43 protein-coding genes are annotated in these 57,671 nt (G+C 50.1%); 17 read left to right on the forward strand and 26 right to left on the reverse strand.

What is annotated here, in order from left to right; all coding sequences use genetic code 11:
- The 4 genes from F1593_RS28195 to F1593_RS29235 all read right to left on the reverse strand — a co-directional run.
- Positions 1-275: hypothetical protein (locus tag F1593_RS28195; protein ID WP_172631896.1), on the reverse strand; the 275-nt coding region annotated here is incomplete at its 3' end.
- A gap of 164 nt (positions 276-439) precedes the next feature.
- Positions 440-1,075 carry a hypothetical protein gene (locus F1593_RS05875; protein WP_149400622.1) on the reverse strand — a complete coding sequence of 212 codons (636 nt, stop codon included), beginning with the start codon at positions 1,073-1,075 and terminating at the stop codon, positions 440-442.
- Between the two features lie 344 nt (positions 1,076-1,419).
- Entirely contained in the window at positions 1,420-4,875 is a 3,456-nt protein-coding gene (locus tag F1593_RS05880) for an RHS repeat-associated core domain-containing protein (protein WP_308482687.1), read from the reverse strand.
- Positions 4,851-7,169, reverse strand: a complete 2,319-nt coding sequence (locus F1593_RS29235) for a hypothetical protein (RefSeq protein WP_235932499.1) — start codon at positions 7,167-7,169, stop codon at positions 4,851-4,853. Before F1593_RS29235 ends, F1593_RS05880 begins: the two co-directional genes overlap by 25 nt.
- A 370-nt stretch (positions 7,170-7,539) precedes the next feature.
- Between F1593_RS29235 and F1593_RS05885 the strand changes: the two genes are divergently transcribed.
- The 4 genes from F1593_RS05885 (at position 7,540) to F1593_RS05900 (ending at position 14,637) form a co-directional block, all read left to right on the forward strand.
- On the forward strand, positions 7,540-10,044 hold the full coding sequence (locus F1593_RS05885; protein WP_172631897.1) for a sensor histidine kinase: 2,505 nt from the start codon (positions 7,540-7,542) through the stop codon (positions 10,042-10,044).
- A gap of 64 nt (positions 10,045-10,108) precedes the next feature.
- Positions 10,109-10,507, forward strand: a complete 399-nt coding sequence (locus F1593_RS05890) for a response regulator (RefSeq protein WP_172631898.1) — start codon at positions 10,109-10,111, stop codon at positions 10,505-10,507.
- 202 nt (positions 10,508-10,709) lie between these two features.
- Positions 10,710-12,209, forward strand: coding sequence for a leucyl aminopeptidase (locus tag F1593_RS05895; protein WP_149400626.1), 1,500 nt, complete (start codon positions 10,710-10,712; stop codon positions 12,207-12,209).
- Positions 12,210-12,549: 340 nt separating this feature from the next.
- Positions 12,550-14,637: an ATP-binding protein gene (locus F1593_RS05900; RefSeq protein WP_149400627.1), complete on the forward strand. Its 2,088-nt coding sequence runs from the start codon at positions 12,550-12,552 to the stop codon at positions 14,635-14,637.
- A 69-nt stretch (positions 14,638-14,706) separates the two neighbouring features.
- Here F1593_RS05900 and F1593_RS05905 read toward each other — a convergent pair whose 3' ends face one another.
- The 3 genes from F1593_RS05905 to F1593_RS05915 all read right to left on the reverse strand — a co-directional run bounded on the left by F1593_RS05905 (position 14,707) and on the right by F1593_RS05915 (position 17,996).
- The gene (locus tag F1593_RS05905; protein ID WP_149400628.1) at positions 14,707-15,435 is read right to left on the reverse strand and encodes an IMP cyclohydrolase; all 729 of its coding nucleotides are present in this window, start codon (positions 15,433-15,435) and stop codon (positions 14,707-14,709) included.
- A 135-nt stretch (positions 15,436-15,570) separates the two neighbouring features.
- Positions 15,571-17,016 carry a phytoene desaturase family protein gene (locus F1593_RS05910; protein WP_149400629.1) on the reverse strand — a complete coding sequence of 482 codons (1,446 nt, stop codon included), beginning with the start codon at positions 17,014-17,016 and terminating at the stop codon, positions 15,571-15,573.
- A 149-nt stretch (positions 17,017-17,165) separates the two neighbouring features.
- Entirely contained in the window at positions 17,166-17,996 is an 831-nt protein-coding gene (locus F1593_RS05915; protein WP_149400630.1) for a hypothetical protein, read from the reverse strand.
- A 296-nt stretch (positions 17,997-18,292) separates the two neighbouring features.
- Between F1593_RS05915 and F1593_RS05920 the strand changes: the two genes are divergently transcribed.
- The 4 genes from F1593_RS05920 to mntA all read left to right on the forward strand — a co-directional run bounded on the left by F1593_RS05920 (position 18,293) and on the right by mntA (position 20,887).
- Positions 18,293-19,108, forward strand: a complete 816-nt coding sequence (locus F1593_RS05920; protein WP_216368794.1) for a polysaccharide deacetylase family protein — start codon at positions 18,293-18,295, stop codon at positions 19,106-19,108.
- 174 nt (positions 19,109-19,282) lie between these two features.
- Positions 19,283-19,531: a MoaD/ThiS family protein gene (locus F1593_RS05925; RefSeq protein ID WP_172631899.1), complete on the forward strand. Its 249-nt coding sequence runs from the start codon at positions 19,283-19,285 to the stop codon at positions 19,529-19,531.
- On the forward strand, positions 19,531-19,944 hold the full coding sequence (locus tag F1593_RS05930; RefSeq protein WP_149400633.1) for a molybdenum cofactor biosynthesis protein MoaE: 414 nt from the start codon (positions 19,531-19,533) through the stop codon (positions 19,942-19,944). Before F1593_RS05925 ends, F1593_RS05930 begins: the two co-directional genes overlap by 1 nt.
- A gap of 112 nt (positions 19,945-20,056) precedes the next feature.
- A complete protein-coding gene (gene mntA / locus F1593_RS05935; RefSeq protein WP_149400634.1) occupies positions 20,057-20,887 on the forward strand; it encodes a type VII toxin-antitoxin system MntA family adenylyltransferase antitoxin in 831 nt (276 codons plus the stop codon).
- Between the two features lie 89 nt (positions 20,888-20,976).
- On the opposite strand, the gene F1593_RS05940 is transcribed toward mntA, so the two are convergent.
- The 7 genes from F1593_RS05940 to F1593_RS05970 all read right to left on the reverse strand — a co-directional run bounded on the left by F1593_RS05940 (position 20,977) and on the right by F1593_RS05970 (position 29,542).
- Positions 20,977-22,416 (reverse strand): tetratricopeptide repeat protein, encoded by a 1,440-nt coding sequence (locus F1593_RS05940; RefSeq protein WP_149400635.1) that lies wholly within the window; start codon positions 22,414-22,416, stop codon positions 20,977-20,979.
- Between the two features lie 335 nt (positions 22,417-22,751).
- Positions 22,752-23,495 (reverse strand): GntR family transcriptional regulator, encoded by a 744-nt coding sequence (locus F1593_RS05945; RefSeq protein ID WP_149400636.1) that lies wholly within the window; start codon positions 23,493-23,495, stop codon positions 22,752-22,754.
- A 166-nt stretch (positions 23,496-23,661) separates the two neighbouring features.
- Positions 23,662-24,015, reverse strand: a complete 354-nt coding sequence (trxA, locus tag F1593_RS05950) for a thioredoxin (protein ID WP_149400637.1) — start codon at positions 24,013-24,015, stop codon at positions 23,662-23,664.
- Positions 24,016-24,430: 415 nt separating this feature from the next.
- Positions 24,431-25,189 carry a Bax inhibitor-1/YccA family protein gene (locus F1593_RS05955; protein ID WP_149400638.1) on the reverse strand — a complete coding sequence of 253 codons (759 nt, stop codon included), beginning with the start codon at positions 25,187-25,189 and terminating at the stop codon, positions 24,431-24,433.
- A gap of 125 nt (positions 25,190-25,314) precedes the next feature.
- Positions 25,315-26,019, reverse strand: a complete 705-nt coding sequence (locus F1593_RS05960) for a hypothetical protein (protein ID WP_149400639.1) — start codon at positions 26,017-26,019, stop codon at positions 25,315-25,317.
- Positions 26,020-26,414: 395 nt separating this feature from the next.
- Positions 26,415-28,079: a protein kinase domain-containing protein gene (locus F1593_RS05965; protein WP_172631900.1), complete on the reverse strand. Its 1,665-nt coding sequence runs from the start codon at positions 28,077-28,079 to the stop codon at positions 26,415-26,417.
- 410 nt (positions 28,080-28,489) lie between these two features.
- Complete coding sequence (locus F1593_RS05970) at positions 28,490-29,542, reverse strand: aminopeptidase (protein ID WP_172631901.1); 1,053 nt, start codon at positions 29,540-29,542, stop codon at positions 28,490-28,492.
- Between the two features lie 406 nt (positions 29,543-29,948).
- On the opposite strand from F1593_RS05970, the gene F1593_RS05975 reads away from it, so the two are divergent.
- Positions 29,949-30,575 carry a YbjN domain-containing protein gene (locus F1593_RS05975; protein WP_149400642.1) on the forward strand — a complete coding sequence of 209 codons (627 nt, stop codon included), beginning with the start codon at positions 29,949-29,951 and terminating at the stop codon, positions 30,573-30,575.
- Between the two features lie 294 nt (positions 30,576-30,869).
- Here F1593_RS05975 and F1593_RS05980 read toward each other — a convergent pair whose 3' ends face one another.
- Positions 30,870-33,059 (reverse strand): protein kinase domain-containing protein, encoded by a 2,190-nt coding sequence (locus F1593_RS05980; RefSeq protein ID WP_172631902.1) that lies wholly within the window; start codon positions 33,057-33,059, stop codon positions 30,870-30,872.
- Positions 33,060-33,814: 755 nt separating this feature from the next.
- On the opposite strand from F1593_RS05980, the gene F1593_RS05985 reads away from it, so the two are divergent.
- Positions 33,815-35,119, forward strand: a complete 1,305-nt coding sequence (locus F1593_RS05985) for a DUF1015 domain-containing protein (RefSeq protein WP_149400644.1) — start codon at positions 33,815-33,817, stop codon at positions 35,117-35,119.
- Positions 35,120-35,132: 13 nt separating this feature from the next.
- Positions 35,133-36,425: an NAD(P)/FAD-dependent oxidoreductase gene (locus F1593_RS05990; RefSeq protein WP_172631903.1), complete on the forward strand. Its 1,293-nt coding sequence runs from the start codon at positions 35,133-35,135 to the stop codon at positions 36,423-36,425.
- Positions 36,426-36,504: 79 nt separating this feature from the next.
- Here F1593_RS05990 and F1593_RS05995 read toward each other — a convergent pair whose 3' ends face one another.
- A complete protein-coding gene (locus F1593_RS05995) occupies positions 36,505-38,166 on the reverse strand; it encodes a HEAT repeat domain-containing protein (protein ID WP_172631904.1) in 1,662 nt (553 codons plus the stop codon).
- A gap of 215 nt (positions 38,167-38,381) precedes the next feature.
- Positions 38,382-39,050: a hypothetical protein gene (locus F1593_RS06000; RefSeq protein WP_149400647.1), complete on the reverse strand. Its 669-nt coding sequence runs from the start codon at positions 39,048-39,050 to the stop codon at positions 38,382-38,384.
- Between the two features lie 651 nt (positions 39,051-39,701).
- Here F1593_RS06000 and F1593_RS06005 point away from each other — a divergent pair.
- A complete protein-coding gene (locus F1593_RS06005; protein ID WP_235932500.1) occupies positions 39,702-40,898 on the forward strand; it encodes a sigma-70 family RNA polymerase sigma factor in 1,197 nt (398 codons plus the stop codon).
- Here F1593_RS06005 and F1593_RS06010 read toward each other — a convergent pair.
- On the reverse strand, positions 40,801-41,622 hold the full coding sequence (locus F1593_RS06010; RefSeq protein WP_149400648.1) for an HD-GYP domain-containing protein: 822 nt from the start codon (positions 41,620-41,622) through the stop codon (positions 40,801-40,803). The genes F1593_RS06005 and F1593_RS06010 overlap by 98 nt on opposite strands.
- A gap of 421 nt (positions 41,623-42,043) precedes the next feature.
- On the opposite strand from F1593_RS06010, the gene F1593_RS29580 reads away from it, so the two are divergent.
- The 5 genes from F1593_RS29580 to F1593_RS06035 all read left to right on the forward strand — a co-directional run bounded on the left by F1593_RS29580 (position 42,044) and on the right by F1593_RS06035 (position 47,601).
- Positions 42,044-43,450, forward strand: a complete 1,407-nt coding sequence (locus tag F1593_RS29580; protein WP_149400649.1) for a hypothetical protein — start codon at positions 42,044-42,046, stop codon at positions 43,448-43,450.
- A 188-nt stretch (positions 43,451-43,638) separates the two neighbouring features.
- Positions 43,639-44,646 carry a hypothetical protein gene (locus F1593_RS06020; protein ID WP_149400650.1) on the forward strand — a complete coding sequence of 336 codons (1,008 nt, stop codon included), beginning with the start codon at positions 43,639-43,641 and terminating at the stop codon, positions 44,644-44,646.
- 225 nt (positions 44,647-44,871) lie between these two features.
- Entirely contained in the window at positions 44,872-45,078 is a 207-nt protein-coding gene (locus tag F1593_RS06025) for a DUF3311 domain-containing protein (protein ID WP_149400651.1), read from the forward strand.
- Between the two features lie 81 nt (positions 45,079-45,159).
- Positions 45,160-46,737 carry a monocarboxylate uptake permease MctP gene (gene mctP / locus F1593_RS06030; protein WP_149400652.1) on the forward strand — a complete coding sequence of 526 codons (1,578 nt, stop codon included), beginning with the start codon at positions 45,160-45,162 and terminating at the stop codon, positions 46,735-46,737.
- Between the two features lie 336 nt (positions 46,738-47,073).
- Positions 47,074-47,601 (forward strand): hypothetical protein, encoded by a 528-nt coding sequence (locus F1593_RS06035; RefSeq protein ID WP_149400653.1) that lies wholly within the window; start codon positions 47,074-47,076, stop codon positions 47,599-47,601.
- 133 nt (positions 47,602-47,734) lie between these two features.
- Here F1593_RS06035 and F1593_RS06040 read toward each other — a convergent pair whose 3' ends face one another.
- The 8 genes from F1593_RS06040 to F1593_RS06075 all read right to left on the reverse strand — a co-directional run bounded on the left by F1593_RS06040 (position 47,735) and on the right by F1593_RS06075 (position 57,549).
- Positions 47,735-48,997: a DUF1501 domain-containing protein gene (locus F1593_RS06040; protein WP_149400654.1), complete on the reverse strand. Its 1,263-nt coding sequence runs from the start codon at positions 48,995-48,997 to the stop codon at positions 47,735-47,737.
- 19 nt (positions 48,998-49,016) lie between these two features.
- Positions 49,017-50,657, reverse strand: coding sequence for a DUF1800 domain-containing protein (locus F1593_RS06045; protein WP_149400655.1), 1,641 nt, complete (start codon positions 50,655-50,657; stop codon positions 49,017-49,019).
- 703 nt (positions 50,658-51,360) lie between these two features.
- Positions 51,361-51,777, reverse strand: coding sequence for a response regulator (locus F1593_RS06050; protein WP_172631905.1), 417 nt, complete (start codon positions 51,775-51,777; stop codon positions 51,361-51,363).
- Between the two features lie 122 nt (positions 51,778-51,899).
- Positions 51,900-52,703 (reverse strand): alpha/beta fold hydrolase, encoded by an 804-nt coding sequence (locus F1593_RS06055; RefSeq protein WP_149400657.1) that lies wholly within the window; start codon positions 52,701-52,703, stop codon positions 51,900-51,902.
- Positions 52,704-52,712: 9 nt separating this feature from the next.
- Entirely contained in the window at positions 52,713-53,594 is an 882-nt protein-coding gene (gene lipA, locus F1593_RS06060) for a lipoyl synthase (protein WP_149400658.1), read from the reverse strand.
- Positions 53,595-53,973: 379 nt separating this feature from the next.
- Positions 53,974-55,380 (reverse strand): dihydrolipoamide acetyltransferase family protein, encoded by a 1,407-nt coding sequence (locus F1593_RS06065; RefSeq protein ID WP_149400659.1) that lies wholly within the window; start codon positions 55,378-55,380, stop codon positions 53,974-53,976.
- Positions 55,381-55,474: 94 nt separating this feature from the next.
- Complete coding sequence (locus F1593_RS06070; RefSeq protein ID WP_149400660.1) at positions 55,475-56,464, reverse strand: alpha-ketoacid dehydrogenase subunit beta; 990 nt, start codon at positions 56,462-56,464, stop codon at positions 55,475-55,477.
- Positions 56,461-57,549, reverse strand: coding sequence for a thiamine pyrophosphate-dependent dehydrogenase E1 component subunit alpha (locus F1593_RS06075; protein ID WP_149400661.1), 1,089 nt, complete (start codon positions 57,547-57,549; stop codon positions 56,461-56,463). The genes F1593_RS06070 and F1593_RS06075 overlap by 4 nt, the downstream gene beginning before the upstream one ends.
- Between the last annotated feature and the right edge of the window lie 122 nt (positions 57,550-57,671).

The following is a 57,671-nucleotide window of genomic DNA, read 5'->3' on the forward strand; positions in this document are numbered from 1 at the left end:
CACATGAATACTTCGCCTAATTCAATCTTTTCTGGATGCTGTTGCATATAGGTGTCTAATCTTGGAAGGACACTACTAAGCATATACGCAACACGCTTTGGTATCTCACTCTGCTGCTTCCAAGCGTTTTGTATTTTTTTAAAAGCTTGCTCAAGCTGAACAAGAATGCTTTTATCAAAAGGCAAACCCTGTTCGATCCGATACATGAGACCATCTTGCTCAACCAAATAATGGTGTAAAATCTCATATGCCTGTTGTAACGAAACGTCTTCCATGTCCTATCCTTCAGTTACTTATCAATTTGATAAAGCAAAGATGCGCGATTCCATCCGTCAAATGCACATTGAATACAAATTTAGCTCAAAAAGAGACGGCAAATGGATAAACAATAACTACCAGTGTACCTATTACCTATACTCGACATCCATTGGTTTGGTGTTTACCCGTGCAAACATTTTCCTATTTTCTGAACAAGTTTTTCCTGGGCTTGCAAGATTTTTTGTTTTTGTACACCAGTATATCTATCACCTTCTGAAATAAATGTATCTCGAGCAAAGATCATTGAACCTGCAGCCAATTTAGATACCTCTTCCTTCAATTGCCATTTTTCTGCTAAAGTATCTAATGCCTCAAAAAACTCACTCAAGGCAAGTCGACCAGCAGGTTGATCGAGATCGTGGCACTGACGCAGTTCTAGAGGTATAGATGGAAGGCTCCATGCTTGCATCGATACAACAGCAATTGCAGATACTTCATCAAGAGGTTCCGTAGCAAAAATCTTATCAATCCATTCGGACACCCGCATGAATACTTCGCCTAATTCAATCTTTTCTGGATGCTGTTGCATATAGGTGTCTAATCTTGGAAGGACACTACTAAGCATATACGCAACACGCTTTGGTATCTCACTCTGCTGCTTCCAAGCGTTTTGTATTTTTTTAAAAGCTTGCTCAAGCTGAACAAGAATGCTTTTATCAAAAGGCAAACCCTGTTCGATCCGATACATGAGACCATCTTGCTCAACCAAATAATGGTGTAAAATCTCATATGCCTGTTGTAACGAAACGTCTTCCATGTCCTATCCTTCAGTTACTTATCAATTTGATAAAGCAAAGATGCGCGATTCCATCCGTCAAATGCACGTCGAATACAATTTTAGCTCAAAAAGAGATGGCAAATGGATAAACAATAACTATTAGTGTACCTGTGCTCGACATCCATAAATCAAATGTATGCTGAACATAAGTACACTACAATCTATTACGATAAACTCTTTTACAAAATTGCCTATCTATACTATATGCTTAGTAGTATAGATACTACCACAAAATTGAACCTTGACACATTATAGACAAGGAAATTTTGTCAAAACATAATTCTGAAAGAGCTTCTATTATAGAGCTTACAGAACTGAAATGTTTATGGTAATATCTCCGGATCATCCATCACACCGCCATCTGGAATAGTCATGAGCTCTACAATTGCACTTGACGGAATGTCACCTCTAACTAATACTTCTTGAGCAGTTACTGCATTGTTATACGGAACGCTACCCGGTGGTAGATATTTGCCTGCTGTAGCTTCAGTAGAAACGTCGTACAGGTCATCTGGATTTAATAGTCTTTTATCTATTTTGATAATTCTATCTCCAGGTTTACCACCAAATCTCGTTAATGCTACTTGTTCGGAATCTGTAGTTGAGATAAGCGGCCCTTTAAACCAAGATTTCGAACCATACTTAACTGTCTCATAGATAGTTTTCGCAGTCACATTTTTATAATTGTCTGGGGAAAGCCCTTTGCTAGGGTCTTCATCTGGCCTTAATGCTCTATATAGATAGTTGCCGTCATCATCACCAGCAGATGCTGATCCACCACAACCAGATAAAATAGAAGCAACAAGACATCCAGGCGATATGGAAGGAGAGGCAGAATCAGATTGCGGCTTCGTAAAAATCTTAATGATTTGACATACAGCATTGCAATCAGTTGCGGGTGGTTTCGGTTTGGGTTTGGGACGTGCCGGAGCTTTGCGAGCGGGAGGAGTAGCATGGCGCACACTCCAATGCGTATTCACATAGCTGCTGATATAGGCCGAACTGGGACTATCATACCAGGGTCGACTTCCACCACAGCCTAAGACACACGTCGTCGTCACCTGTCCCCCACCCCAGGAGTCGATGACTTCTCCCCACGTGCTTGTCTCCGATTCGGTGGTGATGGAGGTGTGCGTTTTCCAATTGACGATTGATCGTTCACCATCTCCCCAGTCAATCCGTTGTCCGCTGGGATCGGTATTGGTGGTAGGATTCCCCGCGACATAGGTATAGGGATCCATCCCTTGCAGGTTCCCTTCCACGGTGTCTGCGGCGGTAAATTGACCGACCACGGGATCATAGTAGCGCGCATTATAGTAGTCCAGCCCCGTGGTATCAGCGTGTTGCCCGGTAAAGCCTTTGTCCGTTCCCATCGATCCCTGGGAGTAGCGCTGACTACCATAGGGACTGTAGGTCTGATTGCCGAGGACTGTCGCCGCATTGGCGGTGTTCGTCATGGTTTCCACCACACTGCCAAGCCCATCGGTGAGATAGAATTGGGTCGTGGTGCCATCGCTTTTGCCGAGCAGATGACCGCCCAGGGAATAATAGTAGGTATTGCCAGTGGCATTACCACTGCTATCGTAGGTATGCTCTTCCAGGCCAAAGGCATAGACGGTCAGGGTTGTGCCACTGGCAGTGGTACTGCGGCGCAGGGTGCGCTCACCACTGTTGTCATAAGCATACCACTCACGGCTGGTGCTGCCGGCATCCCATTGCACCAACTCATTTTGCACATCATAGGAGAGGGCTGCCGTCGTGCCATTGTAGGTACGACTGGTCTGGTTTCCCCAGGCATCATAGCCAGCCAGATAGGAGGCGCTGCCATCATTTTTGGTGGCACACGTCGTCCCCGCAGCATAGATCCCTGTCAATTGATGGGGATGCGTGGCGTCACAATAGAGATACTGGAGCGAGGCTCCTGCACCATTGAGGGGACCCTGCCACAGTTGTCCCAGATGGGTGTCGGCAAAATTGGTACTGTAGCTTGCCCCTGGTAACCCACTCTGAGTGGCCGCACTTCCACAACTTCCCCCGGTAATCGCAGCCGGCTGCGTTCCGGTGTTGCCCGCCCACACCAGATGATTGAGTTCATCGTAGCAGTAATTTTGCGTTTCACTGCCACCCGAACTGCTTTGTCCTGGCACCGCAGCATACGTCGTACTGGTGCTACTCACATTCCCAACGGGATCATAGCTCCGATTTTCACTATAAATGGTGCCAGACGTCCCACTGCCAGCTTGCCAGGTGGCGGTCGCGCCTACAGCACGCAGGTTTCCGTCATAGGCAAATTGTTCCGTCGCCAATGCAGTTCCCGTCGACGTTTGATAATTGATCGCCGAGGTCAACCCATTGCCATTCAGACTCAATGATGCCAGATTGGCAGCGCCAACGGCGTTGTTGCTTAATCCGGTCAGCAAGCCGGTCGTAGCATCGTATGCCTGCGAGAAGATCGTCCCCGGTTGCCCATTGATCGTCGTTTGCGTGGTCATGGGTTGACCCGCATCATTGTATGACTGCGTTTCTTGATACGTCGGCAACGCCGTGGAGACATTCCAACTACTGGGAACGCTCAACTGCATCGTCTCGGCAATGGCTCTCCCACGGTTATCATGTTGATATTGAGAGGTCGTCTGTGAGGAGGTGCCATCGGGATAATAGGTCGTCGAGATATCCTGGGTCAACAGACCATTGGGAAAGTCCGTCGAGCCGGCCACCCCAAGTTTACTGACCCCATAGGTATACTGTTCCAGGGGATGACTGCCACTCCTACAGGTGCCAGAACCATCCGTGGTGGGAGCGGCATCCTGCACACAACCGACCCGGCCCAGGAGATCATAGCTGGTGCCGACCGTATGGGAACCCGAGGTGACGATGATGGCGCGCCCATCCGCGTCATAGGTATATTGGGTCGTTCCCCGGTCGGGATCATTGAGCTGGGTCAGACGTCCCATATCATCATAGGATGCCGTGGTCGTGACGGAGGTCGTATCCTCTCCGGTTTGGGGGGTGAGATCGGTCACGATGACCCTGGTCGGTAACCCGATGGCATTGAACTGGGTTTCCGTTTTCGCGCTGATATTACTGGTCAGGTCAGCGCTAGCCACACGATAGCTTTGCACAGAGCGGGTATGTCCAAAGACATCCTGGTACGCCACGCTCATTTGATTGTTGGCATCCAGCGTTTCAATATACCCATACGTCGATGTATCGCCATTGGGAGACCCAATATCATAGGTCGAACACGCCGTCCAGGTGCCTCCAAAGTAGGGGCAGGGAACGCCTGGCTCCTGGCTCGTGCCTGCAATGGGATCGAGGATCGCCTGTGTGCGACCCAGGGGATCATAAAGCCGGGTCGTGCCGGTCGTTTGCACGCCACCGGAGACATTATCAATGGTGGCCGTGTTTGGATCGACCCAGGTGGTGCCTCGTGGATAGCGGAACGACTGACCGGCGAAGTCCGTTCGATTGATCTCATTATAGATGGTAAACGAGATAAGATCGTTACTGGCATCCAGGGGACTACGCGTTTCGACCGCCCGACCAGCACTATCATAGTACACCCGTGTCACCGCATTGGGATAGAGCGAAGATGCGGTATCCACTTCATAACAGGGGGTGGTACTGCTATCGGTACAGGTGGAGTTGGTCGTCGTTTGCGCGGTATAGGCACCCGTTTCACCGGGAGACGAGGTCTGCTCCACTTCATTGCCATTGCTATCATAAGACAGCGATGTTGTCGTGGTTTGCCCATTCAAATTCGTCGTGCCGGTTGCCATGCCTCCCGTCGTGTAATCATAGGCGACCGTCGTATGTTGATTGAGCACGTTCCACAGATCAGTGGATTGGGCTTCATAGCTATCATACCCCGAACAGGTAGTATAATGTCCTGCCGTCCAGGAGGCTGATGCATACGCGGGAGCCGTGGAAAGTGTGCACCCCTGACTACTATACAGTCCGCTGTTGGCCGCCCCAAAGGCATCCACGGACGCAATCGCATTGCCAAACTTGTCATACATCGCATACGTTGTATACGTCGTCCCACTGCTGGGAGCGCCACAGTTGCTGTAGGATTTGACCGTCGTCGGCAGGCCGACCGAAGGAGAGGCCCCTGCTGAAGAGTATGATCCAGGTCAGAGTAGTGATTGGTTTCTTGCGTGTAGCGAAACACATAGGGTTTGAGTGCATGAGCCGTGCCCCCAGTATAGGCGGTTGGCGTAATACTGGTCAGGAGATGCTCTCCGGTCATATACTCCAGGGCCCAGGTCAGGGGATCATTGATCTGACTTAACGGGGTATTGGTATAGCTCATGCTATAGCTATAGGCGGGCTTCTGATCGGTGTCGGCTCCCACATAACTGGTGAGAGTGGAGAGGGAGAACAGGCTCATGACGGCTGGCGCTTTTACGGCTCCGTCATCTAAGGGGTCATCGCAGCGCAGTTTAAACGTACTGGTTGCAGGTGGGGTCCCTGTACAATCTGCCGAGGTATACGGTTGCACCCAGGAAGAACTGGCACCAGAAGGAACTGTCAACGAATAAGATGGGGCCTTATAGCTGAAATCGATGGTGCCGATGATTTTCGTGGTGGACCCATCCACCGTTTTGTACACAATCTGCGCCACCGCCGAGTCACTGACGGTTGTGTGCCCTCCCGGCGTGATGAGATCCTGAAAATAGGAATAGGTGACCTGCTTCTGAGGGAGATTAGGCCCATTGGTAGGAGCAGTAATGCGGTCCACGCCCCACTTATAATTGGTGCGCGTCCCTGTGGAGTCGGTCATGTATTCCAGCGAGTCACTCGTACAGCCAAACTTATAATACATGCCCGAAGGGTCCCAGGCCTGGAAACAACTGGGAACGGCATTGGTACTGGTCACGCCCACACCGACAATCCGCCAATGAGAGAGATGCAGGGTGTAATACAGACCCACATTTTTAGGATCGGGAATGAGACGATCACTGGTATGCCCTGGAATGCTCAACGTATACCAGGTACCAGGGCCTCCGCTTCCGGTTGGTTCCGTCTCTGAAGAAACCGAGGGAAGTCCCAAGGACCAGCCATCGCCCAGTTGATCGGCGGGAGACAGCTGCGAATGACGTCCATTGGGATCTGCCGATGAATACTCGAATCCCAATTCTGGTTTAAAGCCAGCGGGGCCTGGAGCCACCTGGACGGGATAGCTGACGGAAAAGTCGCCGGAGTTACCACTGACCGATCCCATCGACGGACTTGTTGGTGCCTGCAGGTCAGGACTACTTGCAACAACCAGGGTTCCCAGGGGAGCCACCGTGGTCTGTGCCGTGAGGGTATGGGCCACGGGATCGTTAATCACGGGGGTGACAAACGCACGGGTGGACTGCACCGACTGCTTGTGTTGGAGCGCCGTAGCGATTTGATCGGGCCAACTCAGATACAGGCGGTCAGGGTCCAGCCCTAACGCGGATAATTCACCTGGCTGATAGTGAAAAGTATACTGAATGGGTTGACGGACAGCAATCCCATGGACCACCCGCCCGTTGTGATCAAGCACGTTGATGTCATACGTTCCCAGCACCGTGGCTGATGCCTTGTAGTGCCCCGAACGCTGGGAGACCTGCAAGCGGACATCCCCACTGACGGCCCCACTTTGTGAGCCATTCTGTATCTGGGCCTGAGAAAGGTCCAGCGAATTCGGGGCAATCTGAACACGCAGTTGTTGATTGCTGGCTTGCAGCACTTGTGGTGTGAGCAAGGGAGCCTCTGCACGATTGAGAGGCTTCGGGGTTCCTGTCGTGATGAGATCAGGAGAAAGCGTTTGTTGGAAGGCCGGCATCGTTGCTTTCCCGGCACTTGGCAACGCCTTCGTAGGTTGTGGCTGGGTGGCACGGTCCGTGGCGGGAGGCTGCAATCCTGCAAAGTTGCCACTGCGCTGAAGGGCGCCATAGTAGTGTTTGGTATCGACCTTCCCGACCTTTTGAAAAACCTTCACCGTGTTGCGTCCTGGTGCAGCCGCAGGAAAGGATGGATGAACGAGCACAGCGGCGAAGACCACCGAGCCGTTCGACAGAAATGTATTGCCAAGCACACACATGAGGATGGTCTTTGTTTGCTAGCAGAGAGTGTTGTAGAAAAGGTGTAGAGAAGCAGAAATTATTAAAATGTTGTGAATTTCTTCAAGTTCCTAAATTTGCTCCCAAAAACGCTAACAAATCCCACTCTCATGCGTTATAATACATAGGCCTGGGATGGATAGCGGGGTGTGCGTAAGCAAGTAGATCCACCTCGACGAGCAGCTTGTAGCGTACATCTAAGATTTTACGTGCAACCTTTTCCCCATGGGGTTCGCACGCGCGCCTCCTGGAGTTTCGCGTCGCGCAAGATGCAGGCGTGCGGTAAGGGAAGGACGAGCTGGCACCCCGTCCTTCCTTTACTTTTAACCATGCATGGGTAGGAAGGGGCGTATGCGAGTTCCAATACGATCACTCGGTGGCAAACTGATCGTTGTGGCGACGGCCACTCTTTTACTGTGCCTACTCCTCTTTGCACTGACTTCCTGGAGCGCCGTCAATCTCTATGTAGAATATCAGGCCAGCCGTGATGCAAGTGCGCAGCTTACAAAAGTAGCAACGGCCTATCAATCACATACACAGGTTCTGCTTCGTTCTGTTGAGACGCTGTCCAGGGATACACGGCTACAAGAAGTCGTGAGCCTGCCGGACACAACCGCTAAGACATCCTTAATTCACAGGTTGCTGGATCAACAGGCCGCCAAGCAACATCCACTGACGTTGACGCTCTTTGATGCCACAGGCCGCAGCATAACGCATACCAGTACTGTCACCACGCTATCAGAGGTACAGCCACTTCTGGCACATACGCTACAAGGCCAGGCCAGCTCAGATCTGCAAACATTCTCAGGTCCGACAAGTGCTCAGATCCAGGGACAGTCCTGGGCCATCACCATCGCGGTACCAGTGCGGGATCAAACACAGCATGTGCATGGCACCCTTCTAGCAACCCAATCCATTGATAGCCTGTTTGTACAACAGCTCGCGCTGGACAGTGGCACGCCAATCCTGCTCTGCATCCATAATCAAATCATTCACAGCTCACTAGCGCTCCTGGCAGCCACAGGAACACGTGCGAACGATTCAGTGTGTCAGATTGGCGCATCAAACTATACTGCTGGCACACAACGCTATCAAACGCAAGCGCAGAGCGTATCATTACCACAACAGATTGGCAAGACGCCCACGCTAACCCTGGTTGCGCTTCAACCATTGGATGGCCTGACATCTCATCCCAGACGCATCCTCCTGCTGATCGCAGGGATTGGCCTGAGCATCTTCTCACTGGGGATCATCCTGCTTGTCTACTTCATTCGTACATTCTTGATACGTCCGCTGCAGCGTGTGCAGACACAGGTTCAGGTGCTCCTGTCCCAGAATAGTGCTATTGATGTCGGGATACCCCAGAGCAATGAACTCCCTGAACTGGCACAATCCTATCAGATCCTGACGAATTCCTTGAATCACGAGAGTCAGGCGCTACTGGATCAAATGAGCAAGATCCTGGTTATGAGCGATGCCTTGATGTCAACCTTAAATCTGGAACAACTCCTGGGTGAGTTTGTCACGCGCATGGGGCATATTATTCAGGTCAAACATGTCTCGTTACTGCTCTATGGACGAGAGAGTATCGCACCCTGGGCCGTCGCGCAATGGTCTGATGCCAGTGAGGAAGTGGTGCTACGGCCATTTTCAGCGCCTCAAAAGGGCGTGACGGTTTATATCGATCCAGATAATGATATCAGTATGGCTGTGACCACGAAAATGTCGGTGATCTCCAATGCTCAGTCGGCCAGGACGACGGCACACCAGGCAAGCTTTCAAGCCTATCACCCGGATGGACGAGGATCACGCATCCCAAATCATGCCTTGCGAGATGTGGATCTGGCGCTGGCCCGCCTGACCCTGCAACGCCAAAAGATTGTCTATGGTGAGGATATTGGCGCGATCTATCAGCAGCAGCCGGAATCCTGGGCGCGTCTGGCATTGGAAAAAGGATATTGCTCAGCGATTGCTGTTCCGCTACTGCTGCAAGATCAGGCTATTGGCGCATTTATACTTTATACGGAAGAGCTACATCCTATCAGCAATAAGGATACGTTTTTACTCAGTACGGCGGCCCTACAAACCTCGATGGCCATTGAAAATGCCTTGCTGTTTGCTGAGGTAAAGGACAAGAATGACGCCCTGGAACGCGCCAACCAATTAAAATCACAGTTTCTAGCTAATGTCACCCACGAACTGCGCACACCATTGCATAGTATTATCAGTTATGGCACATTGATTGTAGAGGGTTTTGTGGATGGTACCCTGACAGATGAGCAGGAGCAGCATATCCAGTTCATGGTGCGGCGAGCTGAGGATCTGTCACATCTGGTTAATGATATGCTGGATCTCTCAAAAATTGAGGCTGATCGCATTGAGGTTAAGCCAGAGCCGCTCATCTTACGCCAGAGTTTGTCGGAGGTCATCGAGCAATTAACACCGCTGGCAAACACAAAAGAGCTCTATCTCAATCTAGAGATTGATGAGAGCTTTCCGCGTGTTGCAGCGGATGGTCACCGTCTCCGTCAGGTGGTCCTGAATCTGGTTTCCAATGCCCTCAAGTTCACAGAACAAGGCGGTGTAACCATTCATTGTACCCAATTGGAGCAGCAAGGGATGGCGCGTATTTCGGTAGCTGATACTGGCATCGGTATTTCCCCCGCTGCCATGGAGTATATCTTTGAAGCTTTCCGGCAGGCAGATGGAAGTACCACGCGGCGTTTTGGAGGCACAGGATTGGGTTTGACAATCGCGAAAAAGCTGATCGAGTTACAGGGTGGAGAGATTGCGGTGGAAAGTGTGCCCAGGAAAGGCTCTACCTTCTCTTTTACCCTCCCAATTATCCTGGCATAACACTCAACAACACGACGTCCTACTTGAAAGATCTTCGTCTTCAAACATGAGAGAAAGAGAAAAAATGAATATACCAAGTCAAGACACTCAACAGCCAACTGTTCTAATCATTGAGAATGAAGTTTCAAACCGCATTCTGATTGAACGTGTCTTATCGACCCGGGGCTATCGTTGTCTCTCTGCCAGTAATGGTCGCGAAGCCTTAGAACTATTAGATCACGAGCGCCCGGATCTTATTCTAACTGATCTCTCGATGCCGGTGCTGGACGGCTATCGCACAACCCAGTTGATTCGGGAACGTCCAGGATTGGAGAATGTGCCCATCGTGGCAGTAACAGCATTTGCTCTGAGTGATGAAGGAGAAGCGGCCCGACGTATTGGTTGTACAGAATATCTCACCAAACCCTTTAAACCACGACAATTACTTGAGGTTGTCGCTCGCTTACTCCAGGCACCAGCATAAAAGAACATAGACAAGCCCTGAGTTCCTTAAAAGACGCTTGTCCTCACTTAGCAGCATGTGCAATACTGAAGAGAGATTACCATAAAAAGATGACCTGCCGATCAGCCCATGCTCGGTGAGCACTCTTTTTTTATGCCTCACAGGGAGTAATTCGCTCGTACTGTTCCCCAATCAAAATAAAACATATCAAGGAGCTAGAAGCATGAATATCAATCTGACAACGCAGGCGCTGAAAGATGTCGCCTGTGATGCCTTGATAGTCAACGTTGCCCGCCAGCAAACGGGATTACAGCTATCTGACGCAGCCGCAACTATCGATATGGCACTGTCTGGACTGCTCAAGGAGCGCAATGCCGATGGCGAGTTCAAAGGCAACGTCGGAGAATTGCTGACAGTCCATCCCGCTGGCAAGTTAGCTGCCAAACGCGTTGTTGTAGTCGGCCTGGGGGCACAGGAGAAAGTGGATACACAGGCGATTCGCCGTGCCACAGCCATTGCCGCCCGCCATCTGCAAAAAACGGGTGCGCATACGATTGCCATCGCGGGTGGCTTTACCTCTACAAATTTCACCGCCGAACAGGAGGCTCAGGCCGCGGCTGAAGGTGCGCTACTGGGACTCTATACATTCCGTATGTATCAGAGTACCGAGGCAAACGGCGCAGTCAACACGATTAGCTTTGTCACAGGTGCTGAACAAAAGACAAAGATTGAACAGGCATTGCTGCGAGGGCAGGCACTGGCCGAGTCTACAAACTTTGCCCGCAGCCTGATCAACGAGCCTCCCAGGGTTCTCACGCCAACTGAACTGGCTCATCGTGCCAGCAGTATGGCGAAAGAAGTCGGGCTCGAATGCGAAATCTTTGATAAAGAGAAGATTCAAGAACTGGAGATGGGCGGTCTGCTGGCTGTCTCACAGGGCAGCGTTAATCCACCACACTTTATTGTATTGCGCTATCGTGGGAATCCTGCCAGCAAGGAAGGCATTGCTTTTGTAGGTAAAGGCATTACATTCGATACTGGCGGTATCTCGATCAAACCGGCCGCCGGTATGGATGAGATGAAAGGCGATATGGGCGGTGCTGCAGCCGTGATTGGTGCCTTACAGGCCATCGCACGTCTAAAGCCTGCTATCAATGTTACTGGCATCGTGCCTACCTGCGATAATATGCCCAGTGGTAGCGCCTATGTCCCTGGCGATATTGTACGTATCTCCAACGGAAAAACCATCGAGATCGTCAATACCGACGCCGAGGGACGACTTATCCTGGCTGATGGTATCTCTTATGCCGTTAAACAGGGTCTGTCGCCAATTGTGGATCTGGCGACGCTGACAGGAGCGATGGTGGTTGCCCTCGGTCATACCATGACAGGGGTCTTTAGCAACAACGAAGATCTGACCCAAAAGATTATCACAGCTGGCCGCACCGCCGGTGAAAAATATTGGCCGATGCCGCTGGATGATGAATACGCCGATTACATCCATAGTGATATCGCCGATATCAAACAGACTGGTGGACGCGAGGCAGGTTCAGTCACCGCAGCGAAGATCCTCGAGAACTTTGTGGGCGATGCACAGTGGGCCCATCTAGATATTGCAGGTACCAGCTACGAAGAGAGCGTTAAATCCTATCAGGAAAAAGGCGGCACAGGCGTCGGTGTGCGTACCCTTACAGAATTGGCTTTCCAACTCGCCAACAAATAAGACACGGTAGGCACAGTTTGCAATACAGGGGAATAATACGTATATTATTCCCTTGCTGCATTTTTCTCTACGCAACATAGTGGAATTCTGTTCTATCCTCCACTGCTATTTCACCAAAAAAATTGATTGTCCTCCAGGACATCTCTATTACTTATCAAAGCCAGAAGCTTTGCCTCATGCCAATATTCAAGCTATAGCTTTTCGCTTATAAACAATATGAAATGTGCTAGATGCATTTTATAGAAACAATGATCCTACGTCAAGTAAAAATAGACACCTGCAGTACCCATTAGTACCAATCCAATAATTTATATTTGACATTTAGTGGAGGCGTGGTCGTATGCCCAGATTGGCTTTATTTTTATTTGGATCTCCATCTATCGAATATGCGGGCAAGCGTCTGATTGTGGATACACGCAAAGCAATCGCTCTGCTGGTCTACCTGGCAATGACACGGCAACGCTATCAACGCGATATGCTGGCGAACTTGCTCTGGCCGGAATATGATCAGGCACATGCGCGCGCAACCCTACGCCGCACCTTATCAACCCTCAATAAAGCACTGAATGGGGAATTTTTACAGGTGGATCGCGATACTATCGCCCTGGACCCATTGGCCCAGATATGGATCGATGTCGAGGCTTTTCGCGCTCATCTGGCAACCTGTCGCACCCATGCCCATTCTACCTCTGAAACCTGTGCGGCCTGTCTGGAACCATTAACCCGTGCGGCCGCACTCTATCAGGATGATTTTCTCGCTGGCTTTCATTTACAGGATAGTACCAACTTTGATAGCTGGCAATTCGTTCAAACAGATAGTTTGCGCCGCGAATATGCCTATGTCCTGGAACATCTTGTCTATTATTATAGTAATCAAGGTGACTTTAAACAGGCTATTACTCTTGCGCAACGCTGGCTGGCACTTGATCATTTGCATGAACCTGCCCATAGCATCTTAATGCAGCTCTATGCCGGGATTGGACAGCGTGCCTCATCCCTGCAACAGTACGAGGAATGTGTTCGCATCTTAAAACAGGAATTAGGAATTGCCCCTTTAAAGACAACCACACAGATCTATCAGGCCATCAAAGCCAATACACTGCCCCAGCATCTCGCATTCAAGCCATCAGCACTGCCATTACCGCTTACGCGAGAGACACGAGCAGCACAAGAACAATCCCGACAAGCCAGCAGTGTTTCTTCTGACAAAGACGCTGGTGCAATCCCACCCATAGTTCACACAGGTACCTATCCACTAATAGGGAGAGATACTGAATGGCAACGGATGCTCCAGGTGTATCATCGATCTGAGATTCAGGGACAGGTCATCTGCCTGGAAGGCGAAATGGGGATTGGAAAAACACGTTTATTGGAAGAAATGCTTAGCTATGCCCGGCAGCGTGGAGCATTTATCGTGCGAACGAATTGCTTCGCAGAGGAACAGAGTATCGCTTACAGTCCAATTGCAAGCAGTGTACAAACGGCGCTGACACAGGCACAACACAATGATACCTTAAAACATCTAGCTCTCCCCTGGCTACGGGAAGCGGCCCGTCTGCTCCCAGCTCTCACCAACGCTGCCGTGGTTACGCTCCCATTGGAGACCATTGATCATCCCGAGGCCCAACAGCGTTTCTTCGCGGGCATCCGGCAGGTGCTACTGGCAATCAATGCACAATCAGAGGTAACTGCACCAGGCATTATCTGTTTTGATGATCTTCATTGGAGTGATGCTTACTCTTTAGCCTTCCTGAGCTATTTTATACGCAGGCATATCGAGAAATCTGTCTGCTTGCTGATCACCTGGCGTACTCCATACCCACACCAACTGGAGCCCATCCGTCATATACTCACCGAGCTACAGCATGCCGGTCAGGCTACTTTGCTCACGCTGTCACGCTTACAGGAAAAAACGGTCAGTCAATTGCTCCATCAGACGATCAGGCAGGTTTCAACCCGAGATCAGACACAGTTGGCGCAACGTCTCTATGCGGAAAGTGAAGGTTTACCGCTTTTCGTCACAGCGTATCTGGAAGCATTGGGCGCGCAACACCTGAAGCGAGAGGATAGTTCCTGGCCGCTCCCCGCCAAGCTCCATGATCGACTGCTTTCACAGCTCAGCAGTCTGGGGGATTATACTCGCCTGGTGCTTAGTGGGGCCGCCAGTATCGGACGGAGCTTTGATCTGGCACAACTACGCGCTGCTGGCGGCTGGAGTGACGAAATTATTGTCCATACATTAGAGGAGTTGATCGGGCAGGGGTTCCTTGAGGAATTAGTTCCGGATGACCAGGATAATGACCAGCGCGTACGCTATCAATTTGTACATAAACAGGTACGCCGACTTGCATATGCAACGACCAGTCAGGCACGCCGCCAGCTTTTTCAACAGCGCAACGCCGACTTTCAAAAAAGCCAGCGCTCATAACCTATGCCGTGACTGGTCAAATCAGGCTATCGTCAGGGAAAATGTGTAGAGATACATCCCCGACTATGCCTATTGGGCAAAGCGATTGCGTACCAGGATACGACTACTGCCATCCTGGGCGGAAATCTGTTTGACTGCTAAGGAGACACGATTATCAGCATTTAACGCATTCCAGTAGCTATCCAATACAGCCTCAGCTTTTCCAGCGCAGGGGAGTAACAGCGGATCACCATTAAAGCTAGGCAAGGGATTCCCATCCCCACGATAGGTTGTCAGGCCAACCCCAAAACCACGCGGAGATTTCGCCGTATGATAGGTGTAGCGATCCGTATTGGCAGGATTGGCCTGATTAGCTTTAAGAATACTCAACGTGACAGTACCGGGATAGGCTTGCAGATCGAGCATTCCACTGATACGCGGTGTATAGTGAGGAGCATCTGGCTCGCGCTCACGTTTCTCCAGTGCCGAAGCGAACGATCCTCCAGCCAGTAAGCCATCATAAATCGTACGGGTTTGATCGCCATTGCTGACTAGATAGATATTAGGTAGTTCAAGCATGGCATCATAAATCAGGAGTTCGGGATTATCCATCTGACGCGTATCAACAGGTTCAGTTCGCAAGGTATTACCTGCTACCACAAATTTACGATTGCGGCTTGAAGCACTACGACCCATAATCCAATAGATCATCAACCATGCATCATCGACTGAAGAGCGACCAATCACAAGTCCTCTACCAGGATAAGGGTTCTTCTTTAAAAGCTCAAAATTTGCCGTTGCCAGAGCAGTAGCATCCATTGTTTTCCACACTTTCCCTTGAATGTTTTAGAGCCCGAATCTATACTTATCTTTCATTATAGCAGAGCGGCCCTTACATGGAGTATACCTTAAAACCGAACCACTGGCAAAATGTCAGGGAAACGGTTCGTGAAATTAATGCCAGGAGGAGAGACGGCTTTTCAAAACATGTTGAGCGGCGAAATAGCCGCACATGCCGTGTACTCCACCGCCCGGCGGGGTTGAAGATGAACAAATAAAGATATCAGAGGCTGAGGTCGCATAAGGAACGGCTCGCAACGTGGGACGCGTAAAGAGCTGCCAGATATCCTGCACGCCACCATTGATATCTCCACCAATATAATTGGCGTTATAGCGCTCAAGCCCGGGTGCATCGGTCACATGGCGCGCCAGGATCAGATCGCGGAAGCCAGGCGCAAAGCGCTCTATCTGTGCCTCGATGCGTGCCGTCATATCGAACGTCGAGCCATTGGGGACATGACAATAAGCCCACAGAGTATGCTTGCCCGCCGGAGCACGTGTGGCATCAACAAGACTCTGCTGAGCCACCAGAACATAGGGATGATCTGGCGGCTCACCACGCCAGACCTGTCGCTCTCCCCACGCAATCTCATCAAAGGTGCCGCCCAGATGTACCGTGCCAGCACGGGCGCAAGCCCGAGCAGTCCAGGGAACAGGGCCAGCCAGGGCATAATCAATTTTAAACGAACCAGGACCATAGCGATAGCGTTGCAAACTACGTAGATAACCAGATGATAAACGATGTCCAGCTATACGCACCAGTTGACGTGGCGTCACATCAAACAAATAGGCACGTGCGGTGGGCAATTCATCAATTGTCTTCACCTCATGCCCGGTCATAATCTCGCCGCCCAGAAAACAGAGATAATCAGCCAGTGCCTGCACAATACGCTGCGAGCCGCCACGTGGAAGCGGCCAGCCTGCCACATGGCCTACAGTCGCCAGTACCAGACCAGCCGCAGCACTGGTCAATTGCTCCAGGGGAAGCATAGAATGGGCACAGACGCCAGCCAGAAGCGCCCGGGCGCGCTCATCCACGAAACGTTGCCTCGCCAGCAGACGCGCCGACTGGAGCGCCGCCAGACCAAAGGGAGCCAGCGCCACTGGATGAAGCAGTGGACGCAGGCGCAAGGGCCCCAGAAAAGCCTGAGCAATGCGCTCCCAATCCCTCACAAAAGGGCTGATCAAATCCTCATAAGCCTTCGCATCAACCCCAAGCGTCTCTGCCGTCGCCGCGATTGAGCGCTGCAACAGCATCGCCTCTCCAGTATCCAGAGGATGGGCCAGAGGAACATCAGGATGCAGCCATTCCAGGCCAAAGCGTTCCAACGGCAATGTGCGCAAAAATGGCGAAGCCACGCCCAGTGGATGGACCGCCGAACAAATATCATGCACAAAGCCCGGCAAGGTCAGCGCCCCCGAACGTGCTCCTCCTCCAATGGTCTCCCGTGCCTCAACGACCAGAACCGCCTGACCAGCCTGCGCCAGCCTGACTGCTGCCGCCAGACCATTGGGGCCCCCGCCCACCACCACAGCATCATAGGCATATCGTCTCGCCATAGAAAATGCCTCCCCATTTTATCAACTACATCTTTTTTCATTGATGGTAACACATGCCCATATGTTCCCAACGTCATGATAACCCAGAAGCTCCTGTACCACATGATAGGTTGAGGTTACATTTCTTGAAGTGAATAGCAAGCTCAGTCTTAGGCGGGTGGCGAGGGGAGTTCGCGTGTGTCTTGCTGATCTGGGTGAGTATTAGCCGCTAACCTGAGTGTGTCCTGTTGATCTACGTGAGATTGAGTGGATAACTTGAGTGTGTCTTGCTGGTCCTGGTCCGGGTAATAAGTGGAGACGATGTCGAGCATGGAGGGTGTGAGACGGGCTATCTGTGCGTTGGTAGATGATATGCGCTGGCGGCGTTTCTGCTTTTGTTCGCTGCTAAAGGACCAGACAGAAACAATTATCACGATCAGGAAGCCTGCGCCTGCTAGCAGGGAACCCTGGAGCCAGTTGTTGATAATTATGCCCTGTGGATTTTGTATATATTCGGTAGCAGAGTAGACTTGCTGTCGCCAGATTTTCTTGTCTGCGAGGGCAAATTGTACCACAGCATAAGTAGTGGCGGATGTTTGGATATTATCAACCTTAAGTGAAAGTGTTTGGGGATCATCTTTATAGATTAATGTAGTAATAGGCTCATTCCTCTGTAGACGAGCATCGTTGAGGTGTGGAGAGAATTTGCGGGGATCGATAATGTAGTAGATGCTGGTTCCCGCTTTTTGAAATGCATAGGTTCCATTATTGATGGTGAGAATATGAAATAAGCCAGCTTTTACGTGCTGGTAATAGACGTTATGGGATGTACTCCCATAGAAAAATCCTCCTCCAATGAGGAACAAACCTGTAAGCATACTGATAATGCTAAAGATCAACCTTTGAGACCTGGCCACTGGTTGTGTGGGCGTGGGATAAGCGCTGGCGTGAAAATGTGTCCCTTCCCTGAGCTGATACAACATATTGGCGCTGCCATTCATGCTTGCTATTCTCCGCTTCCTGCTATAACACAATGTGCAACTTTTTGCCTGAAGCCTCGCGCCAGCGGCGCTTGCTTAGGCGTAGTGTAGAAGTACTAGAATGTTTATTCATAGACGAATTTTGATATACTGCCGCATTTATTCATTAGGAGATATTTATTCAGGATGAATAGCTATCCAAGAATTTTGGGATTCCTTTTTTTCTCCCATTAGTTTGCAACATTGATATTTTAGCTTACGAGGAATGTTTGATGCAACATTGTTTTATACGAATATTTATATTTATAAGTATATCGATGCTACTCCTCTCTATGATGAGTTGTGCTGATCAACCTTCTGGGCATTTACTCACTACCAACGCGATTCCCTATGCTCCCGATGCACTCAAAGCCACACCGACACCACGGCCCACACCCACGCCGGCACCAGTGCCTACCATGGTGCCTGCAATTCCCTCCGCCCTGACCTATTCACTTTTTTATCATGGAAATGAGCAACGAAAAGAGATTGCCTTATCTTTTGATGATGGTCCTAGCATTACATATACGCCACAGATTTTGAGAATTCTGCGCCAATTTCATCTACATGCCACCTTTTTCAATATAGGACAAAATGTCCTGCAATATCCACAAATCACAAAAGAGGTGTACGCGGAAGGAAATGTTATCGGCAACCACAGTTGGAACCATCCCGATCTGACAACCCTGTCGCCAGTGCAGGTGCTCTGGCAGATGACGTATACCAATCAGATTATTCAGCAAACGATCGGTACCAAACCTCTCCTGATGAGACCGCCATACGGCGCAATAAATAGACCTGCACATATACAGATAGAGAATGCCGGGCTACTGCCAATCCTATGGAATGTGGATACCGAGGATTGGAAGCGGGCGGGTGTTGCTTCTATCGTTGCCAATGTTATGAACGAAACGAAAAACGGCTCTATTATTTTGATGCACGACGGCGGCGGGGACCGTACACAGACCATTGCAGCCTTACCAATTATCATCACAAATCTCGAACAGCAAGGCTACCAAATCGTCCCCATGCAAGAACTACTCAATCACGCCGAAGACGTATCAACGCCAACCATCCAGTCTGTCAAAGAATAAGCGTATCATTCCCACTTCATAAATAAATAACCATGCTCATGAACCCGTTCCAGTAGGTGGCTCCTTTGCTCGGGACCACAACCGATTGTGTTGCAAGAAAGAAACCTTCACATGTTCGGTTACCTCAGGAGTAAAGGGAGCCGAGGCCGCAAAAAAGTATGCTATACTAATGATATGAAAATCAAGATTCGTTATTTTGCATCATTGCGCGATATTGTCGAGCAGAGCGAGGAATGGCTCACGGTGCCAGACAATGCATATATAGCGGATGTGCGTACATTATTGCTGGAACGCTATCCGCGCCTGCAACCTATTATGGACCGTTCGGTAAATGCGGTCAATCATAGCTATGTGCCCGCTGAAACGGAACTGCACGATGGCGATGAGGTGGTATTTATTCCCCCAACTGGAGGTGGTTGCTAGTGGAACCGATTATTCAATTGACACATCAGCCATTGGATCGTGCGGCACTGGTCGAGGCGGTCAGTCATCCCAGCGATGGTGGTATCGTGGTGTTTGAAGGTATCGTGCGAGATAATGCCCGCGGCAAGCAGGTGCACTATCTTGAGTATGAGGTCTATGAAGAGATGGCGCGCCAACAGATTGCCCAGATTATCGCTGAAGCTCAGCAGCGCTGGCAGATTGAGCATGTCGCCGTAGCACATCGCTTTGGACGCCTGGAAATCGGCGAGGCCAGTGTGATTATTGTCGTCGCCACTCCACACCGCAGTGAGGCTTTTGACGCCTGCCGCTATATCATCGATACTCTCAAAAACACGGTGCCGATCTGGAAAAAAGAAGTTGCCACCAATGGCGAAGCGTGGGTTGAAGGATAAGGTACTTTTTATGGTATACTCTGAATAAGAAGCGAGTAGAGTTCCACGAAGTGCGTGCCCTTACGTAAAGCAACGATCTGGGATAGATCCAGGTTTCACTTGGAGGTCGTTGATGGACTTATTCGAAAAACAGTCCCGTCTGAATCAACTTTTCGCGCAGAGCCCCGTTAATGCTGCCTATCTAGCCGGTTCCCTCTCTAATCGCACCACGTTTGGTCAATTGAAAGACGTCGACATTGCAGTCTTGTTGATGGATCAGATTAAGGCTGATCAGTTTCTAGATTATCAGTTGTACTTTCTCAGCGAATTAGCGAAGCGCTTAGAATCAGATATGATTGATGTCGTGATCTTAAATCAAGCCTCTCTGCTCCTGAAATTACAAGTCATCAAATACGGGCAGATCCTCTTCAGCCGAAGCGAGAAACAACGGGTAACCTTTGAAACGCATGCAGTAATGGCATATCTAGATTTTAAGAAATTTGATGACATACAGAATCAGGCTCTGGGGCGGCGGCTTTATCGGCAAATGTTGCCGCTCGATCAGGATCTGGTAAAAAGCTCACTGGCCCAAATACGCTCGGCCGTAGAGATACTCAAGGAGGTAGCTCGGGAACCCTATGAAACGTTCCTCCAGGACTTTCATGTCTACGGACTGGCAGAGCACTACTTGCATCTGGCGATTGGAGCCTGTCTGACAACCTGTAGCATCTTAATTGCGACGTTTGGACTGCGTCGGGCGGAAGACTATCATGAACTGTTGAGTATCGTTGCGACCCAACAGATTATTCCCCAACCGTTGTCATATCGGCTAGAGGTACTGAGCAATATGCGCGATCAGCTTCTCAATGATCCCACAACGCTCAAACGAGAACAGCTCTATGACACGTTACAGCACTATCTAAGCGATCTGACAGAATTTGCAGACACCATCGAAAAGAAATAGAAGCAACCACACTTCGCCTGTATAGAGCACCATAAAACTGGCATCCCATCAAAGATACCAGTTTTATTGCGTAGTTCACGAGTGTATGATTATTCATTGACCGAGCGTAAAGCATTGGCCTGACTCATTGCGTGAGCCGCCTCTTCAGCATGGCCGGTCGCTTCATAAATCTGAGCCATCGTTTCGTAAGCCAGAATCATTGACGGGTCCATTGAAATAGCCTGCTGCACGGTATCTAACGCCTCATCATACCGCTTGACTTCGCGCAGTGTATCGGCCAGATCGTTGTAGTAATCAGCATTCAGCGGATCACTCTCGATAGCGTTCTGATAGCTATCTATAGCCTCATCATAGCGCCCCAGAGCATCATAGGCGGTTGCCAGCTGATAGTAGCCCTCAGGATCGTCCTCAGAGCGTTCCAGGAGCTTCTCAGCGGTCTGGATAGCATCTTCATAGCGTCCCAATGAGTTATAGGTCTCAGCCAGACCGGCATAAGCGGCAGCCAGGTCATCCAATTGCAATTCACCGCGATCAGCGGTCTCAACCAATCCCTGATAGACCGTCAGAGCATCATCGAAACGCTCATTCTCCAGGTAGGCCTCTGCCAGACTAAAGCGGGTCGTGACACGTTGCGGATCAAGAGACGCAGCCCGTGTATAGGCCTCAATTGCCGCATCGTTATCGCCCTGTAAAGACTTCCAGGTACCCAGATGTTCCCAGGCCTCAGCATCTTCTGGATCAAGCGCCACGATCTGCCGATAGATCTCAGCTGCCTGATCACGTTCCCCCATCTGCTCATAGATGGCTGCTAGCGCATCATAGCCAATACGACCCTCGGGATCAAGCGTCAGGATCTGATTGGCAGTTGAAAGCGCATCATCATAGCGGCGCATATCCAGGTAGAGGCTTGCCAGTTCGGCATAGCGTGCGGGATCAGTTGGAGCCTCATCAATCTTGTGCTCCTGTTCCATCACACGACGCCATTGCTGATTCACGCGTTCGCGCACATCCAGCAAACTATTGCTTGCAAGCTCTTGATCAGGATTCAGCATCAACGTCTGACGATAGGCCTGAATAGAATCCTGATAAAGATTCTGGGTGCGATACGCATCGCCCACACTCAAATACAGCTCTTCATTTTGTGGATCAAGCTCAATTGCCTGCTGAAATGTTTCCAGGGATTCCTCATACATACCCAACTCACCATAGAGATTTCCCAGGTTCACATAGGCATCAATCAACTGAGGATCCAGATCAATCGCGCGGCGATAGCCAGCAATAGCTGTCTCGACATCGCCCAGATACTGCTGCGCCAGAGCCAGATTGTAACGGGCCCGCGCATTCTGAGGACTCACCTCAACCGCCTGAGCAAACACCTCCGCGGCAGTCTCAAAATCGCCCGCCTGGGCCGCAGTATTTCCACGATCCGTCAACGACTGCTCATCGCGAGCCAATTCTTTGCGGCTCACAAAATGAATAGGTTGAGTGGATCTATTTTCCGTCTTGGGTTCATCTTGCATGTCACTCATACGTGGTCTATTCTCCTCTATACTTCATGGTATACCTTACGCAAGAATACACATTAAATCTTTGCGTAGTATAGCACGCCTCGCCCTTTCTTTGCTTTATCACACTGGGAACACATGCCAATACAGTCCCTTTTATGCCGCCTTCGGTAGAGGAGAGAAAAGGGAAAATGGGAAACACCCCACACTCCGGCAGTGGGACTGCCTTCTCCTTGCGCCCCTGCATAAGATGCAGGACGAAATATATGAATAGAAGGCGCAGATACAATAAACGCGCCTTCAAGGCAGTGTCAACAAGAAACTCACCTCAAAGACGCGGAACCAGTCGTGTCGTGTTGCTACTTTGTCACACGCAAGGTCAGACGAAATTCGTATAAGCTCGCCGGGAAAAAGGCTTCGGTATATTCGATTGGCGCTCCGGTCTCATCAAAGGCAGTACTAAAGAGGCGTAAGCCCGAGGCATCTTGATCGACACGTAACAATTCGGATTCGCGTGCAGAGGCAACGGATGCTTTTAAAGCTTGCTCGGCAATATATGGCTGCAAGCCTTCAGATGCCATCAAGCCATACAAAGATCCATCGGCTGTCTCCTTCGCTCGCTGGTACACACCAGTAGCACGAGGATATGGGAGGTAGTTCACTTCATAGGAAACTGGGATGTCATCGGCGGTGCGTAAACGCTCCAGACGAATGACCTGTTCATCGTCGGTCAGGCGCAATTGCTCGCGTACCGTCTGCGATCCACGCACAAGCTCACTGACAAAAAGCATGCCACCCGGGCGTTGACCACGACGACGTAATTCTTCGGAGAAACTTGTCAGCTCACTGATAGTCTGTTGTTGCACACGTGGCTCACAGACAAATGTCCCGCGACCATGTTGACGATATAACAGTCCTTCGTGTACTAATTCCGTCAGTGCCTGACGTACCGTAGCACGACTGACATGATATTGCGTGACCAATTCTGGTTCGGAAGGAATAGCAGTATGAGGAGCAAGATGGCCCGCACGAATCTGCTGTTTAAGCACTTCCTTTAATTGATAGTAAAGCGGTAGAGGATTTGAGCGCTCCAATATTGGCATATACGGTTCCCCTTATGTCCATACAACAAATTTTTGGATATGTAACATTATGGGAAGAATATATCACAAAAAGAGAAGGGAGTCGAGGGGGTAATAGAATAAATTTGAATGGGTACGAAATATGACCTGATAAATTTGAGAACATATCAGGTCATATAGTTATTTTTTAGGCAACTTGAATGCCGTTTTCGGCTAAAACGCGATCAATCTCAGTTTTCAGGCGGCTTGGTTGTGGGCCTACCAGAGTCCCAATTACTTTCCCACCATTAAAGACCATGAGCGTAGGAATAGCCTGGATTCCTAATCCTGTTGGTGTGTTGCCATTCGCGTCGATATCCATTTTCGCAAATTGCAGTTTGCCGTTATACTCACCACTCAGGCGCTCAAACACAGGAGCAATATTGCGACAGGGACCACACCAGGCAGCCCAGAAATCAACAATTACAGGAGTATTGGACTTTAGTACTTTTGCGTCAAAATCCTGATCTCCAACATGGAACAAATTTTCGCTGGTACTCATTCTATTTCTCACTCGCTTTCCAAGTGAACCATGGCCCGCTGGTCATACAAGACAACCATCAGGTACGAGTTCCACTCATAAATGCATTCATAACTTACTACTGTTGAAAACACCAGAGGGGGAAGCATTATTCCATTCCCATCAGGCATTTCCCAATCTCAACTGCAGAGCAAAGCTCACACGAGCTACAGACTACACGCTATGCGCCCCTTAGAGAGTGTCAGCCCCCAATACCAGCGGGATCTTGCTGCTCCCTGGCGGGCAGGCGCGTGCGCGCCCGCGCCCTTTTTAGTGTGTGGCGTCGGAAAAGTTCGAAGAACTTTTCCGACGCCACACACTAAAAAGGTGTTTGAGCACCGCAGGTGCGAAAACGCATGCACAGAGACCGTGGAGACCACGGTAGGCTGACACACTCTTAGCGGCGGTCATCGCGCATAATCGAGAGAATCTGCAGGATGTAGATGAACAGATTCAGCACCGTAATGAAAATGGAAACCGTCAGCCCAATGGCATTCGGCAAGGTGTCCGCCATATACTTGGCCCGCTGCACATAGAACAGGACATAGCCTGAGAAAATGGCGACCCCGACAAAAGAGATCAGCAAGGTGAAAACGGTACTGTGGAAGAGAATGCCAATGATCCCGGTCACCAGCAATAAGATCACGCCAAAGAAGAGATAATCCCCTAAACGCGAGAAATCCCGTTTGGTTGTCCAGGAATACAATCCCAGGCCCAGCGACGTCAAAGCAGTGATAATAAATGCTTGCCCCAACAGATTACTCAAGCCTGCATTGACATAGGCGCTTACCAGTGGACCCAGTGCCATCCCTTGCAGAAAGGTGAAGAGATAGAGCAGAATCAGATTGATGCCCTGCTTCTGGATCAGCACGTTTAGCGCAAACAATACCACAAAACCTGCAATGGCAACGGCCCAATAACCACCGAAAGTCAATGGAAGAGTGAAACCTACAAAGGTTCCCAGTGTGGCAAAGATAAATGAAAAAGCCAGCAGACTCATTACTTTGCTAATCAAGCTACTGGAAGATTGCGTCATTCCAGAATTGCCATAGACGGTTTGATACTGATATCGCGAACCAAACGAATTATTCCTCCGATTGTTGCCAAAAGGAGAGTTTCCGTAAGGATTATTATTCCTTGAATTGGGATTATACATAGTGAACCTCAGCTTAAGTTTTCTTCACAGTTCAGGAGTCTTCTCCTGAACTGTATCTTTCACCACGTATATACGCATTACACGATAGCTAGTTGCACGCATTCATCAGACAACAAAGGATACGTTTAGAGGACGCTCCAGACGCCACAAATCTCACAGACCGCTACACCGACATCCCCAAAGCTCTTGCTGAGGGTTGACCAGCGATCATAGGTAATGGCAAGCGAGCCACAGCTCCAGCAGCGAGCACGTCCACCCTCTTTACTTTCGCTAGCCAACTTTTGCAATAAGGTACTGCGCGCTTCGCTAGAACCAGTATAGCTGGGATTATAGGCCAGATGCAACAAATTGCCCAATGGCAAGGTAATCTCATGCGATGGAGGCTGCAATGGCGCAGGGCTTGCGGCTGGTGCGACCGGCTGCTGTACAGGTGCCTGCGGCGGTCGACGGAAGAGTTCACCACGTGCGGTACGGCGTCCGCTTTCAATAGTCGGCGTAAATTCATGGCGCTCATGACGGACCGAACGCGGTGTCGGCGCAGGCGCGGTTGGCGCAGGTGCAACTGGCTCGGCAGTATCTGTACGCTCATGATTTAACACCGGCGTTACTGGTGGTTGAGCAGCAGGAAAGGCTGGTGCATGAGGTGTGCTTGCAGGGGCCGGGGCTGCCGTAGCAGGAGCCGTCTGACCCTGTCCCTCAACAGCCTGGGATGTTTCCGTAGCATTCTCAGAAGCAGCGGAACCCGCAGCTTGTTCTGTACGCTCAGCAACAGGGTTATTCTGTTCAGGTTGTTCTGGTGGATTAACACGTCTTCGTCGGGTAATTGGCATAGAGGTTCACTCCATAAGAAAAGAAGTAGTGTGTGCGTGCAAAGCAAAGTGCAGCACATGTATTATATCATAACGTGAAGAACAGAGAAAAATATCCGGTGACGCCAGTCAGGCGATGCGAAAACTGAAAGACACGAGTAGCGCATCTGGCTCAATAGCCAGCTTTACAAGCTCCGCAATCAATGTGTTTCGTTAATTGAGAGAGAGCTATTAGACCTCTTCAAAGACATATGCACGAAGATTTCTCTGTCTGAGCGCCGCTCTTACTCAGCTATTACGCTCATCGATTGTATAGGTAATGGCATACCATGTTCCACAATGGAACACGGTCGTAACATTTTGTTTTAGGCCTACCTCAGTATAGAGGGTTACACAGGTGATGTCAATTGCCAGCGCTACGGCGTGACAATTGAAAGATTGGAATAAACAACCTCTTCCTGATATCCTTCAACATAAAAGCCAACCAGCCCTGAGGCAAACCCTTTCGGATTTGGATCAACGACATTGCTCACTACCAGGGTATTGTTCATATAAAAGCTAAACGAATTTCCCCGTGCTTCCACCATAATCGTATTGCTCTTTCCTGGCGGTGCCACAATTGTGGAGATATCATGGTTTGCATCTTCATTGAGATTGACCCAGGTGCCTTTGTCAAAACGCTGAAATTGATACTCTAAACTTCCATAGGGATCAAAGGAAAATTGATAATAGCTAGCCAGATCTGTGCGATTTGCTTGATCTAGCGAGGCACGGAAAATTACGCCCTGAAAGTCATTGACAAAGTCATTCTGACGCCTCGTTTCCCGCATGGTGACAGTCAGTTTAAAATCCTTGAGGACATGCCTGTAGAATGGCGCAATGATGGATTCATTTTGATGTGGATTGTCGACGTAATAGTGTTGCTGTTTATCAAAGTAGAAGAAAGGAGATGGACTCCAGTCCGCTTGATCCTGGAAAGGATGGTGCAGCATGTCAATACTGGAGATGGTCGCTGTAGCAACGGGTTTGGGAATGATCCTGGATTTAGCTGATCCTTCATGCTGAAAGAATAGGGGAACACCAATAGCGGCGACCACTACAAGCAACGCGACGCTCACGATCAACCCACGTATAAACCATAGGCCAGAGTGGTGTTGAGATCTGGCTGGCTTAACCTGGATGGTGGATGCTGGCATGACGGGCGAGAAAAACTCACTATCAGCCAGTAAGGATGTATCGATTGAGCGTGTAGCATGTTTGTCGCTACTGGCCACAGCAGCGGAAAAAGCCGCCAGGAGAGCGCCAGCCGTTTGATAGCGATCTTCAGGCTGCTTCGCCAGTGCCTTGAGAACGACACGATCCATCGCCAGGTTAATATCCCCGCGTATCAAGGCCAGAGAAGGTGGTGGTTCATAGACGTGTAACAGGGCCAGTGCAATTGAAGTGTCCCCATGAAAAGGTAGCCGTTTGGTCAACGCAAAGAAAAGGGTTATCCCCAGCGAATAGACATCTGAACGTCCATCCAGAGAGAGACCTCGCGCCTGCTCAGGAGAAATATAATCGGGTGTGCCCAATATCTCATGAGCCTGTTCAGGTGAGGTTTGCCCTGGAGCAATATCTGTCCGGGCGATACGAGCAATGCCAAAATCAGAGAGCATGGCCTCGCCAGCACTATTCAACAAGATATTCGCTGGCTTGACATCACAATGGACACAACCATGCTCATGCGCGAAATCTAACGCAGCCGCCAGTTGTGTCAGATACCACTGTGCCTCTTTAAATGATAATGGTCCTCGCCTGGCCAAATACGCTGCCAGCGTACCACCCGGCATATAAGGCATGATAATGTAAGGATAGCCATCTTCCTCACCATAAGAATAGATGGGCAAAATATTCTCATGAGCTAATCGACTGGCGGCTTCGGCCTCTTGTAAAAAACGGCGATGAAATTCTTGTTGCTTTTGAGCATCGAGATCAGCGCGTCGTAAAAATACTTTCACTGCTACTTTCCGCTCTGGCTCTTTTTGCTGAGCCAGAAATACCGCGCTGGTCCCCCCATGTCCGAGCAACTTCTCCAACACACATGATCCTAGCTCCTTGCCAATCATGTGCTGCCCCCTGGTTACAACCACACAGAAGCTCCTCTCTAGCTCCACCTCTGAAAATCCTGTGCCATTAGTGGGCGTTTTGTTTGACTGTCATTATATTCCCGATACCACCACAATTGTAAACTTAGCTTCTTTCTACTGTCAACTGTTCTATTCCTCTTTGGATGGTGCCCGTTCAAACTTACTCCAGCATACATTCTCTCTACCACATTCCTACTTTCAGTAGTGTTTGATTCCCATAGCCTCCACATTCTTCTCACATATGTTTTCGCACCTCTGGTGCTCAAAAAAAAAGATTATCTCTGGTAGAAAAAGTCCGAATGACTTTTTCTGCCAGAGATAATCAGGATGCGCAGGCGCGGGAGTACCTGCCTGTCTACAAGCTAGAGCACAAATTTGCCATCACGCATAATAACCTGATCATCGACCTCGATGGTGCAATTGGTAGGAATGACATCGACATGAATCGTGGCATTCCAATTGGCACCGGTAAACTCAGGATAAGGATTGCCAAAGGCGACATGTAAGCCAGGAAGCTTTTCATCCTGCAAAAGATTCCCCACAAGTCCTTTCAAACTGGTCAGAGTACCAATCGCGAATTCTCCAGCACGATTGCCGTTGGGAACTGAGAAAAGATAATCCCGCACCTCCTGCGCCAGCGCTGTATCCTCACTGCTTATCTCAGTAATATAGCCATCCTTGACCTTGATCACCAATGGCTGCTTCAGCACACCATACTTTTCGGAGAAGAAGTCACCCAATACTTCGCAGACCAATACACCATCCACTGTTGCGGGCGCGGTATAGACTTCACCTTCGGGCAAGTTGCCCCATTTTCCTTGCTCGTGGTAACGACCATGGCAGGGTATCCATTTCCAGTCTGGATGGAATGTGGCCGTCACATCACTTCCCTTTTCCGAAGTCACATGGATCTTCTTTGCATGGCGAACAAGCTCATAAATACGATGCGTAATCGTATAGACCTCGTCGTAGTCGGCGCACATACCTTCAACCATCAAAGTATCGTCAATGCCAATCATATGCCCATGGCGTACTTTCAGTTCATTGACCAGGAAGGGCAGCAAAGGAATACGGAAAGCAATTTCGCCTGGTTGAGCGGTAGCAATATAATAACTGACGGTAGGACGAGACTGCACATAATCCTTGCGCAGTTCATCCGGAAAAAAGGTCAATGGACGCTCACCATAATGCTCGAGAAAGCGAATCGTTACATCGGCATGTCGGGCCAGAGCAGCGGATGCCACCCGCTGCGCGATATGCTGACGCGCGAAATCGGTCAAAATAAAGACGCGATCACTCGCAGTGACACCCATACATACCAGCGCATTTTCAGCGCCACGTTGCATACGCTCCTCAAAGGTCAACGACTCAAGTTCTCGCTGCTGTTTATAAGACTGCTCTATTTTATCACCCATGAAATACATTACTCCTTTAAAATGTCTGTGCGTTCTGAATCATATCTGCAAACTATGTATAGCAAATGATACTGTGTGTATCCCGACTATTCTCTTCACAGTACACAATCGGGTCAATAAGTGCAACCCCGATCATCCACCATGGCACCACCATTACTATATTCCTAACAATATCATCACACATAGACACAACGAAAAACCAGAGGAATCTATAAACACCAGTAAACTCGTTCAAGCAGGCTGCAAATAGTACATCTGAGGCATCTCAAAGAGCCAGACAAGAATAAACAACCTGTTGTTAGCTGCACTGTATGTTATACTACATCCAATCCGATAGATGGGCTAAGCCCCTTTAGCCCTTTCCCGTTCTGTACACATTCCTGATTAGCAAGGAGGGCCTTATGTTATGTTAGATCACTTCAACATTCTGCACATCGCAGAATACCTCAAACGTCTTGGACTCAAAATCTCCCACCTCAATCATAAACAGAAAACCATTGACCTCACCTTTAATGGTTCGCACGGACAATGGCGCATGGTTGTCGGAATTCACCATAGTGGCAATACCAGCAAATTGATGCTCATTGCCCCCCACATCAGTGTCATCTCCGATTTGAAACGACAGGAATGTCTTGAAGCATTGCTGGCAGTCAACTATCGGATCGCGATCGGTAAATTCGGCATCGATCTGGAAGATGGTGAAGTGCGCCTCGAAGAAAGTATCCCCCTGGCTGAAGAGAGCATTAGCTTTGACCAATTTCAACTGGCCTTCAGCGCACTGATGCAAACCGTCTCGATCTATCAGAACCTGTTCGCACACATCATTAATGAAGATCTTAGCCCATTGGAAGCAATACAGGTCTGCGAAAATGACTTTTTCACGAATAGTGATTATGTGCCAACCTTTGAGATCACAAAATTAACCAACGATGAGCAGGGAGAGAGTGATCAGGAAAGCGAAAGCACTTCCGACCTCGACGTCAACGACGTTATGGCTGAGGTATCACGCCTCCTGGGATATACACAGGAATAAGTAGAAGTTCATTAAAAGAGCAGTACCATCTACCACCATCCTATCTATTTTCAGCGCTCTGTTCCTCTCTCCAAAGATGCTTTGAGCGAACATACAATACCAGAATCGGCATAACCATACAACCTTGTTGGCTGTGTTTCAGTGAAATATCTCTATTCAATACGCATATACTTCGTATTCACTTGTATTACAGCAAATACAATTATACCAGGTATGGAATAAAGAAAGATGATCTGGCAAAGAATTCCTCCACCGGATCATCTTTCTTTGCTTTTATTCATGCTAAGCGAAGAGCTACGCATTTGCCAGGGCAGTAACTGTCCCATCTCCGTTGACACTAATTTTGACAGCTGGCAAGGGCCTCATCGCTGGTCCTTGAACGACGGCACCATTACGAGCGGGATCAAAGATAGCGCCATGCGCGGGACAAACAAACATTTTCGAGGCTGGATCATAGTTGACCGCAACACCCACATGGGTACAGGCTCGATCATAGGCTGCGAAATTGCCATTGGCAAGATGGACAAGGAGCGCGCCTTGCTGATTAGCGGGATCGATAAACATGGACGCACTGTTGGTAGCTTGACGCGTCGAACCAATAACGGTTCCTGTATGGCCGGCGGGAGCGGCCTTCGCCGGGGTTGTCCCCCCCGTCTTCTTCGGCGGCGTGGTCGTCTTTGTCTGTGCTGTCGGACCTGTTTTTGTCGTTGAAGCTTGTTTTTGTCCGGCGGTAGGAGGATTTTGTGTCCCTCCCTGTTGCGCAAGCTGACCCAGACCGGGATTTATTGCATGCACGGCAAAAGCTAAGCCAGTTGCAGCAACAACACCACCACCAATCATTGCGATCACCCGTCGTCGCTTCATTTTACCGCCAGATTGCGCCATCCCCAGAGGAGAAGTTTGTTTGCGGCGTTTTTTCGAAGGCGTTGCAGTCATTCCCCAATCAAACATATCCGCATCGGTTAATTGCATTGACTCATTTGCGTTTTTTGATGCTTCAGGTTGCGGAGACACGCTCCTGGTCGATGCGGCTGGAGCAGGCACAGCATTGGCATTTTTCGCAGCAGACGCGCTGGCAGCCCCTGGCATTGAATCAGAAGGTGACCACCATTCATATGCTTTGGCTAATTCAGCCTGCTGGGCGGGATCGCCCGACAGTGTCACACCGGCATTAGGAAGAGCGGCCGCATTTTCAGGCATGTTTTTCTTGACAGCAGCCTGTACATCGGGCTGTGCGGGAGATGCTGGCCGCTTGCTTGAGGGGCTCTGCGCGGCTCCTCGGACAGGTGGGTTTGCAGGAGGCGTAGGTGGCAGAGTAGGCGGCGCTGCAACCATATAGGCTTCATTTTTTGGGGCTTGCGCTGCATACGAACTCACCTTGACGGCTGGCTGATTAGTGCTCTGACGCATTCCAGCTTGCGCGGACGCCGCTGTAGCTGCAATATTTACGGCAGGCATACGACCCGTCACAATGGGAGGCAACAATTGCCAGTTATTGGAACTCAGGCTCCCCAAACGTGGTGTCTCAGGAACAGCTCCCATCGCGTTGGAGGCAGTGGCATTCTTGCGTATGACCGGGATCGGAATGCTGGATTGTGTTGCCCCGATTGCAGCCTGCGCAAACGCTTCACCCAGCTCACGTACATACTGGAAACGCTCAGATGGATTCCGTGCCAGCGCCTGACCAACAACTGATGCTAGCACCAGAGGAACATCAGGACAGAAAGTCCGTAATGATGGCACGGTTTGTTTTACATGCAATTGCGCCACCGCCCAGGGATCACTTCCCTGGAAAGGCGGCTGACCGCTCAACAGCTCAAACAGAATACATCCCAACGCATACACATCAGAACGCTGATCCACACTTTGTCCCTGCACGACTTCTGGCGCGACATATTCAGGTGCCATCAGAAAGGTCCCAGAGATGCTCAACAAATGGGCATAAGGGGCCGTGCTCTGCTCGAGCCCACTCAATTGCAACATATGCATCAATCCGAAGCCAGCAACCATCAGGGTATCATCTTCACGCCAGACAATATTTGACGGCTTCAATGTACCATGCACAAAACCATGGCGATGCGCATAGTCCAGACCATCCACAATTTGATTGAGCCACATGCCTACCCGAGTATAGTCACTCCGCCCCTGCTGTTTCAAAGTATCAGACAACGAACCATGCATAGCGTAAGGGGTGACCAGATAAGGATGATCTGCGACCACCCCATAATCATAAATGGGCAAGATATGAGCATGTTTCAGACTCGTAATCGAAGCTGCTTCTTTACGAAAGCGCGTCAGGAGTAATGTCCGCGCCTCAAGCGATAAACGCTCGGGGATGAGGTACAGAGTGAGCGCATCAACGCGCTGCTCTGTCTGATGGCGCGCTAAATAGACCACATTGACGTGTCCTTTTCCCACAAAGCGCTCTATACGGTACTGTCCGAGTACCTGCCCAACCAGATGATCCTCTGTAAGTGTTTGCATCCGACATCTCTCCAAACTACAACGATAACGTAGCATTGCGCATCCATGGCAAATATTGCGCATGGCGAATTTTCAGGTAGTGAATGAGTTAGAGCATATGACCGATCTTTTCTACCAGGCAAGCAGTGAAAACTCTGTTGCAATATCTCCCAATGCGCACCATGAATAGTGCGGGAAAAGTCGGTTTTTCTGTAACTACTAAGACTAATTTACACATTGTATCAGGATGAGTCAATTTGCTGAGCGTAAAAATAGGACTTGTGGATAAAATAGGCGCACGCGATCTTAACCAGCCCAATAGTTCAAACAGGTCCCATCGGCAAGACTCACCTGCACGAAAATGGTACAATGAAGAGAGAGAACTTTCACGAAATTTTGAAACAAAAGTTCGATAACATGGGAGTGCAGAGGGCGAAGCCTTCTGCCGGGGTGTGGGGTGTCCCCACCTCCTTCTTTTCCCCTTTTTGCATGCCGCCTGCGGCGGCGCGAGGAAAAAGAAAAAAGGGCAGGGGACACCCCTGCCACCCCGGCAAGGGGCTCGCCGCCCCTTGCAACCCCGCTTGCGGAGCGGATTGAAGTGGATCGAATGCCCGTTCGAAAAATTCGGGATGATCCATGACAATAAAAAGAGGTAAGCATTGTCTCAACTTGAGCTACATCTAATAATTTCTTTACTATAGATTTCACCTGCGTATCCTTTACAACCTCTCAAGAGCGATAACGTACCAGGGAAATAGGGATTGGAGAGTCATTGCATGGCAGATGTTCAACCACTTCACGGATTTAGATTTGCACAAGAGCTCGTTGGCGATCCGGCACAGACAATCACTCCTCCGTTCGATGTGATTAGTCCCGCAGCACAGACGCGTTATTATGAACGTAACCCTTATAATATTATCCGTCTGGAACTGGGAAAAACATATCCTACCGATGATGCATTCAATAACAACTATGCGCGCGCAGCCACGACGCTGGCTGAATGGCGCTTAGAGGGCGTGCTACGCCAGGAACAAACACTTTGCTATTATCTCTATCAGCAACGCTTTAGCTATGCCGGTCAGAGCTATATCCGTACCAGTCTGCTGGCGCGCGTGCGCCTGGAACCCTGGGATGCACAGGTGATCCTACCTCATGAGCATACCAGAACCAAAGATAAAGAGGATCGTCTGCAACTGCTCCGTGCCTGCTCAACCAATTTCAGCCCGATCATGTGTATGTATGATGATCCACAGGGCCGTATACGGCGGGTACTGGCACACTATGCGGAACAACCAGAAGTTCACATTCAGGATGAGGTCGGTGAGGAGCATCTGCTACAACCTATCACCGATGCACAGCAGATCGCCCTCATTCAAGATTTCTTTGCACAGCGCCAACTTTATATCGCCGATGGACATCATCGCTATACGACTGCGTTAAATTATCGCGACGAAATCGCAGCGCAACGCGGCGGCTTATCCTCGCAAGATGGCGCGAACTTTGTCTTTATGGCCCTGATTGATGTTGATGATCCAGGAATGCTGGTATTACCCACTCATCGCCTCTTATTCGATCTTACAGAGGAGCAACTGCGACAACTCAATGCCGAGCAGTTAGCGACAAACTTTACAGTTAAATCGCTCACAGAAGCAACGGATGAGGCGATGCAGGAGCGGCTTGCCAGCGCGAATCAGCAACAGCCATCTTTCATTATCAAGACCGCAGAGACGACACTGCTACTGACCATCAATGATCATGGACAGCAATTGATGAAAGAGAGTGGACATTCCGAGGCATGGAACGCACTGGATGTGGCGGTCGTCCAAAAACTGCTCCTTGAATCCCAGTTGCAAATTACTGCCGAAGATGTCGCTGCCGGTCACCATATCCGCTATGAACACGAGACACAGCAGGCATTGCAGGCGCTACAAACGGGAGCGGCCCAGGTCGTCATACTATTGCAGGGAATCCCATTCCGGAAAGTGCGTGATGTGGCCCTGGCAGATGATCGCATGCCACAAAAGTCTACCTACCTCTATCCAAAACTCATCACCGGTCTGGTCATCAATCCCTTATGGTAAGGAGCAAAAAAGAATGATTATTATCGTCGGCGCGGGCCTGGCTGGCTTGACGTGTGCGAAAATGCTCTCTGAAGCTGGCCAAAAGGTGCTGGTTTTAGAGGCAGCTGACCAGGTTGGAGGCCGTGTCAGAACAGACTATCATGAAGACGGCTATCGCCTGGATCGCGGCTTTCAAGTCTTATTCACAGCCTATGAAGCGGCTGCGCGCCACTTAAACTTTACTGCACTCAAACAACGTCAATTTAATCCAGGCGCACTGCTCGTCAAAGATGGCAAACGCTATGAAATCACTGATCCCTTGCGTGAACCATCCCATACCATCTCAAGTGCATTTAATCCGTTGCTACCAGTTATCGATAAATTGCGCATTTTGAAACTCATCGCGCAAATTGGCCGCAAGTCTACTGAGGATATCTTCAGTGGAAAAGCACAAAAGAATGGACAGGATGAGACGACCGAAACTTATCTGCGCCAGCAAGGCTTCTCAGATAAAATCATCGATAACTTTTTCCGCCCCTTCTATGGCGGCATTTTCCTGGATCGAAGCTTGCAAACCAGCGCCCGTATGTTTCAATTTACCTTTAAGATGCTGGCAAGCGGCGATATCATTCTACCGGCCGAAGGCATTCAAGGTATCCCTGAGCAACTGGCTGCTCGCCTGCCTAGAGGATCAGTACGCTGTAATGCACGTGTCGGAGAGATCTTGATTGAAGAGGGACAGATACAGGGAGTACGCCTGATCAATGGTGAGCAGATAGCAGCGGATACGGTAGTGCTGGCGACCTCCAGTCCAGTGGTGAAAAAATTCGTGCACAAACAGTTACCAGATACGCCCATCGGGACGGTCTGCGTCTACTTTGGTGGAGATAAACGGCTCTATTCCCAGCGTAAGATCCTGCTGAATACCGCTCCGGATGCCTATGTCAATAATGCCGTCCTGGTCAGCAATATCGCTCCAACCTATGCCCCACCACGCAAACATCTCCTCTCAGCAACGGTGCTGGGAAATCCTGATGAGAGCGATGTACAGGTGGCAGAGCGGGCACGGGCGGAAATCGCAACCTGGTTTCCCCATGATGATTTAAAGCCCTGGCAGTTACTGGCGGTCTATCGTCTGCCTTTTGCCCAGTTCGCACAACAACCCGGCATCTTCGATGCATTGCCATCACATCAAACGGAGGTTGAGGGGCTCTATCTGACAGGAGAGTATACGCGTTCAAGCAGCATTCAGGGGGCCATGCAGAGTGGGGAAGAGGCAGCTACACTTATCTTAAAAACGCCGCATCTGGTGTCCAGTCATTCCTAACATACTTCTCTACAAGCAACCACAATTACCGGCAAGTGCCATCAGGACCAGGCGTATTGCTTAGCAAGCCTGGTCCCGTTTAATCCTGCTGGAAAAATTCGACGGGAAATGAATTAAGGGTCCCACTACGCAACGACTCAACCATCAAACGCAATGGGCCTTGCTCTATGGAGAGGCGGATAAAGGCGATGGCAAAGACCTGATCACGTGGGGCCACCTGCGATTCAGGCGCGAGGAGCGCCGCCGTAGCCCGTAAGACTGGCACCTGCTCTCGATAAACTGCTTTTTCCTGCTCAAAGAGCGCCGCCTGACGCAATAAGCGCGCGCTATAAAGCGTACGCCACTGCTCATCAATCAACTCATCCACAGCCTCCAGCGCCAGCATATCGAGCAATATTTGTTGTTCTTGTTGCTTCTTTTTACTCTTACGGCGAGCATTGGTATTCGCCTCAAAGACATTCTGTGCTGTCCAATAACGCGTAATAAATGGCTCAATGCGCTCGATTGGCTCATACAACCAGGATGAAAATTCCTTGAACTGGTAGAGCGTATCGGCATGCTGCGTTAATCTGAGCGTCTCTTCATTCAAAGCTAACGACGCTAACTTTGTCACAGGCAGGCGAGCCAGGGCGTTCTTATCGCGCAGACCAGCCTCAATTAAAGGGCGCCAGATTGAATAGGAGATCGGCAATTTGCTGCGTGTCCGTCGATTGAGGGCACGCGCCTCCATAATCACCGCCCGTGCATAGTCAAACGAGACGGAAAAACTACTAAAGCCCTGCTCATCCAGATCCCCTACCAGCGACTCCCACTGTTCAACATCCATCTCATCAATGCCATAACAATCTTTAATACCCTTTTGATCCTGATAAAGGATATTCACGCCCTTGATCAGACCATCGGGACGGAGCCAGGAAAGCATAATCAATTGCGTCCCTGAACCATCAATCGAACTGACACGCGCCTGATAGGATGCATACTGGGGCTGGCGAGCCTCAAACATCGCCGTATCTTCCGATCCCAGCATGGCCTGCATCGTCAAACGCCCAAGCGTGGTACGCGCCTGCTGCTTAAGTTCCCGATTGGAACTGGTGGCAATGAAATGATTAAGCGCTGGAATAGATTGATTGATGGAGATGGGACCAAGCTGCTCAAGCGCCTCAATGATCGCCGCAACCACCTTACCGGTCTGATTTTCTAGCAGGGGAACCAGCAGATTAGCTGCGCGTGGATCGCTACTATTTCCCAGCCAGGAAACAAAGGCCAGACGGCGCTCCACCGGCATCGACACCACATCCTCAAGAATCGTCTCGACCCCCATTTCATTCTGGCCGACCAATTCAAGAAGGCGCATCTGCATCTGCCGAATTGCACCCGCAGGATCGTTCAAGTACTCAACAATCCCATCATCAGCCATTTCCGATCCCAATTCTTTCAGGATAGGAGAAAGAGAAAGCTTTGCCAGATCACTTACCGTGGGATCGGTTACAAAATCCTCAAGACCCTCTAGATCAAAGTCGGTGGCTAACTCCGCCAGAATGCGCAAGGCAGCAGCCTGCGCCTGCGCATCATTGCTGCGCAGCAGATGGAGCACTTTTTCCCGTGCACCCTCGGCCCATTCTTCATCCAGCCGATCAAGATAATGGGACATCGTCTCGACATCAATATCTTCGCGCCGACTGATCGCAAGTAAGATACTATCTACACTCTCTTGAGGGGACCCCTTGCGTCCTCTTGGCATAAGCTTTTGCTCTCCTTTAGTGGAGTAATAAGCACACCCTTCTTGGGCAGGCATCAATGCAAGGAATTGTACCACGTTGACTTGTCAGCGTCGAGATCATCCACCGGATAGGTAGGGGATGCATATGCGCAATACAAATGTGAAAAAAAAGTAACAGGCAGGCTATCTCTTTTCATCCTACCTGTTACAGACACGCTATAATGGAATGTATCCGATCAACGGATCATTAAATATCCCATACTTGATAAGAACAATAAAATCAGGCATAAAGTGATACAGATCAATAAAAATGTGCCAAGGAGCCATATGAGAAACTCCAGGCGACCGGGACGCAATAACCATGCACGCACACCTTTGATTGGCTCAAAGGCTAGAGAAGAGGCTATCCGCGCACCAAACGGATGGGAGAGTAAGGGCGGCATCGTATCAATATCATCAATATGGTGCTCGCGCAAACGCTCAATGATCGATTGCTCACGCGGCTTCATCGTCACTGCAACAGAGGCCCGCGTATGCGATTGTGACAGCCTGGTCTGCCCAACAGAATGCAGTGTAGCAGGTTGCAAGGCCGGTAAAACCGCGTCAGTGCTTGCTAACGTCAGCTGCTCCACACTACTGGCAACCATATACTGGGTTGTTTCATATTCCCAGATAGGGCGCGCCTGTGGCATCGTCGGAACACGCGTCATATCTATATCTTCAGTATTTCTGTCTACCCGAGCATAGGGGGCACGTACACGAGGAGTAGTCGTAGAACGTGCTGAAGCACGGGCTGGAATAGCCGGTAACGCAGGTGCGCGCCGTGCTGGGCTATATTCACCCACCAGAAAATGCCCCCGATAGGAGCGTCCTTCTTTATGCATTGGATAGATTACATCCGCCATATCACATTTCTTCCTACACAGCAAAGTGCGAAAAACAGCTCGATTCATGCTCCAGATAACAAATACATGTCCTCTTCCATCCCTTCAAAAACTCCCCACTCGTGTAAATAAACGCCCTCTCCTTCTCTTTTCGCTGTCCTGACGCATTCAAAGGTCAGATTGGCCTACCAGCAGCCTTTATCCTTATACATTGCGCATCCATCACAGGGAAAAGGCTTGTCCCACAACAGGAAATGTTCTATACACAACCAATCAGCACACGGCCTTCTTCAATGGAAAAGAGTGGGTAAAATTCCTCACAGGTGGAAAAAATTTCCACTTTATTGATCCCTATCTCTTCAAAAGAGCCTGTCAAAACAGGTTTACCAGGACATTTGTGACCATTTAAAGTCAGGATTGTCCATTTGTACTGACCTATTTACAAGCTCAAGTCACCTTGTTCAACAAATCTTTCACTCCATCTCGGCAAAAAAAATAGCCTGGAATACATCCCTACACCTCTATATCGGCACATATCTTGCATGCATAGGTATATTAGGGGAGATATGTCCGAAATTTTTTCGGGTATGGTATATTCTATTAACCGATATGCATCACATATCTCCGGTTACCAACTTGTGGAATGGGATTTGAGTAAGGAGGAGTAGGTATATGGTAGCCCTAACAGGACAGGTACTCACACGTGAGAACGGGCCAGTCGAAAGATCAGCCTGTGTCGTCACAGAACGACGTGAGGATCTGCCTACCCAAAGCAATACAAATATTACAGCAGCACACCCCGGTCCTCATGTTACAAATAAGAAGACCATCCTAACACATATCCATGAACAGGACACGACATTCTCTACTGTTATTATAGACAACACACAAAAAAACACACTGCCAGTCGCAAAACCCGCTCGCGCAACCAGGACAGGCAAGAGCAAAGCAACCTATATAAAACAACGCTATGAAGAGGAACATGAGGAATATCTGGTCGAGGAGGAGGAAGAAGAATCAGAAGGTGCTGGGAAAAATGATCTCGAAGCGGAAAATGCTATTCGGCAATACCTGGCCGAGATTGGACGCTATCCATTGCTCTCAGCAGCACAGGAAATGCAACTGGCACGCAGGATTATCGATGGCGATCTCCGCGCCCAACAACAACTGGTTGAGGCCAATTTACGCCTCGTGGTCAGTATCGCCAAACGCTACAATAATCATGGTGTATCGCTCCTCGATCTAATACAAGAGGGCAATCTGGGTCTGATCAGGGCCGCGCAAAAATTTGATCCCGTACGGGGTTTCCGCTTTAGTACCTATGCGACCTGGTGGATTCGCCAGGCTATCAGTAGGGCAGTTGCTGAACATACGCGAACCATTCATATTCCCGTTCATGTAGTTGAGCTCATCTATAAAATGAAACGTACGACGCGACAACTCTATCAGGACCTGGGACGCGATCCTTTTCCGGAGGAAATCGCACAGGCAATTCATCTCAGTAAAGAAAGGGTCGTAGAACTCCAGAGTATGGCAGAGCCACCCATTTCACTCGATGCTCCCTTGATCGATGATGAGTTGTATCATCTGGCCGATATGATTGTAGATCCCCACGCGGCAGTGCCAGCCGATGTGGTCACGCATCAGGTATTACGTGACCAGATCTCACGCGCACTCGAAACGTTGAGTCAACGGGAACGCCAGATCATCGAGCTTCGCTATGGGCTACAGGATGGCTACTGCCATACCCTGGAAGAGCTCAGTTGCTATTTCAAGCTGACTCGCGAACGTATACGCCAGATTGAAGTAAAAGCACTGCGGACATTACGTCAGCCAGTGCAGGTTCATTTGTTGCGGGACTTCGCTTAGCAGGAACACCAGGATAGGCTTGCATCTGACTTTCATTCAAAAGCACTTGAAGAAAAACACCTACAATTTGCGGGTCAAATTGATGGCCAGCACAACATATTAATTCTCTACATGCATGCAATATAGGCAACGGTTTTCCATATGCTCTATAAGAAACCATGGCATCGTATGAATCGACGACCGCTAGAATACGCGCTAAGAGAGGAATTTCTTTGCCAGTTAAGCCAACTGGATAACCGTTGCCATCCCATGCTTCATGATGGGCAACCACAAGCAGGGCTATTTGTTCAAATAGCCCGCCAATGTGTTGCAATAGCTTCTGACCAATCTCAGGATGGAGACGAACCAACGCACGTTCATCCTCATCTAATGGACCCCGCTTCTGTAAAATGGTATCTGGAATAGCAACTTTTCCAATATCATGCAATAAGGCCGCCAGCCGTAACAGAATAAGTTCTGGCTGTGGAAGGTGTAACGCGCTACCAACGGTCTCCGCTATGCGTACCAATCGGCGCGCATGGGCACAGGTTGCCGCATCGCACCAGACAGACAATGTTCTTTGAATTGCCAGTTCCAGAGCTTGTACCCGATACTGCACATCGTTACGAGAGGAGATATCAACGATATTCTCTGTCAGTGAGTACCCATAATGCGCAAAGACACAGATCAGTTCCTGGCGCAAGAAGTTCTCACAACACAAAGTAGCCGTGCCATTGATGAGCATGAAACACACTCCTTGTCTAGTGGGCGGCTAAACGTGTACGTGTAGTAGAGTCTCTACTCTATCTACGTCAAAACACACCTTCTGTTACACAATAAATGACTGAGAAACGCGGAAACACAAAAAGAAATGTCAATATTGGTCCATCTTTCCATCGCAACAATCAGATTAAAGCGCTCTTTTTCTGCCACGACGGCAAGTCTGGCAGATCTTTATTATCAAGAATTGACATATACCAGTACATTTTTCTATCCGCTTGACGACATAGACACAATCCATCTACACTTGATTCGATTCAGACTATTCTGATTGGAGAAAACTTTCCAACTTTTCCTTCTTCTTTCTACCAGAGCGTTACCAGGAAGGGGCAAAGGGGGAAAGTGCATTCCAAAATACATCAGATCTGTGGGGGAGATTGAGGCAAGTGAACAACGATCATAAAAAAAGGATGGTAAGCCGCTTTAGAGCCGCTATCATTTGTATTATTTTTCTCATCTTTATCAGTGCCAGTTTGTTTTTTGTGCAAACACATGTTCAGGCGGCTAACCCGACTCCCACCAGTAGCCCATCCATAGCAGTTGATGCTACCATTCCAGCGTTGCCTACAAACACTCCAACGATAGCACCACCAATACCGTCACCTACACCAATCCCTCAGGTCACACCAACAACAGTCCCTGCACCAACGTCCACGCCGAAACCAACTCGGGTGCCTGTTCTGCCTACGCAACCAACGGCAACAGCCATTCCACCAACCGTTCCTACCGTCAATCCGGGAGGGATTATTCCTCCAGTATTAGCACCAGATATAACGCCGACCGCCCAGGCTAATCCAACGAAGACGCCAACACCTACCCCTTCGCCGACTCCAGACGCAAGTACACCGACAGCAACCGTTACCGCAGGCGGAGCCATAACCAATCAAGCCCCGACATCTACTGACCAAAACAGTAATGGTATGAGTAATTTAATTGTGCCAGTTGTGGTCGGAGTAGGGCTGGCTGCAGTGATCGGGGTAGTGCTCGGCATCTACTTTTTAAAGAAGCAAAAAGCACCAGTGCGCCGACCGCTCTCAGCACGCGCCTATGGTAGAACTGGCACAGGTGTAGCCACGCCCGGCATGCAACCAACACCCTGGCTCAATCAACAACAGATAACAGCAGGGCCTGGTCTCGACACGCCGAACTATGCACAAATTGCCGCCAATGAAGCTACCCTTGCCGCTACGGCCATTCCTATGCCCACGGGCCGTCAGAGAGCTATCACGCCAATGTCGTCTGCACCGTTCACCGGGTCACAACCAATTATCGCGATGCCTGCTGAGCGTCAACAAAACATCACGTCGATGTCATCTGCGCCTTTTACTGGCCCACAACAAGCCATTCCAATGCCCACAAGCCGTCAGCAGAGCCCTACACCTGCACTCCCACCGCTACCAAATACCCCAGGGACACCATATAGCCCTGCGCAGGCTGATAAAAACCATGTCCCCAGCGACACACAACCAACGGCGATTTCCCTGGCATCTCAGGGTGCAAGTCCAGCGCAAATCAATCCTATCAGTACCAGTGATATGAATCCTTTGCTGCTTGACTCATTTGATCTCAGCCACATTTTGCCACAACAAAACCAGCAAGATGTAACAACTCGGCCTGATCTCGCACAGCCAGCGATCAATGCCAGCGCCTTCTCGCCGCTCCTTGCGCCAAATATTCAGGATGATCCGGTGCTAGAAACTATCATGCGCCAAGCTCAGATGGGACTCTATGCCATCTCAGATAAAGATCCCGCCAACGCTAACGACACACAAGAGGATGCCTTCCTTTCATAGGAAAAGCAAACAGATTGAAAAAAAGGAGCTGTATGTGTACATGCAGCTCCTTTTTTCTGCTGTATTCAGGAACACCTATCCTCTGCAATCGAAACAGTACCTCTCTGTAGAGATTTGGAAATTCGGGCAAACAGCAGTACGATAAGAGAAGAAAAGATAAAGAAAAGCATTCTGTGGAAGAGGTCGTTATGATCGTGTGGGTTCATGGTTTTGATTGGGAAGCATATACCAGATATGTAATGCCAGCCTTCAAGGATTGGCTACTGGAAGCAAATACGGCACCACTTTACCAGCTGTACAGTCAGACGCTTTGTGCACGCGAAGAACAATTTTTGCCACCGGCTCTCTATAGCTCACGCACCTGGACACGAGCGCAGTCCTTTGTGGCGCAGCTGCCACAGGGAGCGCATACACGGCGCGAATACCAGATACTCTGTAACGCTGAAACTTTTACCAGCCTCAGTGATAGATATGTGCATCATCATCCTCCACAGCTCTATCCAAATTCTGACGCACTCAGGAGCATCTGGGGAGCACTAATCGCTGAATATTGTCAGGTCAGCTTTACATTGCCCAGAGAGGCTGCACATGAAGGGGAAATGGAGAGGAAACCAGAAGAATTGAGCGCTAAACAAATGACCGATCAGGGAGAAATTCTGTCGCTTCTATACGCTGCGGGACTCGGCGCATTGGCAGGCGAAAGCAGTCAACCCCCTGCAACCCAATCCAAACCTTTCGTCAATAATCAACTGGACAGCGAGGAGGAAGAGGAGGAATGGACGAACAGGGGGGGGACATCGCGGGCATGGCATGGCACTCATATCGGAAAATATCCCACAACCCTGCATCTGCGTGGCTGGCTAGCTGGCATCTCGATACGGGCATTGGCTCTCTTTGAACTACTTGCCTGTGGTCGACGTCAACTGCCCTTTGGCTATCGTAGTGGTGAACTCTATGAAGACACAATTGGTTATCTCACTCCAGACGAAGTCGTCCAATTCGCCCAATGCCTGCGACACGCGCAAGCCCCCGATCCTCTCCTGGCACAGCTAGATTACACCAAATTTCGCCATCAGCAAAACTCCAGACAGGAATTTCGTATGCTTGATGAAGTGCTTCCCGCCCACGCCACAGCATTGCTTACAGTGACACGGATGGCCGCACAATATCATCTGGGACTGCTCTGCCGTATTTAGCTGAGGACAGCAAGTACCTGATAGCATAGGATTATCAGTAGTAACGTAAAAACCAGGCATTGTCCGCATCAATTGACAAGCTATCTGAAATACCGTAGTATTAAGCTAGAATATGGTAAAGATAGGGCTGCAAGTATGGCAGCATAGACAGTGTATCTAAACCATTTATCCCTTGTCCTCATCTAGCGGCTAGTTTTCCATCAGACAGAGCAAAGGAGCAAAAAAATGGTAACTCGGCCAACATCAACTCGCAAGGATCGGCGCTGGTTCTTATTACTACTACTCATCCCCTATATTTTTTTACTCATCCCATCCTTTTATAACGCGTTAGCGCCGTCCTTTCTTGGCATACCCTACTTCTACTGGTACCAGATGCTATGGATCATTCTGACAGCCATCATCACCGCACTTGTCTATTTTATGGGTGCCTGAAGCAAGTGCGGTGCCAATTGAGACCCTTGTAACCTGATCTGTTGCTACTCTGTATAGAATGTTCAGAAAGGGAGGGCGTTAATGAAATTAGACGCCACAGCCGTCGCCGTTTTTATCTTCTTTTTCGTTCTTGTCACGGTACTGGGATTTGTTGCTGCCCGCTGGCGGAGCGGCGATCTGAATCAACTCCATGAATGGGGATTGGCCGGACGCCGCTTTGGGACGATCATAACCTGGTTTTTGCTAGGTGGCGATCTCTATACCGCCTATACGTTTATCGCTATTCCCGCAGCAATGTATGGGACAGGCGCAGTATCGGGCTTCTTTGCCATCCCTTACACCATTCTTATCTATCCTCTGGTCTTCGTTCTGATGCCAAAATTTTGGACAGTGTGTAAGCAGCGTGGCTATGTTACAGCCGCCGATTTCGTCAAAGAGCGCTTTGGGAGTAGAAACCTGGCCCTGGCTATCGCCTTTACTGGTATCCTGGCGACCATGCCCTATATCGCACTGCAAATGTATGGCATTCAGCTTTCACTGGCCGCTCTGGGCATTCCGATCACCGTGCCAATCTTTGGTATTGCCATCGATCTGCCCCTGCTGATCGCCTTTGTCATCCTTGCTGCCTATACCTATACCAGCGGACTACGCGCTCCAGCGATGATCGCGCTGGTCAAAGATATTATGATCTTCATTGTGCTCTTCGCTGTCATCGCGATTGTACCGACCAGATTCCATGGTTTTGGTCCCATCTTTGATGCGGCCCATCAAAAAGCGCTCGCTAATCCCAAAATTTTCAGTGATCTTATCCCAGCCAATCAGGCTATCGCTTATACCACGCTGGCGCTGGGCTCAGCTCTCGCGCTCTTTCTCTATCCACATTCGCTCACCGGTGTGCTCAGCAGCAGCAGTACCAGGGTAGTCAAGCGTAACGCCGCCCTACTCCCCATCTATTCATTAATGCTAGGCTTCCTGGCGATCCTGGGCTATATGGCGATAGCCGCGAAAGTAAAACCATTTGGAGGATTTGGCAATAACAGCGCCGTACCCGCATTGATCAATGCTGTCTTTCCACCCTGGTTCGCTGGCTTTACCTTCGCCGCTATCTCCATTGGAGCCCTTGTACCAGCAGCCGTGATGTCAATCGCCGCCGCCAATCTATTCACGCGCAATATCTACAAAGAATATCTGCGTCCATCCGCCACGGATCGTGAGGAGACCCAGGCGGCCAAACTGGCCTCTCTGGTCCTGAAATTTGGAGCCCTGCTCTTTATTGTCGCCATCAATCCAGCCCAGGTTATCTACTTCCAGCTCCTTGGCGGCATCTGGATCTTACAGACACTACCAGCGGTCTTCCTGGGCCTCTATACGCGCTGGTTTAATCGCTGGGCTCTGCTGATCGGCTGGGCTGCGGCCATGATCGCTGGCACCTGGATGTTTATCGCCGCTGGCAATAAACCCACCCTGGCGATCTTCCATATTCCCATTTATATCGCTGTCGCCGTCCTGATCCTCAATCTCCTGCTGGCGGTCATTCTCACCCCCATCTTTGAACTGATCGGCCTGCGGCGCGGACAGGACAAAACCACTCCCGCCGATTATGAAGAAGTCTTAGCCCCTGCCGAACCAGTCGAAGTAGGACGACGAGCTTTGAGCTGATAGCCTCAAAAACTATAAGAAAAAAATGTAACAAGAGGCAGCAAGCATCCATGTCCGCTTGCAGCCTCTTGTTGCTAAAATTAGCGACAAGCGACAAACTCATCTATGTATAGGAGTTTGTATATATTACTCCTTGCTTCTGTTCAGCCATTCTTCTTGTAACATGGCATAGAGGTATTCGTCGCCCCACTTGCCTTGTCCAGATGTCACTGCGCTTTACTAGAGCTACGCCCTGATGTCGCTCTTGCAAAACTATGCTACGATTACTAAGAGTCGGACAACGACGGGTACGAGCAAGCGGACCACAACGTATTACAAGGAAAAGGATAACGCAGCATGAATTTTGATGACGAGGATGAATATCTCAATAATACCGATGAGTTAGAAGAAACGGGTAGTGATAATTTACTGTCCGATGATGATCTGCGCCTGCCAGAAGATGCAAATCCGCTTGTCCGCCTTCATGCGGTACGGGCATGGCTGAAGCGTCAACAGGCTGAAACAAAACTGGCGCTGGGTGTGGCTGCATTGGAGATACAGGAAATAGAGCAGGCCCCTGAGACGGTACCTCTGCGCAGACGTGCACAACAAGAAAAGCAGGAACGTATTCAACGTATCCAGGCTACCTTCCAGAGCCATCAGGAGAGCCTGGATGCCTATGAAGAGGCCAGTGAGTGGTTAGAAGATTGTGTGAACCATACCACGGTCAGTGAACGCTTGCTTGTGGAATATTATCTGCAAATCGAGGATGTTGTGAGGACCGCACTGGAAGACAACAGCCTACAGGCAACACCGCGTATCGAGGCACTCCTGAATGTGCAACAGCGCGTCGAACGCGTCGCTGCCACCTACGAAGAAGATTAAACATTTCTACAGAAATGGCATACGGCCTCTGCGAACAGCGCGAGTAATAGTCATAAAACAAAGCAAAAAAGCATCTGCCCTCAATCCCTATAGAGCAGATGCTTTTTATGTTTATTGATAGTTTCAAGCACGCTTATAAAGCCGGCAAGAAATTTTGGATAGGATAGGTGCCTCCAAGGACGTCTTTGGAGGAGGCTCCCATCCAACGTTCCAGAACGGTGGCATAGACGGAGCGAAAATCGACGGTATATTTGAGATTGCCGTCGATGTCGAGGCTGGTCAGGTCGGGTGGCTCTCCAAAGAGACCATGTTTGACACCTTTACCTAATACAAACATGGGGGCAGCGGTACCATGATCAGTACCCAGACTACCATTCTCTTCTACCCGGCGGCCAAATTCAGACCAGGTCATGACGATGACATTGTCGGCTTTGCCATGCAGTTCCAGATCGCGATAGAACGCGCTCAGGCCATCGGAGAGGGTCTTCATCAGGTTTTGATGGATTGTGGTCTGGTTAGCATGCGTATCAAAACCACCCAGGGTGATATAGCCGACACGCAAGCCAAGCCCCTGCACGATTGTCTCAGCCAGAGTTTTCAGTCCTAGCGAGAATGAGTCGGTAGGATAAGTGACGGCTGGATGATAGGCTGCATCGGCCTGCTGAAGTTGTTGGCCTCCGTCACGGGCATTGGTAGCAGTCGTATCCAGCAAGGCGGCAAAAGGTGAGGAACGCGGATAGGTATTGTAGAGTTTCATCAAGGCTTGCAGGCGCGCATCGCCGCCATCATGCTCGGCGACATCCTTGCTCAGGCGATAGCTCTGGACGCTGGGCAAGGTGGGGATGGGCGTAGAAATGGAGGCCAGCGCCTGAGCAGTCTGAGTACCGATATTCATCGCCTGAAACGGATGTCCATCTTTATCGACGAAACCAGAGACGAGTTTACCCAACCAGCCTTCGCTACCGTTGCCACTCATATCCAATGTCTGCCAGATATCCATTGCCTGGAAATGTGACAGGCTCGAATGTGGATAACCAACGCCCTCAACAATTGCCAACTCCCCTTTATCCCATATGCCTTTGAGCGCAGAGAGATTGGGATGTAGTCCCAGTCGATCATCCAGACGCAATACTTTGTCTTCCGTCAGGCCAATCGTTGGGCGCAGTTTATGATAGGTACTATCGGTATAGGGCACAACTGTATTCAAACCGTCGTTTCCACCCGCCATCTGCACAACAATTAAGGTGTGATCATTGCTGACCTGAGCCACACGCGATCCCTCTTGTGTGAGGGCACGGGCAGAGGCAACACCCCGACTAAAAACCGCTGGCATTACCATGCCAGCCGAAACGACCAGCATCCCATCTCTGATCATGGCGCGACGCGATAGTTTCATCTGTTCAGTCCTTCCTGCATTAATTCAACTGATATTCCGGTGCAGCCAGCATCAGATAAAGCGTTCCTCGTACTTTGCTGAGTGGATAGCTCGTGCCGTTGGCAAGCGTGACATGGCCTTTACGCGAAACAGGATCAGGAGTGGTAAAATAGTCAACCAATTGGGATGTACGATCGGCCGTAATATTGCCATCCAATAAGAAGCTGGCAAAATAGGCTACAAACGCTACAGGCGTCGCGATATGCTGAGTATCCACAATACTCTGTATATCCAACGGCTTATAGGTTACCCCTGCGGTACGTCCGCCAGTCAACATAAGATTGATATAGTTGAGGCGCGACATCCAGGTACCGCTATTGAGCCAGAGCGAACTGACCTTATCCCCAGGCCAACCTGCCACATTGGGTGGGCTGAAGAGAGTCTGTCCGAGTAGATAGGTCTGAGTGGGCAGTTCTTTCCCACTACTTTTGGTGCCCAGAGCCCGATAGGAGCCAACGACGAACTCGGTTGGGGACTTGATACGCGACCGATAGGCTTTCACCGATGAGAACTGGGACGAGAGCAACAGGGCACGCATCATGGCACCGATACTATGCTTATTTTGCGTATATGCATCAACCAGTGGCTGCAAATCCTCGTTGCTGGGATTTTCATAGGCAAAAAAGGTAAAAAGCTTGCGTGCAATAAACCAGGGAGTAGCGGGATGGTTAGCCAGGATCGCAATCACGTCCTTATAATTCAGGTTACCTGTATGGCCTAAGAATGTCAGCTCCCGGTCAGCATGGTCATGGGGATTGTATTGGGCTTCATATGTGCCACCTTTCACATGCCAACCCGTCAATGCAGCAGCCGCAGCCTCTACATCCTGTTGTGAATAATGACCCAGACCCAGCGTGAAAAGTTCCATCAATTCCCGCGCATAGTTCTCATTGGGAGCGTTCTTATGGCTACGCGTCAAATCCAGATAGAAAAGCATCGCTGGATCACTGGTAATGCCCAGCAGAATATTATCAAAAGTATCAAAGGCATGGGCACGTAAGAAATTGTTCTGCACAATCATGCGCTGATAGAGCGTAGGACCACCGACTTTTTGGTAATTACTGGTCAGTACGCCATGCCAGAACAGGGTCATCTTTTCCAGCAAAGGACGCTGCGTATACACCATCCGCAGCAGCCACCATTGCGGCTGATTACGCGCCTTCGTGAGATCCAATGAGCGCGCGCTCAATAACTGCTCTAAAACCGTGTCCGAAACTTGATTATAATTCAGCAACCGATCAACCGTCCCGCTATAACCAAGCGCGGAATAGGTTGTTAGATCAGCAGCCGTAACACCAAAGCCGGTCTTCCGTAAGAGATGTCCAATCTGCCTCTGCGTGCCAGGAGCCAATGTTCCTGAGTCTGTTGATGGATTACCGCTTTGCTGTTCCCATTCGGCCAATGCGACGCCACCAGCCAGCGCTACGGTGACGCCGCCCGCCAGACCCGCGAATAGTGCACGACGCGAGAAGTGATTATTGGCAGAGGGCGCAGGTGACGCGCTTCTATTTACGGCTTCAGGTAAAGGAGATTGCACGATAGGTTGGGTTAACGCATCTGGCTCTCCATCCATCTCATTGTTCGATCCAAACGGTTGCGTTGGCTGCTCATGCAAATCCATGCGTAGCGCCCCTTCTCAAGGTAAAAAAACATTCACAGATACAATGCTACATAGACGTGGAACGATTCAAGAAAAGATGACTATTTCATACCACTCTTTCCAATTAAGAATAACAGAAACAACTCAAGAAATCTTCAAGAATGTGTTTGATTCCCATCACCATCGGGATTGTGTGGCTCACCCACAGGTGGGCGCAGACGCGCCCACGCCTTTTTTAGTATGTGGTGCAGAATATGTGCTTCGCACATATTCTGCACCACATACTAAAACTATTTTGAGCACCATCGGTGCGAAAATTCATACACAGAGATCGTGGAGAGCATGGGAATCAAACACTGTCCAAGCTCGACTTTGTACATTTTTAGGCTTTTGAGCCTGAGAAAAAGGGCGAGTGCGACGCATTTTCGAGCTCACGTTTTCAAAAATGTACAAAGTCGAGCCAAGAGAGTGTCAGCCTCCCAATACCAGCGGGATCTTGCTGCTCCCTGGCTGGCAGGCGCGTGCGCGCCTGCGCCCTTTATAGTGTGTGGTGTTGGAAAAGTTCTTAGAACTTTTCCAACACCACACACTATAAAGATGTTTGAGCACTGTAGGTGCGAAAACGCATGCACAGAGACCGTGGAGACCACGGGAGGCTGACACATCCTTATAACAAGTGCATTTGCACAGAAAGGCAGTTAGTCTTTGATCAAAATAGTGAGAACTATTGGGCGAGCAGACGAACAATATCGAGGAGGTCGCGCAGATGGAAGGGTTTGCGAATAATGCGTTCTACACCCGGATGAGAGGCGCTGGAGACGCCTGTGCCAGCGGTAATCACGATCACAGAGGGACGAGGAGTGGAGATGTTATCGCTATTCCAATACTCCTGCAGACGCTGGAGAAAAGTATCGCCATCCATACCCGGCATGGCAAGATCCAAAACAATGACAGCAGGGGTACGGCCTTCACGGACGGCATTTGACATCCAGTCTAGAGCCTCCTGGCCCTCTGCCGCTTCGGCAGGTTCATAACCGTCCAGTTCAAGGGCCCAGGAGACCATATCTCGAATAGCAGAATTATCATCAACCACAAGCACAACTGGCAAGTGTTCCTCGTGCTGAAGCGTGGGCTGGATCATGCTTCCCCTCTTTTTTTCCACATCATAATTATCCCAGATATATGGCATCTTCTGAGACAAAAGTACCGAGAAATACCTGGTGCATTCCATGCTAAAAAGAACTATTGCAGACTAGCAAACAATCAGAAATATGCCAACAGGAATTGGCGCATAATCGTATAAAAGGCGGTCGGCTGCTCAAAGTTCGAGAGATGGCCGGCAGCGAGAATAGTCGCGAACTGTGCCCCGGGAATCTGGGATGCATATGCGCGCGCAACATCCGGTGGCGTGAGCACATCCAGTTCACCCGCGATCACTAATGTAGGACAACTGATCTGTCCCAGGAGAGGCGTGGCATCCTCGCGCAGGGCCATTCCACGCGAAGCGGCGGCAATACCCTGTGGATTGGCAAGCGAAATCATCTGGCGCACGCGCGTCTCCACTTCGGGATGCTGTTTACGGGTAACGTCGGAAATCAAGCGTGGCACTTGCATGTCCGCAATGACGCCAGCACCTTGTTCTTCAACGATACGCGCCACGTTCTCACGATTTGCCCTGGCCTCTTCTGTATCCAGACCGGGCCGCGTATCGGCAAGGATGAGCCCACCGACACGTTGCGCATATTTGCGATAAAAAGCAAAAGCTGCATAGCCACCCATCGAGAGGCCACAGAGAATTGCCTGCTGCATGCCGAGATGATCCATCAAACCTGCAATATCATCGGCAAGCAGATCCATAGTTGAGACAGAGGCAGGCAGGCTACTCTCGCCAAAACCACGCCAGTCGGGAGCAACCAGGCGATAACGTTGCTCATTCAGCAGCGCCGTAATCTGCCCTTCCCACATACTACGATTGAGCGGAAAGGCATGCAAGAAAATCAATGGGATGCCTATCCCATGATCCTCATAAGATAACTCAACAGCATGGATACTTGCTCTCGACACCATGGTTCCTCTCTATTCCTGCTCCTGCTCAGCCCCGGCTGATTGCTCATGGGCATGATATGAACTACGCACAAAGGGACCCGACTCTACATGGCGGAAACCTAATTTCTTGCCTTCCGCTTTGAGGGCCGCAAACTCTTCCAATGGCACATAGCGCTGAATCGGGAGGTGCTGAAATGAAGGGCGCAGATATTGTCCAATCGTTAAAACATCAATATCATACTCGCGCATATCGCGCATCACCTCAAGAACCTCATCCCAGGTCTCGCCGAGTCCAAGCATAAAACCTGACTTGGTTCGGGTACCGGGATACAGCTCTTTTGCCAGCTTCAGCACTTCAAGCGAACGCTTGTAGACAGCCTGCGGACGCACCTGCTTATACAATCTAGGAATGGTCTCGACGTTATGATTAAAGATGTCCGGTTTGGCATCCATCACCACACGCAACGCATCAGCAGATCCTTTGAAGTCGGGTGTCAGCACTTCGACTTTGCAACCAGGATTCAGGCGGCGTATCCAGCGAATTGTGGAGGCAAAAATCGAGGCACCGCCATCTTTTAATTCATCGCGGTTCACTGAAGTTACCACAGCATGACGCAAGCCCATTTCTCTGGCTGCCTCGGCGACACGCTTTGGCTCCTCCCAGTCCAGGCCCAACGGGCGGCCAGTGGCGATTGCGCAGAAGCCGCAACTCCGTGTACAGACACTGCCCAGGATCATGAAGGTGGCTGTTTTGTGTCCCCAACATTCAGCAATATTGGGGCAGCGGGCCTCTTCACAGACGGTATGCAGCGACTGACCACGCATTAATTGCTTTAACTGTTGGTAGTTTTCGCCCCTGGGGGCCGGTACACGTAGCCATTCGGGACGGCGCTCTGGGATAATGGTCGTCATGGAAATTTCCCTTGCTCTAGCTCTAGATAAGTATGGTTATTAGTATCTTATCACAGTCTCCTGTGCAAGATGTGTTTGGTTCTGTTCCCCGGCCGCCTGCGGCGGCGGAGGAGAAGGGAAGGGTGGGGAACACCCCACACCCCGGCATTGGGACTACCGTCCCCCTGCACCCCCTGCTTTTTTCGCTCCTTGCGGCGGCGGAGTAAAACAGGGAAGGGGTTTGGGAACATCCCCACACTCCGCATTGGGACTACCGTCCCCCTGCACCCCCTGCTTTTTTCGCTCCTTGCGGCGGCGGCGTAAAACAGGGAAGGGGGTTGGGGACATCCCCACACTCCGCATTGGGACTGCCTTCCCCTGCACCCCTGCTTTTTATGGGTTAGTAGACGTCGATTTCACGGCCGTAGCTCTGCAATCTTGTGCGCACGGCCTGGAGGAAGCCACCAGCGCCAGCGCCATCCAGGATGCGATGGTCGAATGCTAAGGACATGAACATCATCGAGCGTACCGCAATGGCATCATCTTCGATGACGACCGGTCGTTTGACTACGGCATCCATACTCAGAATACCAGCATGTGGCTGGTTGATAATCGGCATCGATATAATTGTACCAAATACGCCAGGATTATTCACCACAAATGTACTATTTTGTAAATCCTGAACCGTTAGCTTGTTGTTACGCGCACGCTGGGCCAACGCATTGACCTGCCGGGCCAGTCCTGCGACCGTATATTGATCGGCGTCATAGATGGTTGGAACGACCAGTCCGGTTTCGGTCGCGACGGCCATCCCCAGATTGATGCTCCGCTTGATAATAATACGATTGTCTTCGGTCCAGGTTGAGTTGATAATAGGATACTTGCGTATCCCTTCACACACTGCCTTCATGACAAAAGGGACGTAGCTGATACCATAGCCTTCGCGACGCTTGAAATCAGCCTTGTTCTTCTCTAACCATTTGGTGAGATTGGTCATGTCAATTTCAACAACAGTCGTTGCATGAGGAGATGTACGCTTGCTGCGCACCATATGTTCAGCAATCGCCAGACGCATGCGGTCGGGAACAATTACTTCATCCCCACCAATACCATCGCTATTACCTGTAGTGGCGGCAGGCGACGGGGTTTCCAGCCGTGGTGCCGAAGCCGAGGGACGGACTGGGGCAGAGATAGAGACAGCAGGGGTGGCAGCAGCAGCCGCAGGAGCAGAACTGGTCGCTGCTTGAGGGGCAAACTGCCGCTGCTCAACATATGCCAGAATATCCTCTTTGCGCACACGACCACCTGCGCCAGTGCCAGCAATTTCACGCAGGTCAATGCTGTATTCACGCGCCAGACGACGGGCAAGCGGTGAAATACGCTGACGCTCCTCATCCTCTTGCAAGCTGGCGTGGTTGCTGACACCATTCCCATTGGTAGGGACGCCATTAGCAATTCCATTGGGGACCGCATATGGCGCGGCACTAAGAGAGGCAGGCGCATGAGCAACCGGGGTGGCTGTCTCAGTTGCAGCAGGAGCACTGCTGGTATCTGCAGTGGAAGCTGAAGCATTTTCTTCAATCAAGGCAATCTCGGCACCGACCGGGACCGTCTCATCTACCTGCGTCAGAATCTTGATCAGGCGGCCAGCAACCGGTGACGGCAATTCAGCATTGATTTTGTCAGTAATTACTTCAGCAATGGCCTCATCACGTTCAATGAGATCACCTTCTTGCTTTAACCATGCCCCAATGGTTCCTTCTGATACCGACTCACCCAGGCGCGGCATTGTTACAGGTGTTGGCATAGAAGCACCCCTTTTGTATATTGAGCGCACTCTGCATAGATTATATGCGTTGTACACTTAGAATAGCGTATCATAAATAAAATACAACCTCGATTTAATAAGCCGCCAGTTCTCTGGCTGCCGAAAGAATTTTTGCGGCGTTCGGTAAATATGCATCCTCCAGGGGGGGTGCATAGGGGAATGGCACATCAGGCGCGGCAACCCGCGTAATCGGTCCATCCAGATATTCAAACAGGTCTGCGGATAGAATCGCCGCTAACTCGGCCCCAATGCCACCAGTCAGGGTATCCTCATGTACAATCAGCACCTTGTTCGTGCGCTTGACTGAGGCCATGATAGATTCGCGATCCAACGGCGAAAGGCTGCGCAAATCCAGCACCTCCACTTCAAGGTCGTCGTCATGCTCAAGTACCTGGGCAGCACGCAAACATTGATGGACCATCGCACCATACGTCAATATCGTCATATCTTCCCCTTCGCGACGAATAATCGCTTTCCCCAGAGGGACCACATAATCATCGGAGGGCAATTCTTCACGGAGTTCAGGCATACGGTACAACAATTTGTGTTCTAAATACAGAACTGGATTATTATCGCGAATAGCGGCCTTCAGCATTCCCTTGGCATCATAGGTCGTGGAAGGAACTACTACTTTCATGCCCGGGACGTGGAAAAACCAGGATTCAGGGCTGGAAGAATGAAATGGTCCACCTTTTGTCCCTCCACCCGATGGGCCACGAATAACAATGGGAACCGGCATACCCACACGCCAGTACATTTTGGACGCCATATTTACGATCTGATCAAAGCCACAGGTGATAAAATCGATAAATTGCATCTCGGCTATCGGACGCATACCCATCAAGGCGGCACCGACGGCCGAGCCAATAATCGCAGCCTCAGACATCGGTGTATCGATTACACGCTCGGGACCAAATGCATCCAGCAGGCCCGCGCTGACTTTGAAGGCTCCTCCATAAGCACCCACATCTTCACCCAGGAGAAAGACGGCCTCGTCACGTAGCATCTCTTCGTGAATGGCCTGACCGATTGCCTCTAAGTAGGTTACTTTTTTATCACTCATCGCCGTCCAGCGGCCTCCTCTGCCTTGTGCACGATGTTGAATGGCTGACCAGTACGGCTATCAAGTGCATTCACATAATGAGGATTGTCCGCCTCTGGTTCACCAACAACGGCTATAGGTCCATCGGGGGCATAGACATAGTGCGACACCGTCGCCCCATCCGGTGCAGGACTCTGTTCAGCATAGCTCACTGCGTCGTCTACCTCTGCCTGGATCTGTGCCATCATCTCGGTACGCGACGTTGTTGTCAAAATATCTTCCTGCATGAGATATGCTTCGAAACGCTGAAGTGGATCTTTCTTTAGCCATTCAGCACGCAATTCCGGTGGTACATAATCCGCTTGATCAGATTCTGAATGGCCGCGCACACGAAATGTCTTGCATTCAACCAGTGCCGGTCCCTGACCACTACGAGCATGGACCAGCGCACGCTCAAGCGCCTCCATAACCGCCAGTACATCGTTGCCATCGACGCTCTCGCCGGGCATGCCATAAGCCAGCGCACGCTCTGAAAGATTCTGAATAGCGAATTGTCTGGCTGCCGGCGTTGAATAGGCATAGCCATTATTTTCAATGACCAGTACCAGAGGTAACTTCTGTACCGAGGCAAAATTCAATGCTTCGTGAAAAGAGCCAGTATTGGTCGCACCATCGCCGCAGGCAGCGAGGACAACCGTTGAACGGTGCTTCATTTTCATAGTCAAAGCCACGCCACATGCCACAGGCAGCGATTCCCCTAACATACTGATCATCGGAACAATTCCATGATGCATATCACCTATATGCATTTGACCGTCGCGCCCTAAAGTCGGGGAGTTACCGCGGGCCAGCCATTGACACAGTATACTGCGGGGCGAAACCCCACGTACAAGATGCATGCCGAGATCCCTATGCTGCGGTACAATGCAGTCTCCATCGCGCAGCATCATTGCTGCACCAACGGTTGTAGCCTCATGCCCCCGTGCCGTGTAGACACCACCCGCGATACGCCCTTGCAAAAACAGCGTACGGATGCGATCTTCCAAAGCCCGGGTAAGGCACATAAAACGGTAGGTCTGTAGCAGGGTAGCCCGCTCCAGTTCCATAATCACCCATCCTTTTCTGTCTCAGGTGCATTTGCGTTCATGCTAACATGCGATAAGAAGAGGTGTCAAGGTTACTTGCTTTGCTCTTCACTCCTACAAAAAATGTGAGTATCCCCCTATTA

The organism is Dictyobacter arantiisoli (assembly GCF_008326305.1).
Taxonomy (GTDB): domain Bacteria; phylum Chloroflexota; class Ktedonobacteria; order Ktedonobacterales; family Ktedonobacteraceae; genus Dictyobacter; species Dictyobacter arantiisoli.

Excerpts from the sequence above, each read along its gene's own strand:
- F1593_RS05875 (WP_149400622.1), bottom strand. The coding sequence starts at position 1,075 with ATGGAAGACGTTTCGTTACAACAGGCATATGAGATTTTACACCATTAT.
- F1593_RS05880 (WP_308482687.1), bottom strand. The coding sequence starts at position 4,875 with ATGGCAACCGGCACGACGAATTTGAATGGGCAAACCACGACAACATCG.
- F1593_RS29235 (WP_235932499.1), bottom strand. The coding sequence starts at position 7,169 with ATGTGTGTGCTTGGCAATACATTTCTGTCGAACGGCTCGGTGGTCTTC.
- F1593_RS05885 (WP_172631897.1), top strand. The coding sequence starts at position 7,540 with ATGCGAGTTCCAATACGATCACTCGGTGGCAAACTGATCGTTGTGGCG.
- F1593_RS05890 (WP_172631898.1), top strand. The coding sequence starts at position 10,109 with ATGAATATACCAAGTCAAGACACTCAACAGCCAACTGTTCTAATCATT.
- F1593_RS05895 (WP_149400626.1), top strand. The coding sequence starts at position 10,710 with ATGAATATCAATCTGACAACGCAGGCGCTGAAAGATGTCGCCTGTGAT.
- F1593_RS05900 (WP_149400627.1), top strand. The coding sequence starts at position 12,550 with ATGCCCAGATTGGCTTTATTTTTATTTGGATCTCCATCTATCGAATAT.
- F1593_RS05905 (WP_149400628.1), bottom strand. The coding sequence starts at position 15,435 with ATGGATGCTACTGCTCTGGCAACGGCAAATTTTGAGCTTTTAAAGAAG.
- F1593_RS05910 (WP_149400629.1), bottom strand. The coding sequence starts at position 17,016 with ATGGCGAGACGATATGCCTATGATGCTGTGGTGGTGGGCGGGGGCCCC.
- F1593_RS05915 (WP_149400630.1), bottom strand. The coding sequence starts at position 17,996 with ATGAATGGCAGCGCCAATATGTTGTATCAGCTCAGGGAAGGGACACAT.
- F1593_RS05920 (WP_216368794.1), top strand. The coding sequence starts at position 18,293 with ATGCTACTCCTCTCTATGATGAGTTGTGCTGATCAACCTTCTGGGCAT.
- F1593_RS05925 (WP_172631899.1), top strand. The coding sequence starts at position 19,283 with ATGAAAATCAAGATTCGTTATTTTGCATCATTGCGCGATATTGTCGAG.
- mntA (WP_149400634.1), top strand. The coding sequence starts at position 20,057 with ATGGACTTATTCGAAAAACAGTCCCGTCTGAATCAACTTTTCGCGCAG.
- F1593_RS05940 (WP_149400635.1), bottom strand. The coding sequence starts at position 22,416 with ATGAGTGACATGCAAGATGAACCCAAGACGGAAAATAGATCCACTCAA.
- F1593_RS05945 (WP_149400636.1), bottom strand. The coding sequence starts at position 23,495 with ATGCCAATATTGGAGCGCTCAAATCCTCTACCGCTTTACTATCAATTA.
- trxA (WP_149400637.1), bottom strand. The coding sequence starts at position 24,015 with ATGAGTACCAGCGAAAATTTGTTCCATGTTGGAGATCAGGATTTTGAC.
- F1593_RS05955 (WP_149400638.1), bottom strand. The coding sequence starts at position 25,189 with ATGTATAATCCCAATTCAAGGAATAATAATCCTTACGGAAACTCTCCT.
- F1593_RS05960 (WP_149400639.1), bottom strand. The coding sequence starts at position 26,019 with ATGCCAATTACCCGACGAAGACGTGTTAATCCACCAGAACAACCTGAA.
- F1593_RS05970 (WP_172631901.1), bottom strand. The coding sequence starts at position 29,542 with ATGGGTGATAAAATAGAGCAGTCTTATAAACAGCAGCGAGAACTTGAG.
- F1593_RS05975 (WP_149400642.1), top strand. The coding sequence starts at position 29,949 with ATGTTAGATCACTTCAACATTCTGCACATCGCAGAATACCTCAAACGT.
- F1593_RS05980 (WP_172631902.1), bottom strand. The coding sequence starts at position 33,059 with ATGCAAACACTTACAGAGGATCATCTGGTTGGGCAGGTACTCGGACAG.
- F1593_RS05985 (WP_149400644.1), top strand. The coding sequence starts at position 33,815 with ATGGCAGATGTTCAACCACTTCACGGATTTAGATTTGCACAAGAGCTC.
- F1593_RS05990 (WP_172631903.1), top strand. The coding sequence starts at position 35,133 with ATGATTATTATCGTCGGCGCGGGCCTGGCTGGCTTGACGTGTGCGAAA.
- F1593_RS05995 (WP_172631904.1), bottom strand. The coding sequence starts at position 38,166 with ATGCCAAGAGGACGCAAGGGGTCCCCTCAAGAGAGTGTAGATAGTATC.
- F1593_RS06000 (WP_149400647.1), bottom strand. The coding sequence starts at position 39,050 with ATGGCGGATGTAATCTATCCAATGCATAAAGAAGGACGCTCCTATCGG.
- F1593_RS06005 (WP_235932500.1), top strand. The coding sequence starts at position 39,702 with ATGGTAGCCCTAACAGGACAGGTACTCACACGTGAGAACGGGCCAGTC.
- F1593_RS06010 (WP_149400648.1), bottom strand. The coding sequence starts at position 41,622 with ATGCTCATCAATGGCACGGCTACTTTGTGTTGTGAGAACTTCTTGCGC.
- F1593_RS06020 (WP_149400650.1), top strand. The coding sequence starts at position 43,639 with ATGATCGTGTGGGTTCATGGTTTTGATTGGGAAGCATATACCAGATAT.
- F1593_RS06025 (WP_149400651.1), top strand. The coding sequence starts at position 44,872 with ATGGTAACTCGGCCAACATCAACTCGCAAGGATCGGCGCTGGTTCTTA.
- mctP (WP_149400652.1), top strand. The coding sequence starts at position 45,160 with ATGAAATTAGACGCCACAGCCGTCGCCGTTTTTATCTTCTTTTTCGTT.
- F1593_RS06035 (WP_149400653.1), top strand. The coding sequence starts at position 47,074 with ATGAATTTTGATGACGAGGATGAATATCTCAATAATACCGATGAGTTA.
- F1593_RS06040 (WP_149400654.1), bottom strand. The coding sequence starts at position 48,997 with ATGAAACTATCGCGTCGCGCCATGATCAGAGATGGGATGCTGGTCGTT.
- F1593_RS06045 (WP_149400655.1), bottom strand. The coding sequence starts at position 50,657 with ATGGATTTGCATGAGCAGCCAACGCAACCGTTTGGATCGAACAATGAG.
- F1593_RS06050 (WP_172631905.1), bottom strand. The coding sequence starts at position 51,777 with ATGATCCAGCCCACGCTTCAGCACGAGGAACACTTGCCAGTTGTGCTT.
- F1593_RS06055 (WP_149400657.1), bottom strand. The coding sequence starts at position 52,703 with ATGGTGTCGAGAGCAAGTATCCATGCTGTTGAGTTATCTTATGAGGAT.
- lipA (WP_149400658.1), bottom strand. The coding sequence starts at position 53,594 with ATGACGACCATTATCCCAGAGCGCCGTCCCGAATGGCTACGTGTACCG.
- F1593_RS06065 (WP_149400659.1), bottom strand. The coding sequence starts at position 55,380 with ATGCCAACACCTGTAACAATGCCGCGCCTGGGTGAGTCGGTATCAGAA.
- F1593_RS06070 (WP_149400660.1), bottom strand. The coding sequence starts at position 56,464 with ATGAGTGATAAAAAAGTAACCTACTTAGAGGCAATCGGTCAGGCCATT.
- F1593_RS06075 (WP_149400661.1), bottom strand. The coding sequence starts at position 57,549 with ATGGAACTGGAGCGGGCTACCCTGCTACAGACCTACCGTTTTATGTGC.